This is a genomic window from bacterium, assembly GCA_016708315.1.
GTDB lineage: Bacteria > Zixibacteria > MSB-5A5 > CAIYYT01 > CAIYYT01 > JADJGC01.
In genome coordinates, this window is record JADJGC010000015.1 from 1 (window position 1) to 57,671 (window position 57,671).

Annotated in this window: 29 protein-coding genes (1 of these 29 running past the window's edge); 10 read left to right on the forward strand and 19 right to left on the reverse strand. The window is 51.3% G+C overall.

Features of this window, described 5'->3' with window-relative positions:
• The 5 genes from IPH59_11280 to IPH59_11300 all read right to left on the reverse strand — a co-directional run.
• Window positions 1–1,354, reverse strand: a 1,354-nt coding sequence (locus tag IPH59_11280; protein MBK7092280.1) for a CotH kinase family protein, incomplete at its 3' end; no start/stop codon positions are given.
• 211 nt (window positions 1,355–1,565) lie between these two features.
• Window positions 1,566–2,240 (reverse strand): hypothetical protein, encoded by a 675-nt coding sequence (locus IPH59_11285; GenBank protein ID MBK7092281.1) that lies wholly within the window; start codon window positions 2,238–2,240, stop codon window positions 1,566–1,568.
• Window positions 2,179–3,459: a serine hydrolase gene (locus tag IPH59_11290; GenBank protein MBK7092282.1), complete on the reverse strand. Its 1,281-nt coding sequence runs from the start codon at window positions 3,457–3,459 to the stop codon at window positions 2,179–2,181. The genes IPH59_11285 and IPH59_11290 overlap by 62 nt, the downstream gene beginning before the upstream one ends.
• Before the next feature lie 411 nt (window positions 3,460–3,870).
• Window positions 3,871–4,731, reverse strand: a complete 861-nt coding sequence (locus IPH59_11295; GenBank protein ID MBK7092283.1) for a sigma-70 family RNA polymerase sigma factor — start codon at window positions 4,729–4,731, stop codon at window positions 3,871–3,873.
• Window positions 4,732–4,814: 83 nt separating this feature from the next.
• Complete coding sequence (locus IPH59_11300; GenBank protein MBK7092284.1) at window positions 4,815–6,353, reverse strand: trypsin-like peptidase domain-containing protein; 1,539 nt, start codon at window positions 6,351–6,353, stop codon at window positions 4,815–4,817.
• A 383-nt stretch (window positions 6,354–6,736) separates the two neighbouring features.
• On the opposite strand from IPH59_11300, the gene IPH59_11305 reads away from it, so the two are divergent.
• Entirely contained in the window at window positions 6,737–8,200 is a 1,464-nt protein-coding gene (locus IPH59_11305) for a dockerin type I repeat-containing protein (protein MBK7092285.1), read from the forward strand.
• A 61-nt stretch (window positions 8,201–8,261) separates the two neighbouring features.
• Here the strand turns inward: IPH59_11305 and IPH59_11310 are convergent, their stop codons facing one another.
• The 11 genes from IPH59_11310 to IPH59_11360 form a co-directional block, all read right to left on the reverse strand.
• On the reverse strand, window positions 8,262–10,430 hold the full coding sequence (locus IPH59_11310; GenBank protein ID MBK7092286.1) for a beta-galactosidase: 2,169 nt from the start codon (window positions 10,428–10,430) through the stop codon (window positions 8,262–8,264).
• A 185-nt stretch (window positions 10,431–10,615) separates the two neighbouring features.
• Window positions 10,616–11,491, reverse strand: a complete 876-nt coding sequence (locus tag IPH59_11315) for a T9SS type A sorting domain-containing protein (protein ID MBK7092287.1) — start codon at window positions 11,489–11,491, stop codon at window positions 10,616–10,618.
• 272 nt (window positions 11,492–11,763) lie between these two features.
• Window positions 11,764–14,115: a S8 family serine peptidase gene (locus IPH59_11320; protein ID MBK7092288.1), complete on the reverse strand. Its 2,352-nt coding sequence runs from the start codon at window positions 14,113–14,115 to the stop codon at window positions 11,764–11,766.
• Between the two features lie 229 nt (window positions 14,116–14,344).
• Window positions 14,345–17,419, reverse strand: coding sequence for a dockerin type I repeat-containing protein (locus IPH59_11325; protein MBK7092289.1), 3,075 nt, complete (start codon window positions 17,417–17,419; stop codon window positions 14,345–14,347).
• Between the two features lie 568 nt (window positions 17,420–17,987).
• The gene (locus tag IPH59_11330; protein MBK7092290.1) at window positions 17,988–20,702 is read right to left on the reverse strand and encodes a hypothetical protein; all 2,715 of its coding nucleotides are present in this window, start codon (window positions 20,700–20,702) and stop codon (window positions 17,988–17,990) included.
• A complete protein-coding gene (locus tag IPH59_11335; GenBank protein MBK7092291.1) occupies window positions 20,683–23,841 on the reverse strand; it encodes an IPT/TIG domain-containing protein in 3,159 nt (1,052 codons plus the stop codon). The genes IPH59_11330 and IPH59_11335 overlap by 20 nt, the downstream gene beginning before the upstream one ends.
• Before the next feature lie 48 nt (window positions 23,842–23,889).
• Window positions 23,890–36,228 carry a tandem-95 repeat protein gene (locus IPH59_11340; GenBank protein MBK7092292.1) on the reverse strand — a complete coding sequence of 4,113 codons (12,339 nt, stop codon included), beginning with the start codon at window positions 36,226–36,228 and terminating at the stop codon, window positions 23,890–23,892.
• A 106-nt stretch (window positions 36,229–36,334) separates the two neighbouring features.
• A complete protein-coding gene (locus IPH59_11345) occupies window positions 36,335–38,617 on the reverse strand; it encodes a T9SS type A sorting domain-containing protein (GenBank protein ID MBK7092293.1) in 2,283 nt (760 codons plus the stop codon).
• Window positions 38,618–38,721: 104 nt separating this feature from the next.
• Window positions 38,722–41,121, reverse strand: a complete 2,400-nt coding sequence (locus IPH59_11350) for a T9SS type A sorting domain-containing protein (protein ID MBK7092294.1) — start codon at window positions 41,119–41,121, stop codon at window positions 38,722–38,724.
• A gap of 504 nt (window positions 41,122–41,625) precedes the next feature.
• Entirely contained in the window at window positions 41,626–44,298 is a 2,673-nt protein-coding gene (locus IPH59_11355; GenBank protein MBK7092295.1) for a T9SS type A sorting domain-containing protein, read from the reverse strand.
• 342 nt (window positions 44,299–44,640) lie between these two features.
• Window positions 44,641–45,585, reverse strand: coding sequence for a dockerin type I repeat-containing protein (locus IPH59_11360; GenBank protein ID MBK7092296.1), 945 nt, complete (start codon window positions 45,583–45,585; stop codon window positions 44,641–44,643).
• Between the two features lie 753 nt (window positions 45,586–46,338).
• On the opposite strand from IPH59_11360, the gene IPH59_11365 reads away from it, so the two are divergent.
• Together IPH59_11365 and IPH59_11370 are read left to right on the forward strand one after the other, a co-directional pair.
• On the forward strand, window positions 46,339–47,208 hold the full coding sequence (locus IPH59_11365) for an HDOD domain-containing protein (GenBank protein MBK7092297.1): 870 nt from the start codon (window positions 46,339–46,341) through the stop codon (window positions 47,206–47,208).
• Window positions 47,209–48,720 (forward strand): HDOD domain-containing protein, encoded by a 1,512-nt coding sequence (locus IPH59_11370; protein ID MBK7092298.1) that lies wholly within the window; start codon window positions 47,209–47,211, stop codon window positions 48,718–48,720.
• 14 nt (window positions 48,721–48,734) lie between these two features.
• On the opposite strand, the gene IPH59_11375 is transcribed toward IPH59_11370, so the two are convergent.
• Entirely contained in the window at window positions 48,735–49,259 is a 525-nt protein-coding gene (locus IPH59_11375; GenBank protein ID MBK7092299.1) for a GNAT family N-acetyltransferase, read from the reverse strand.
• A 69-nt stretch (window positions 49,260–49,328) separates the two neighbouring features.
• Window positions 49,329–49,928: a DinB family protein gene (locus IPH59_11380; GenBank protein MBK7092300.1), complete on the reverse strand. Its 600-nt coding sequence runs from the start codon at window positions 49,926–49,928 to the stop codon at window positions 49,329–49,331.
• Window positions 49,929–50,074: 146 nt separating this feature from the next.
• Here IPH59_11380 and IPH59_11385 point away from each other — a divergent pair, with 146 nt between their 5' ends.
• The 4 genes from IPH59_11385 to IPH59_11400 all read left to right on the forward strand — a co-directional run bounded on the left by IPH59_11385 (window position 50,075) and on the right by IPH59_11400 (window position 54,177).
• Entirely contained in the window at window positions 50,075–51,127 is a 1,053-nt protein-coding gene (locus IPH59_11385) for a type III polyketide synthase (protein ID MBK7092301.1), read from the forward strand.
• 96 nt (window positions 51,128–51,223) lie between these two features.
• Complete coding sequence (locus IPH59_11390) at window positions 51,224–53,110, forward strand: glycosyltransferase family 39 protein (GenBank protein ID MBK7092302.1); 1,887 nt, start codon at window positions 51,224–51,226, stop codon at window positions 53,108–53,110.
• Window positions 53,111–53,214: 104 nt separating this feature from the next.
• Entirely contained in the window at window positions 53,215–53,733 is a 519-nt protein-coding gene (locus IPH59_11395) for an FKBP-type peptidyl-prolyl cis-trans isomerase (protein MBK7092303.1), read from the forward strand.
• Between the two features lie 33 nt (window positions 53,734–53,766).
• On the forward strand, window positions 53,767–54,177 hold the full coding sequence (locus IPH59_11400) for an FKBP-type peptidyl-prolyl cis-trans isomerase (GenBank protein ID MBK7092304.1): 411 nt from the start codon (window positions 53,767–53,769) through the stop codon (window positions 54,175–54,177).
• Between the two features lie 16 nt (window positions 54,178–54,193).
• On the opposite strand, the gene IPH59_11405 is transcribed toward IPH59_11400, so the two are convergent.
• Complete coding sequence (locus IPH59_11405; GenBank protein MBK7092305.1) at window positions 54,194–55,138, reverse strand: hypothetical protein; 945 nt, start codon at window positions 55,136–55,138, stop codon at window positions 54,194–54,196.
• Window positions 55,139–55,333: 195 nt separating this feature from the next.
• Here IPH59_11405 and IPH59_11410 point away from each other — a divergent pair, with 195 nt between their 5' ends.
• The 3 genes in view from IPH59_11410 to IPH59_11420 are tightly spaced (each overlapping or abutting the next) and all read left to right on the forward strand, a layout consistent with a single transcriptional unit that may run on beyond the window.
• Window positions 55,334–55,906, forward strand: coding sequence for an ATP-binding cassette domain-containing protein (locus tag IPH59_11410; protein MBK7092306.1), 573 nt, complete (start codon window positions 55,334–55,336; stop codon window positions 55,904–55,906).
• Window positions 55,893–56,717: a hypothetical protein gene (locus tag IPH59_11415; GenBank protein MBK7092307.1), complete on the forward strand. Its 825-nt coding sequence runs from the start codon at window positions 55,893–55,895 to the stop codon at window positions 56,715–56,717. Before IPH59_11410 ends, IPH59_11415 begins: the two co-directional genes overlap by 14 nt.
• On the forward strand, window positions 56,714–57,671 hold the 5' portion of the coding sequence (locus IPH59_11420) for a peptidoglycan DD-metalloendopeptidase family protein (protein MBK7092308.1). Its footprint extends 182 nt past the window's final position; 958 of the gene's 1,140 nt are visible here — the first part of the coding sequence; its start codon is at window positions 56,714–56,716; its stop codon lies beyond the right edge, outside the window. Before IPH59_11415 ends, IPH59_11420 begins: the two co-directional genes overlap by 4 nt.

Below are 57,671 nucleotides of genomic sequence, written 5' to 3' on the forward strand. Positions count from 1 at the left end.
ATGGCATCGCAGTGTTGTCACGATAACCGACCTTAACGCTGGTGGCACTGCCGACAGTCGCAACCACTGTAACTGACGCGTTCGCTGCAACAACGGCGGGTGAGTAGGTTACCAAAGTGATCGCCGGACCGGCGGCTTGGAATGAAGCGTGATTGTTGATGTATGTTGCTCGCGCATTCATAAGCTGAGTGATACCCGGCGTCTGTCCGACTTGCGTATTTAGATTGGCTGTGAAGTTACTGAAAGTGTAAGGTTTGTTTGGATCCGCCTGGACAGCCGCAGTTATGATGCTCTGCAGTTCGGTCGCTCTGGTCGAGTACCAGCCATTGGAAAAGTTCTCCACAACTAATGTCTTCATGTGAGCGATGTACATCTTACGATAGGTCGCATTCTGAAGAAACTTGTTCACGATCGGGTAGTTCGCGTGACTTTCGTTTAAGAATGGATTCAGTTGCTGCATCTGTGTAACATTGAGATTTCCGCCGCCGATTATCGATGTAAAACCGCCAAAGCACATATTCAAATCCCAGATAATCGGATTGAACTGATACGCATCATCTCGATAAAGATAGAAATTGTGCCCGAAGTTGATCGGAGCATCCAGATTGACCAATAGGTTGTCGTAGGCGAGCATCCAGAGGTGGCGATCTACATCGAGCACACTCTCTACTGCCGCGGTGTAGTTGTTGAGCGTATCCAGGAAGTCGATCAAATCGGGCCAACCGTGGTCGGAGTCAAGTTCATATGTGTCCATATAGGACGTCGAGTCCTGACCCTCGTATCCCCAGATTACCCAGCCCCTGGGCGGACCATCCATGTCGCCCTTGATTCTGGCGCCTTCGTCACTCTGATAATGAGTTCGCGTGAAGAGCTTGTCGACATCTTGTACACTGGTATACAGCCCCATCAGTGTCCCATTCACATAGACATTTGCGTAGCTTGATTGGCTCGCAGCCATGTACTTTCGAGCGATCTCGTAGCCAAGTACTTCCCGCACAAAACTCGGGTCAAACCAGACATTCGCCAGCTTGAGCGTGCCGTAACCTTGATGAGTCTGGTCATTAATGATGTGGTCCAGTTTGATGTTGAATGGATTCTTGGTGCGACTCGGACTGTAAGTGCTATTCCCTTTGTACCGCACACCCACACTGTCGTACAAGATTCCATCAATTGTCACTGTCCCCAGCAAACGGTCTTCGCCCGCCGCATACAGATTATCAAGCAACTGATCCCAATTCGATTGGGGGAAGACGATCTGGACAGTGTGAATTGTGCTGACGTCATAGAGGTCTTGCGCACCGGCGCTGCAAAAAAGGCTCAGAATCAGTAGAACGATGAGGATTGGTTTTGGCATGGCTTACTCTCCGGAAAGTACAGTAGATTAGAATCTCTTTTCGAGACAATTATATCTACTTTGACAAGCGGCCGTGCCCGATACTTGCGCAAAACGAGTAAAAAATCTGGACAACACAATTAGGACAATCTGAATCGTGAATTGTGAGGCAACAAAAAAGCGGCAGTTGGTGGACTGCCGCTTGGTGTATTTGATTACTTGATTCGATAATCTACGGACATTCCGCACAGGGCGCCGCGCCACCGCCGAAAATGTAGCTGATAAGATAGACTGCATCAGAAATGGTCACTGCCCCACTGCACTCTGCATCTCCGGAAAGCAATGGATCGGGAGCTGGACCGCCGCCAAAAATATAGCTGATAAGCATCACTGCATCTGAAATCGTCACTGTTCCCGAACCATCGGCATCGCCGCAAATGTACGGCGGGTTGGTCACGGTGATCATGAAATTCATAGTGTCTCCGTGAACGGGAAACTCTGAATCACTACAGGTAAGCGTGAAAAAATAGGTCGCATTTAAGGTCGGTACTCCGGCCAGCATGCCGACGGTATCACCGGCAAACTCACAACCGTATGGCAGGTCGCCGCCGTTGAATCCCCAGTGGTAGGGTTTCGTGCCGCCAAACGCCTCAAAATTGTAAAAGTATGGCATGCCAAGGTAGGCGTCGGGCAGCGTGCTACTGACAATGTGCAATTGTCCATCACAGAGGTCGCCGACACCGTCGTTATTTTCATCGGCTTGGTCGGGATTGGCTAAGTTGGGGCAGTTGTCGCACACATCACCGCGCAAATCGCCGTCGGAATCGATCTGGGTTGCATTGGGGTTATCCGGGGCAGTTGTCGAGCGAGTCAGCAATGCCGTCGAAATCGCGGTCGCCGCGGCCATTTGCCTCAAACCAGAGCCTGGTGACGATATTGCTGACGCCGCCGAATGCTTCACTGTTGGTCAAGACGACGATACCGGTCTGTTTGGCGGGGCAGAACCCAATGCGCGTGCAGACACCCTGATCGCCGCCGCTGTGTTCCCAAACCCATTGGCCGTCGAAATTGGCGCGATACCAGGTGAGTCCCTGTTGGCTGGCGATAGTCGGATAGTGCCGTGTCGTGATTGTATCGATAGTGGTTGAATTCAGGACCTGAATGGTGTCGATGCGGCCACGCTGCAAGTGCGTAAGCAGGTGGCGGGCCATCTGCGGAGCGCTGGAGCGGAGCGTCCCGGCCGGATAGTCGGCATAGCCGAATTGCCCCAGTGCCTGATACTGGGTGCCGTTCCAGTGATATGGCATCGCGATGTCTGAGCCATCGAGTCCGGCAACGAACCAATGGGAATTGTTCATCCCCATTGGAGTGAAAAGCGAATCGCGGCAATAGTCCGCGAACGGCACGCCGGAAATGACCTGCACCAGATAACCGATCAGAACGAAGCCATGATTACAGTAATTCCAGGCGCTTCGCGGCGACCAGGTGTGGAAGTTAGAAACGGAATCGTAGAATTCGCCGCCGGGCACAAAGTAGGCGGCGACATAGTCCTCGAGCAGGAATGGCGTATCGCCATAGACATAGGTGGAGTACATCACTGTCCAATTGTCCTTGAGGCTCGAGGTGTGACTAAGCAACATGCGGAAGGTGATTGGCAAATTCGAAAAGTTCGGATTCACGATTTCAATAGGCAAATAATCGTTGATATCGTCATCGAGATCAAAGTGACCATTCTCCCAAAGCTTCATCAGAGCCATGCCGGTTACAGTCTTTGAGACGGAGGCGAGCATGAAAAGGGTGGTGTCGGTGACTTCAATATTGGCGGCGATGTTGGCATAACCGTACGCACCCTGCCAGGCGATTCCCCCGTCTCTGACAATGCACGCGGAAAGTCCGGCAATATGGTACTGTGTCATTGTCGCGACAATGAAGGAATCGAGATTGTTATCGACCGATTCCTTGACCGGAGAGCTAAGAGTTTTCGCTTCGGTTATTAGCGAACTGTCGTTTAGCGTTGCTTGAAGACCATAGCGATCGGCATGTTCAGACACCGATGTACCTGTTGGTGCAAATGTGAAGAGAAGAGATGAGAAGACCGCGGCGACAGTCATAATCGACAGCGACATTAGCAACTCCTCCTGCAGTTCCCTAACCCGGCGGCGGCGCCGATGGTTGAAGAATCGAGACTACAGTAGATAGACGGGAACTTGGAGTTCTTGTTCGATTATAACGCCGTGATTTCTTGAAGAAGAGGCCGGAGGAGCAACACTGCTCCTCCGGCTTGCGATTCGATCATCGGATTATTACGGACAGGCAGAACATGGTGCGGCGCCGCCGGAGAAGATGTAGATGATTAGGTAGACGGCATCAGAGATGGTGAATCCGAATAGTCGGACATCAATTCCGGGATCAGTTGAGATCATCAAAGGCTCAAAGTGAATCCGGTTGACAGTTGAAAGTAGACAATTGGTGGTCACGCAAAAAAAAAGCGGCAGTTGGTGGACTGCCGCTTCAAATACGAATCTTGGAGATGTGCTCTAAGTCAGGTACGCCCTAAGGCTGCGTGAACGCGAAGCGTGACGCAGACGGCGTATGGCTTTCTCTTTAATCTGTCTCACTCGCTCGCGCGTAAGATTAAAACGGGCGCCAATCTCTTCCAACGTTAGTGCCTTCTCATGATTAAGGCCAAAGTAAAGATTGATCACCTCTGCCTCGCGCGGAGTTAGAGTGTCGAGCGCTTTCTCGATTTCCAATCGCAGCGACTGGTCGAGCAACGCTTCATCGGGTGCAGGCTGGAACTCATCTTCGAGTACGTCGATCAGACTGTTGTCTTCCGATACCGAAAACGGCGCATCCAGTGACAGATGCGAATTGGAAATCTTGAGCGTATCGGAAACTTCCGCTTCGGAAAGCTCCAACTCGTTCGCGATTTCTTCCGGCGACGGCTCACGGCCATACTCCTGCTCGAGCGACGATGACACCTTGCCGATTTTGTGCAAGGTACCGACGCGGTTGAGCGGAAGACGGACAATGCGCGACTGCTCGGCCAACGCCTGCAGAATCGCCTGCCGGATCCACCAGACAGCATAGGAAATGAACTTGAACCCACGCGTCCAGTCGAACCGTTTTGCGGCCTTGATCAGACCGATGTTCCCCTCATTGATTAGATCCGCCAGCAACAGTCCCTGATTCTGATACTGCTTGGCTACGCTCACCACAAACCGAAGATTGGCTTTGGTCAAAGCCTCTAACGCCTTCTGATCACCTTCGTGAATCTTTTTCGCCAGGCGCACTTCTTCGTCGGCTGAAATGAGCGGAGTCTCCCCAATTTCCCGCAGATACAGATCTAAAGACCTGTCCTCATCCCGATACTTCTTTGACTGTCTCGCCAAAGTCAAACCTGTCCTCGTAAATTGTTAATGATTACCAATTCCCGTTCTTATCCTCCCAAAACATGTTAGAGATTCTTTGTACGTATCTTCTAAGATGGTTTAATGGCGAAATATTTGATATTGCCGCGAATATCATAACCGATCAGGGCGATAGCCTTCGTGCGTCCGCTCAATGTCCCTTTAAGATTGTAAAACAGTTCTTTGTTCAGGACTGACTGGTGATCGATTTCAAACAAGATGGTTCCCGGCGTAACACCTTCAATATCCGCTTGGCTTCCCGGCTGAACATAAGTGACCATAACACCGGCGTGGAACTCCACACCATACTGCTCAGCAAGTTGCTCAGTAGCCGTCTCGACCGCCATACCGAACCAAGTGTCGACTGAAGGCTCTTCCGGCGATCCGCTTTGTCTCGGAGTCTGTTGACTCGGAATCTCCTGTGAGAGGCCCTGTTCACGGTCGCCCAAGGTTACATTCAGAAGCATCGGTCTTCCCTTGCGGTAAACCTGCATCTTTACAGTGGCTCCCGACTTTGCCCCGGCAACGAGATAGCGGAAGTGATCCTGGTCGTCTACCTGGGTTTCATTGAACTTAGTAATAATGTCGCCACTTTCCAGACCACCTTCGGAAGCGGGCGAATCGGGGCGCACTTCGCGTAAGAATACGCCACGCGCATTAGGTAGACCATTTGCCTCGGCCTGGATCGGGTCGAGATTGTTCAATACAACTCCGAGCCATCCACGCTCAATCTTGGTGCCCTTTACTAAGTCCGGAAGAATTGATCTGACCAAGTTGGCTGGAATCGCAAATCCGATTCCGGCAGACTGTCCGGTCGAGGTCGCAATTGCCGAGTTGATACCTACAAGGTACCCGTCGAGATCGACAAGAGGACCGCCCGAGTTACCGGGATTGATTGCAGCATCCGTCTGGATATAGTCCTGGTACTCTGGTGAGTCATCGCCAAAATTCAGCCCGCGACGGCCCTTGGCGGAGATAACTCCGACCGTTACCGTGCGGTCAAGTCCTTGTGAAGGGAACGGATTGCCGATCGCAATCACCCACTCGCCGACCTTGATGGAATCCGAATCGCCAAGTTCAATGGCCGGAAATCCACCGCCAGAAACCTTGAGTACTGCCAGATCGGTCGAGGCATCCTCGCCCATCAATTGCGCTTTAACCTGACGATAGTCGGCCAACGTGACTGTGATTTCTTTCGCACCGGCGATTACATGGTGGTTAGTCAGGATGTAGCCGTCTTCACGGAAAAAGAAACCGGTACCCATTGAGACTTCAGTTTGATCATTGGGCGGGTAGCCCCAGAACTTCATCCAACGCTGCTGGTATGGAGTCAACTTCTCGATACGTTCTGCGCGGATATTGACAACTGCATCGCGTATTTGTTCAACGACCGCAACAAACGGCGATTCGCCATTGGCGTTGATCGGGTAGATTGACGCTCTCGGCGCCGTAGAACGAGCTAATTGAACTTCACCCTGCGGTTGCGACTGGGCGATGTTGAGGAAATTTGTGTTGCTGGAAATGATAAAACCGAAGATTACGCCGACAAGGGCGAAGAGCAGGAAACCGCTCCAGCGTCTCACTGAAGCTATATGTGCGACTCCCTTCACTCCGACCTCCTAATCCGCAAGACCAGTATAATAGCCATAGTTCTCTTCCTTGTCAAGGATTTTCTCGATGTGGAATTGTTACATGTCAACAAAAACTTGTTAAAGTCAGCAATAGTTCCGGCTGTTTCGAAGTAAGTTCCTAACTGCTTGCCTCGCAAGCATCCAAACAGTCCCTAACTTGTACGTCGCCAAAGTGACGCCGTTGCAAAAATTGTGTTAGCAGGTGTTAATCTGCGTTGATTTGACCTATTAAGAATCGATCTACTTGCGAATTGACCTGTCGCGGCGTTATTCTAATTGCGAGGCTCTGTTCCCGCTGTTCCTGTACTAACAAACGACCGGAATTGGCCGATACTGCACATATAGAAAGGCGCTCTTAGAATATGTTTAGACTACTCACGCTCGCATTCGTCTTACTCATTGCTGTTGAGCCACTTATTGCTATCGGTTTTCAGTGGGAAAAGACGTTTCCAGAAACCGAGGCACCTTATTTCGTTCGGCTTGATCCAAGCGGCAACGCTTATGTAATCGGGCGTTATTATGTCGAATCACCCGAAAACGCCGAGATCTTCGTCAAGAAGTATCTTCCGAATGGGACACTTGCATGGAGCGATACCACCTCAGGTCTCGAACTGAAGCTGCCGATCGCTGCTCAAGTTGATGCTCAAGGCAATGTCTACGTCTTGGCGCAGTTCGCTTCGCAAAACGTATCGCCGGCCGTGGTCTACCGGTTCAATGCTTCTACCGGAGACATCGATTGGGATGAGTCGTTCCTGCCAGCTGGGACATTCAAGCAATCTGCTGCCCGCGATCTTGTGATCGATGCCGCTGGAAATGTCGTTGTCTGCGCCAACTTCATAGTCGACAATCCGGCTGAACCGCTTCGCGCGGACGCCAGGACATTCCTACTGCGCTATTCATCGGCTGGAGTACTACTCTGGCAACGGGAGGACGCTCTTGCGGAGCCGAGTGTGATTTTTGAGAAGGTAGCGACATTCGGTCAGACTATTTTCGTAACCGGAGGAACACTTTCCCAGAGTTCTGCGATTGATGGGTTCGTCGCTGGTTACAACCTAAATGGAGACTCGCTTTGCACAACTTACTCAAGCCTTAATGCTCAGGCAGGAGTCTACTACCAGGGCGGCGCAGTCGATAGTAACGGTAATTACCTTGCTATCTTCTCGGATCCGGCCACCACTATCTATAAGAAATTCAGCCCGACCGGCAGTCTCGTGTTTAATGTGACTGGGCCGCGGATGGCTTTCAATAACATGAATGCCGTCTGTTCCGATCGACGTGGAAGATTCTATTGGGTTGTCGCAGGAACTACCGGACAACAATTGCTTCAAGGTCGGGATGAAAACGGCGCATTGGTTCTTGATAAGCTCCTTGGAAGCCTGCCTGTTCCATTCCCGATAAAATTCGGAGGCAACAATACACTGCTCACTTGGTCGCCGAGCGATCGAGTGACCCAATATTTGCCTACCGGCAATGTGTTGTGGAGCTCCACTGAAACATATTCTTCTGTCGGAGACTTCGTTTCCGACGAACGAGGGCAGACATATTGGATTCTCTACCTCTTCGATACTGTAATCCCCGATTTGTTACATCGCAAACTCGTGAAGTATGATCTTGGCCGCATCTGCGGCGATCTCAATGGTTCAGGAGACGTCAATATTGCAGACGCCGTCTTCTTCATCGACTATGTATTTGGAAATGGTACGGCGCCGATGGACAAGTATCATGGCGACGTCAATTGCGACGGGCAGGCGGTTATCACAGATATAGTTTATCTAATCAACTACATGTTCAGCAGCGGACCGGCTCCGTGCCAAGGATGCCCGTAGACGAAGCGCGGTGCTTTAGCCTGGGCTACTGGAATTGGTTGGAATTAAATAGAGTTTGGAGTTACTTCGCTGTAAGGAAGTATGCACGCGAGTCGAGTGTCGAAAGTGTAAAGTAAAGCCCTTCATGCAGCTCTTCTGCAGTCGTGAGGATCTCTTCATTCGTGAAGATGTCAACCATCCGAACTTTACTCCCCTTCATACCAAATGCCTTTAGATCAACCTGGACAACGACCTTAGTCGGCATGACGCGCGAACGGCGGAATATCTGGCTCGGCATCGAATTCAGTATGTAAAGCATCGAGCCCTTCTCGCCTTTGTGCAAGAAAACGCGAACGTTGGGGTGTGAAGTCTGAATCGGAAACTTTACGCCGAGATCTTCAAGGATGTTGTGCAGGAAATTCACCTTCATGTGATTTCCTTGCGAAGAAATATCGAACGTCAGCAGTATGATCTGACCCTTGAACTTGTTAATCACCAACCCGATGTTTTTCTTGGTATAAGTTGCAAGCTTCTTCGACTTGCGAGCGGTTGTGTTGATTGAACCGAAGACGTAGCTTGGGAACTTGTCCTTGCTTGTGATAACAGTGCCAATCTTGCCCAAAGCCTGTGTCTTGCAATTGATAGCATTGGCAAGAACTTCACACTTGCCGAGATCGGAATTGAATCGAGGCAGTAAGCCGACAAGAATTAGATTGGTCCCTTCCTTGGCTTTCTCAACCAAGAATTCCTGCTTCTCTTCATCCATGATCTCCGTAATCGGAACGATCAAGTGCTTGATTCCTTCAAATGAAGCCGGGCTGTCTAAATCAGGAATGATGAAATCTTGCTTGATTCGATCTAAGTCGCGGCCAATCTCCGGCATCGTGAATTCATTCAGAGTCTGAACATAACCGAATGGACCGGCATCCTCAAACAACGAAACCCAGTTGTTCAACCGATAAGCTGCCATACCGATTGTCGCCGGCTGTGTAAAGGCACCGACATCGATAGTCGTCAACGAAGTCATGTACTTGCGTACTACCTCGAACGACTCCTGAATTGTTCCATCAAGAGCCAACGGCGAGTCATACCAATGATCGGTCTCGACAAACTTGTAAGTGTTGACACCCTTAATGCCACCAGCCAGACTCAGCGTCAAAATATACTTGGTAGCATCAGCCGTGATCGGGAAATGCTTTTTGGTCGTGTTAAAATCGGTCGTCTGATTGCCAAGCGAAATCGCCGAAGCCCACGGGAATTCCGAGTTGGCGCGCAAGTAACGTACCTTCTGAAGCATCGCCGTTGAAGAACTATCCCAAGTGATCTGGATGGTCGGGAAAATCTCACCTTCGGAAGATACAATCGGCGTCATTGGCGCCTGGCACGATTTGTGGAAAGCCAAGGTCTGATAGAACAGCGGCTCGCACTGGAAGCTCTTATAGAGGTCGACCATGTGCGTCGCATTTTCATTTATGACATATTCCTTGAACCGATACCAATCCATCAACTTCGTGAAGGAGACGTCCTTGGCAATAATGAAGTCCTTGGGTGGTTTCACGTCCGTGAACTCAGTAGCCGACTCTCCATAGGCAGCATTGAGACTCTTGACGTCGCCGTATCGCTTCTCGAGAAATTGAGGATACAGCACACCTGTAACGTGCGGATTGTAATCCGACTTCCAAGGATATGGATCGCCGCCGAAATAGGAGCCTGAGTCGAGTTCAACCAGGAACAAGGGTCCGCGCGGATAGATGTAATTCTTGATAATTTCCGTAAGGCCGTTGATGTAGTGCTTGACGAAATTCTGCATCTTGGGATGCGACATCGACGGATAATGGAACTCGGGGAGTCCATTTGCCATCTGTGTCTGCGTGATGGCTCCGCGCGAGTCGCAGGAGAAAATCTCCGGATGCTTATTCAAGAAGGGCGGCATTCCTCCGTTTGGAAGCTCTGAGAAAACGACCGGTCCCGGTCGTAGAAGGATCTTAAATCCGAATTCTCGGGCCAGCTCGATAAAGACGATTAGGTCTTTGGCTTGGTCTGTAAATCCGGAGAAATCGAACTCGCGGTGACTGTCTTCATGGAGGGACCACGGTATCGCCGTGGATATCATACGGAAACCAGCGCGTCGTATGCGCTCGAAGCAGATCGACCAATATCGTTTATTTACCCTAAAGTACTGTATTTCAACAGCGTAGGGCAAATATTCTTCTTTGCCAATCGTGAATTTATGTCCAGTTACTGCTATCATGCCCTTAGCGAGGGGTCATAGTAACACATAAACATCGCCAAGTCAATCAAATAATAGCAAAAGGTGAATATTCCTTTAAGGTATTGCCGTACAGACCATTACCAAACAAGACGATGTTAGTGGCTATAAACAAAAAGCCCTCCGCGGCGAACCGCAGAGGGCTTAATATCAAGTCCCCAAGAGACTTACTTCATCAGCATCATCTTCTTGGTTTCAGTAAAGTCATTTGCAGTCATTCTGTAGAGGTAAATACCCGACGCGACGGCCGAGCCGCGATCATCGGTACCATCCCAATCAACGCGCTTGTTGCCAGCGGTCAAATACTCGTCAACTAGCGTTTTCACCTTCTGACCAAGAATGTTGAAAACTTCAATCTTGGTCTTGGCTGCTGTCGGAAGAGCGAAATCTATTGACGTCGTCGGATTAAACGGATTCGGGTTGTTCTGGCTAATTGAGAATGCTTCCGGGAGCACCGGTCCGTCAAACTCCTGCACGGGCAATCTTACGTCCGCGTTAGTCGGCGAATTGACAAATTCGGGACAGATGTCATTAGCGCCAGTTTCATCAGAGATTAAAAAGCGACCAGCAGGGCCAAACTTGGCAGAGTCTAAGCTGATGACATCCGCAGTAGCCCCTGCTTTCACTTGGAACCAAATGTCCCAAATTTTAACCGCCACATTTCCTGTGTTTGCCGGAAATGGACTACTTGGATCAAACGAGACTACTCCAGGACCAATTATGCTCAGTGTTGTGTCAGTTCTATAAATCTGTCTCTGAAAACCTAAAGTAACAAAATCTGGGTTAAAAGCCATCTTGTAGTAACGAATATTGGTCCCGCTCCACTTAATCCCGAGCGACATACCCAGAACTGGACTATCAGAGTACATATATATCGGCACCGCAAATGTGTCACCCGGCGTCACAACTGGAACCACAACTGGGCCAACACGCACCGTATCCCTAGCACCGGGATCTGTGCCGCATGGTTCTTGTCCAAATGCTGCGAACAACGGCAGCGTTAGAAAAACGGCAACCAATGCCATAAACAATTTGCTTTTCATGTTACCTCCTATCAAGGTCAATCAATCTAAATTCTTGTCCAATAGTGCGTCGCATGTGCAAGTCTCGCAATCCGTGTTAGAAATGTACAGGCTACTACCTATAACACACAAATGCAGACGCAAAGTTCCAGCTATATATCCAGTTAAAGATGTCAAGTCAACTTATTTTTAGCAACATAAAAAATCGAATTTGCCCGTCTCTTTCGCACTTATGCCCACACGTCACAGACATGTCACAAGTGCTGCAAAGCCGCTTATTAATCCAATTTTGCTCATTGCGGCGGAGGCGGGCCCCCACTGAAGATGTGAGCAATCAAGTACACGGCATCCGAGATATTGACTACTGTGCTGGCATCGGCATCGCCATTATAAACCGGTGGTGCAGCTCCGCCACTGAAGATGTAGTTGATGAGGTAAACAGGATCGCTCACACTCAGCACACCATCGACGTTAGCATCTCCGCGAAGCCCTCCAGCGACATTCAACGTCCCGGGAATAATCGCCGGAGCATAACTTCCCACGGGCGTGTTAATCGTGAATAACAGCGTGGAGTAGCGCGTAGTATCAACGAGATTCAAGCCAACCAGCGGCGGTGTAGCATTGTACCGGAAGTACATCCGAAAAAGCGTACCGTCACCCTCTGGTATGCCGCCGTCATTGTCAGTAAATTGCAGCGTGAATCGCTTGCTGGAAGGATCATTGGATGCGGTGGACTTTGATGTAAAATCGGCTGCTCGTGTTCCGACGTATGATACCGAATCCAATGTGATATTCATGTTGCCTGCATAAGTTACCGGCAAACGCAATGAGGTTATCGGAGCGAAATTCTTCAATCTTACGTCACATACCAACGGATCGCCAGCGTCACCGTTAAATCCTACAAACTCTATTGAATCCGCATGAACGATCACGAAGGACGGCATATACTCTGTCGCCTCGCCTTCCGGGCCGGTAATTCGAAGACTGACATCATAAGTGCCGGGAGTCGTATATTCATGCATCGCATTCTGGCCGGCGGCGCTGTCGCCATCGCCAAAGAACCACATCCACGTGTTTACGACCGAGGCTGAACTTCCGTTGAAGCTCACCGACAATGGAGCAGAACCAATCTGGACATCGGCAGAAGCGGTCGCCGAGAACAAGGATTGCAGTGCCGTAAAGGCGTTAATTCTGCCGGTGCCAAGCATACCAATGTAACTTGGATTCTGAGCGTCGATATTGTCGGTCGATGCGACAATCAAGTCGCGCACTTCTGAAGAACTCAAACCAGGAACGCGCGAGCGAATCAAACCTGCCAAGCCGGCGACGTGCGGCGATGCCATTGAAGTACCGCTCAAGAATCCATAGGTAGCACTGCCGTGGTTGGAATAAGTCGAGTTGATGCTGGAACCGGGCGCCGATACGTCAACCCATGTGCCATAATTCGAGAAGGAAGATTTCGCACCGGTAGAAGTGACTGATGCGACAGCCAACACATCTGTGCGCGCCGCAAGGTAACTTGCTGTGGTGTTGCCGCTGTTCCCTGAAGAAGTGACCACAACCATGCCATTGGCAATCGCATTGTCCACTGCGGCAGAAATACCGCCGGAATTGGAAGATCCCCAACTGCAATTGACTGCCGTCACGCCAAGTTGCGTCGCATAGTTGAATGCTTGCGCGGCAAAATCCATCCGTACATAACCGGTCTCACCACCGGACGAGTTGGCCTGAGACCAACCGATTCGCAGCGGCACAACCCGGCAACCGCCCGTCGGAGTCCAACCTCCTGCCACCCCGGCTACACCAATTGAGTTGTTGGTAATTGCTGCCATTGTGCCGGCAGTATGAGTGCCATGCCCGTTAAAATCCATTGGATTGTTGTCCGGTGTTCCGCCGTCTTCACCCGACCATTGACCGGTCACATCAACCCAGTCCCAGCCGCGGATGTCATCGACGTATCCGTTGCCATCATCATCTTCGTTTTCGAATCCGTTATACTCCGCCCAGTTGATCCAGACGTTTCCGTTGATATAAGGTGACGCTCCCGCCAAATCGGGATGCTGCCACTGTACACCGGTGTCCATTGCTCCTACGAGAATTGAACTGTCACCGCTTTCAATATCCCAGGCTTCCGGCGCATCAATATCTCGGTCATTTGCCTGGTGCAGACCCCACAGCCCGCTGAACGAAGCATCATTGGGAGTTGCATCAATCGGATGAACTCCGACCTTTTCGACTCCAGCAACCTGGTCGAGCGCCGCAAACTCCTTGAAGGCATCGTCAAGACTTAGAGTCGTGTCGAAAGTAACTCGGTAGTAGCCTGAAAGATCTTGGTCACCGCGTGACAGCGATTTTTCTGTCTGGACAAACATCTTCTCAAGAGCATTAACCCGATAGGTGTTGAATAGCGCATCTACAGCGGAGAACCCGGTTTGCGGATTCTGCTTATCAACTGAAAAAGAAGATCTGGAGTAATCATCGGAGAATTTGATTACCAATACACCCTTGGCATACCACCAATCTCCGCCGGTGCTTCCGTCCGGTTGAACGACGGCGCTGACTGGCTGTCCGATCATCAGCAATAAGATCGCAATTAGTAAAATGCTTTTGCAACGGGCAATGACAGTCGTCGGGGAAAAGTCCATGAACGGCTCCTTCGGGTATTCCAAGAATGTGATGTCTATCAACGGTTTTAATCTGCCCCAACATTTGAATATAGCCACCATTGACCAAAAAGTCAACCGTAGATACGCACTCAGAAGGTCGCCGGGGATATTCTGGCCACAAATAAGAAGCCGCACCTGACCGAAGTCAAGTGCGGCTTACTTTATGATTCATCCAATGTGATTACTCACATCAGAATATGATCACAAATTACGGGCAGAACGGAGCCGGACCACCGCCGAAGATGTGGGCGATCAAGTACACGGCGTCAGAAATGCTGATACCGCCGCTACCATTGGCGTCGCCAAGACACGGCTGAGCCGGGGCCGGGCCACCACCAAAGATGTGGGCGATAATGTACACGGCGTCAGAGATGCTGAAGCCGCCGCTGTTGTTGGCGTCACCGCATAGGCAAGCCGAGCAGATATCAGCATTCGGAGCAAGACCAAGTCCGCAAAGGAACTCTTGGGCCTTGTTCAATGACGCTGTCACGCCGACCAAACCACCTGCACGAGTACCAGCAATAACTACCACAAATCTGGCAGTATCGTTGGTCGCGCCATTGATGGTCAGATCGCGATGGATCAGGACACCACCGCTCAAGTCTTCAGCAACGCCAGAATACAGGCGGTACGTGCCTTGAGTGAGGGTTTCCGTGATTGCCCAAATTGAGTCGTTATCATATCCGTTGTCCGGATAGATGTATGTCGGGTTGTCAAGTACCCAACCGCCGACGATGTCATTGCCATCATTTCTGTAGGCAGCGGTGGCACCGTAGCGGGCTTCGCTACCGACCGACCAGGCACCTCTCTGCCATACGGCAGCAAGGCTAGGAATCGATCCAGCAGTGTTATCAGAAGCTGAGTCTGACGGAATATCCCAATCGGTGTAGTAAGCAAGGCTAACATTGCTTATGGTGCCGGCTGGATTCTTGGGTCCCTTGTACACTTTGAACTGGCCAACATAGAAGTCGCCGCTGTCCGGGTGCTTGGAGGTATACCAATTAACGTCAAAGCCAATAGTGGAGTCGCGGTTGACACCCTTACCAGTGGCTCTTCTGTAGGTACCAAAGGAGGTTGAGTCGATCGTCATGCCGGCGGTCGCCGCGTAGGTGTAACCATACGGGTTCGTTCCGGTCGGGGCGCCGACGCCGCCGAAGGTCGAATAGCTCAGATTCAATACGTCGTTACCAATAATCAGGTGACCTTCATAGAGGTAGCTGGTATCCGCGTGGTCTGCGAAGTAGTTGAACATTCTACCGGCGACGTTAGCCGAGACTTGCGAAGCCTGGTTGACGTTCAACTGGTTGATGTTCGTACGAAGTGCAGAGTTCTGCGGAAGGTGGAACGGATTGAAGTTATACAAACTAACCGGGATCGAGGTAACCGCCATGGCACCCTTATCAGGTGTGGTGTAGGTCACGTCGATTGTTCCCTGATAGAGACCCTGCGTGCCCGGACCCGTGATACGAGCCTGGAATACGGAGGTGTTGGTACAGCCAGCCGGGCAAACGCCAGCAGACGGACCAACCGGGAACGTGATGAAACCGCCGGTGGCAGTCACTGACCAATTGGCAGCGCTGTTACCGGAGTTCGACAAGGTGATGTTCTCGTTCTTGATCTGTCCCGGAGTAGTGGTGTACGGATACACATACTCAGCCGGGGTGGCGCCAAGGCTGACAAATGATGTCATGGAGAAACAGCCGACGGAGATGTTCTTAATCGGGCTGTTGGTCCAGGTGCCTTCGGTCTGAACGATACCACCAGCATCAGTATCTTCAACATACTGGATGCGCAGTGAGTCGGTCACGTACATGGCGGATGATGACCAATGCTCTGATTTGCAGGTACCCGCGGCGCAATTGTGCGTCGTGGTATTGGTCAAGTTAACCGGAGGACCCCAAGTCAAACCGCTCGAGCTTGAAGCCTGAGCATAAATGTCACCATTCTTGAAAGCGCCGGCTGACACGTCGAAGGTCAACGGATCGGTCTCGTCGCTCTTGAAATAGGTGTAGGTCAGATACAGGATCTTGTTAGCACCAACGGTACACTCACTAAGATTCATCTTGGCAACGTTCTTCGTCCAAGCGCCGACGTCGCCGGCTGCATCAAAGTGATTAGCATCGATGGCAAGACTGATGCACTGGCCGCAATCATCCCAGTGACGAAGCTTGGCAGCCTGTGATGACACAGTACCGGCAACTGAGTCAAAGGTCGGAGCGTTCCATGCAACATGGAGACAGCCGTCTGCAGTGTACATGGCATCGCAATCGGTGTATGCGCGCTCAAGCTCGGCGCCGGTGTACTCCGTGATATTTACCAATGCTCCCCAGGTGTTACCCAGGTTGCTTGATTCACGATAGACAACGTCACCGTTATGCTGCTGAATACCGCCGGTGAAGGCCTGATCCTTCGAACGGATGTAGACAATCGCTACATTGTTCGAGTTCGGGTCTTGGGCGATAACAGGAGTGATATTATCAGTTGAGTCAATCCAGAATCCGCAAGTCGGACCGCTGGCAGTGATACCGTTGTTGGAACGATAGTAAACCAGGGACTGAACGTCAGTGGTCGTGGTCGGGCTTTCGCTGGCGACCGCATGGACGATAGCATTGGCGCCATCATTGTCGACGGCGCAGATCGGCCAAATATACGGACCTTCGAGAGCATCTGAACCGCTAACGATTGCTTGACAGTTGGCAGCCGGGAAGGCCCAAGTCGAGAACGAAGCGGCGCCGAGCGCGAAGTCGCGGCCGGTCTTGGTTCCGCCACCAGCGACGTTATGGAAAATCACCACCGGGACGTTAGCAATCGAGCTAAATCCGATGTTAGTATAGCCGCTACCGGTTGAGCCTTCAAGATCGGCGACGTTTGCCACAGTCGCAGTTCCGAGCTGATAGCCATAATATTCGGCTACACGGTTCGCCGTGCTTGCACCCGGCAGAACCATCCAAACGTTGTGAACCCAGCCGCCGCCGACAGCAATTTGGCGACCCATGGAACCGTTGTGCTGGTAATCCTGATAGGTAGCACCGATGGTATAGATACCGTCAGGGCTAAATCCAAGTGCTTGAGGAGGTGTCTGAGTGCCGGGTTTGCCGATGGAAGGATCATACGATACTTCTTCAGCACCGGCGATTGGTAGAGCTGGTATATCGCTCACCAGATCGCGAGGGTCGACGCCATTGTGTGATGCTTTCGTGGCCTTAGCCGCGAATGCCGTCACATTTGCGATCGACAACAGGAATAACGCGAGAACAAACAACAGAGAAAGCTTTCTCGTCATGTTCTGCTCCTTTCAGAGAGTGAAAACGTTGCAATTAAATTCCGTGTCTTTCGAACTTACCTAAAGATGTTCTGCTGGTGGGAGCATCACCTCCTAAATGTTCCTTCAAAAAATTAAGGAAGGTTAGACGATGAATCTTTTTCAACTTTGTCACGTAAACCGTATCAGAACTTTGTGTTGGTCAGAGTCGATCTACGCACAGACATTGCTGCAACTTCCAATAAAACTGTAGCAACAAATTACGCCTGCGTGCAACTCAAACCTCGAACAAAGTCTAACTTGCAGACAGTCGGAATGCTACATACAGCTTTTTAGCTTGTGAAGACCTTAAGACCTGTCATGTTTCGACAAAGCCCGAACTTTGCCGTGGAACCGCATAACAGTCTCTTCCCGTAACACCATAAGTATAGAATTTTAAGCCGATTCTGTCAACTCTTTTTTGCTCGGAATCGGTCTGGATAACGCCGTTTTGGGGCCATTGCGCAGCCCATTTTTGCCCCTAAAAAGCTCAAGCGGACCCTTGAAGGATCCGCTTGAAAGAGTAAGTCGGCCTATCCTGTTGGATAGCTTACGGGCAGCTTGCGCAGGGCGCCGCTCCGCCGCCAAAGATGTAACTAATCAGATAGACCACGTCCGCAACGCTGGTCGCACCGCTGCAGTCGGGATCGCCTCCTCGGACGGTTGCCGGAGCGGCTCCGCCTGAGAAGATGTAGTTGATCAAATGTACCACGTCGGCAATCGAAATCGCCATGGATCCGTCGGCATCTCCGCAAATGCCGTCGATGACTGATATGCTCGTAAACATGGTATCTGCTCGCCCGTCGCCGCTTAGAGCTATGAAGCGCAGGTTATAGACCGAGTCCTTTTGGTTTGGTATCGGGTCGAGAGTATAGCTTCCTCGTCCGTTACCGGAATCGACCAATACAGCGTTCCACGGCGCTATTGGCTGACCTGACACTGATAGGGCTGCCGGTGGACTATCGACATCAGACGAGCGCAGATAGAGCCTGAGAATGTCTGAATTGATGTTTACCGTGTAGCTCGCGTTCAAGTTCACGAGCACGGGCGACTGTGGGCCGGCTTCGATAACGGTCAAGACGACCATCTCGGTGTCGACTAACGGCGGGGTTGCCTCCCTGACTCGGAATACGAGGTTATACACGCCGGCAGCGGTAAATCCCGGTGTGTAGAGCAACCGAGATGTTGCTGTGCCTGCAGGTTGACCCGTAAGAGCCGTAAATGTCGCTCCGGACGGAAGTGCGGATGATGTAAGATTCACAGGTAGACCATCTGGATCGGAACCCGTGATATTGATATCAAGAGTCTGGCCCTCAAGAACCGAGAGCGACCCAATCGGGTTCAGAACCGGCGGTACCGATACGTTGGTAACACTAAATGTCCACGGCGAATATCGATACAGATTCGCATTTGTCTGATCTATCGCCAGCATAACAACCTTATAGCTTCCAGCTTGCTGGAAATTGGGGCTGAATGTGAAGACCGCCGTATCGCCCATATCATTCACACTCATATTGGCAGGCAATGGCTGGGCAAACAGAATCGTGGTATCATTTCCACTGACAGTAAACAACTTTGCCGTCAAAATTGGATCCGTTTCATCAGCGTCGTTCGAGTAAAAGGTGATGTTCACCGTATTGCCTTCTGCTACTATTCGCGTTCCGCAATCTGCGGGAATTGGACAAGTCAGAAGCGGTGTATAATTAGGCTGGTCGGGTGCAATTGGCGAATCGTTGACCCTCAACACAACGCGCGAAGTGTCGATTATCTGGTTGTCCGCGCCATCGATAGCGTAGAAAACAACCACATAGATGCCTAACTGCAAGTTCGCAGTCTGCCACTCAAAAGCCGCAGTCCCGTTTCCATTATCCGTAAATGTACTTGTCCACGGTAGCGGTGTGCTTGAATCCAGATTCGCGGTAACACTATCGGCGTCTGATGAAGTCAAAGTCAAATTAATCAGATCGCCTTCGATCACAGTGACAGTATCAAGATCGTTCAAGACGGTCGTGTTTCTTCGCACTGCAAGGACCGGCGTTTGATTGCCCGCCTCTTCAACGTTGACGACCACAAGCTCTGTATCAGACCTCTGGCCATCAGTTGCGATAAACGTCAGGTCATAGAGACCGGCCTGCACAAAGACCGGCGCAAATGTAAATGATCCTCTGCCGTTACCGGAATCCACAAAGACCGAATTGAGCGGCGGTACAAGCAGCGAATCAATCTTCAACTGCGGAATTGTGCCGTCAGGATCGGTGGCACTGATCTGGAACGCAAGAATCTCGCCCTCGGTCACAAATTGCGTATCCGCCGGAACAACAAGTATTGGCGGTTGCGGCACATTCGTAACCTGTATCAGAACAGTCTCATTGTCAGTCTTGTTGCCGTCCGAGGCAAATATCTTGACCGAATACAATCCTGACTGCGTGAAGCTGGGCTGGAATCGGAATGATCCCGCACCGTTGGCAGAATCGATCAGGATAGCATTCTGAGGAACACTCTGAGCATAGAAGAATGGAGTAGATCCATCCGGGTCGGTTGCAGAAATTCGGAACTCAAGCATCTGCCCTTCCGCTACCGACTTCGTGCCAATCGCCGCCAACACCGGTGCTTGGTTGGTTACCTGCACCGTGATAGTAGCGGTGTCGCGCGAACTCAACGCCGGCGATTCATCGTCAGTACACAAGACGATAAACTGATGAATGCCGGTATCACTTGCTGTCGGCAACCAGCGAAGTGACCCGCGATTATTGGTTGAATCAGTAAATACCGCAGTAGTCGGCTTGGCTAAAGCGAGCAAGTAGAGACGTCCGCCATTGGCGTCGGTTGAGTCAGTCGCGACTACGTGAATCTTAACTGAATCTCCGGGCACTGCCGTCACGTTGGCAATTGGTGAGATCTTCGGAGCGCGATTGATATCCAGCGTCGTAATCGCAACCTTCTCTTGATCGACAGCGCCATCGTCGTCAAGCGCGAAGAAAGTCACTGTATCGGTTCCGGCATCGAAGTAGTTCGGCGAATAGGTAAACGAACCGGCGCCGTTGCCTGAATCGACGAAGACATAGTTGTTCATCAACGTATTCACCAGAAGATTTGGTGTCCCGGCTTCGTCCGTCGCATGGACACGGAAGGTCAGGATGTTGCCCTCGGCAATCTGCTTGGTACCGATCGAGTCGAGTACCGGCGGCAGATTTCCTGCTTCGCCTACGGTAATCTGGACACTCTCGCTATCTGCTAAGACGCCATCACTGGCAACGAACAACACGTTGTAAACTCCCCGCCTGGTTGAAGTTCGGCGAGAATGTGAATGAACCTGCTCCGTTGGTGGAGTCTACAAATATCGCATTGGCAGGAATCGTGAATGCCGCCAACGAGGGAATTGCGCCGTCGCCGTCAGTTGCGCTTAAGCGGAACTGAAGGACATTGCCTTCCTGAATCGCCCGGTTACCGATTGTCGCCAAAACCGGTCGTTGGTTTCCAGCGTCGATTACAGTAATCGCGACAACTTCCGAATCGGCCAACAAGCCATCGGAAGCGATGAATGTCACATTGAAGACTCCCGCCTGATTGAACCCGGGAGTGAAATTGAACGAACCGCTGCCGTTGGCATTGTCAACAAAGGTTGCATTCAGTGGAAGGTTCACGGCTGTCAACGTCGGAATTGTCGCATCAAGGTCAGTTGCAGTCGCACTAAAGCTCAGCAACACGCCTTCAGTAACGTTCTGTGCGCCAATTGCTGCGAGCACTGGCGGACGATTCATCTCGTTGACAGTTACGGCTACTACTTCGGAATCTGCCAAGAAGCCGTCAGATGCTATGAACGTAACATTGAACACGCCGGCCTGAGTAAAGTCCGGCGCAAAGTTGAATGTTCCGGTTCCGTTGCCGTTATCGACAAAACTGGCATTGGTAGGAACGCCGACGGCCGACAATGTCGGAATGCTCGAATCGGGGTCACCGGCGTTGATGTTGAAGTTCAAAACCGCGCCCTCATTGACGTTGCGCGGTCCAATTGTTGTAAGAACCGGCGCCTGATTTCCGGCATCATTGACACTGACTGCAACAACCTCGCTATCGGCAAGCACACCGTCAGTTGCGATAAATGTCACATTGTAGATGCCCGACTGCGCGAATGTCGGCGAAAAATTGAAAGTGCCAGTGCCATCACCGTTGTTGTTGAATGTTGCACCGACGGGCAATCCCGTTGCCGTGAGTGTCGGCGTTGTACCATCGGGATCAATTGCGCTGGCATTGAAATTCAGATTGGCGCCTTCATTGACCAGTTGTGGTCCAATAGCCGCAAGAACCGGTCTTTGATTGCCGGCATCGTTGACAGTGATCGCCACGACTTCGCTATCGGCGAGTCCGCCGTCACTGGCAATAAACGTCACATTGAAAATTCCAGATTGCACAAAGCTCGGATTGAAATTGAATGTGCCGCTGCCGTTACCGTTGTCAACAAACGTCGCATTGAGCGGTACGTTGACTGCTGTCAGCGTCGGAGTCGTTGCATCTGGATCAGTTGCAGTGGCAATGAAGTTCAAATTGGCACCTTCAGTCACACTGCGCGGACCGATAGCCGCCAAAACTGGCCGTTGGTTGCCGCTGTCAATGACCGTTATAGCCACAACTTCAGAATCGGCAAGTGTTCCGTCAGTTGCGATGAACGTGACATTGAACACACCGGCTTGGGTAAAGTTCGGATTGAAGTTAAATGTCGCTGTCCCGTTGCCGTTATCGACGTAGGTCGCGTTGGCGGGAATACCGACCGCACTGAATGTTGGAGTCGTTGCATCCGGATCAGACGCACTGGTATTGAAATTCAGGTTCAAACCTTCAGTGATATTACGTGGACCAATTGCCGCAAGAACCGGTCGTTGATTTCCGGCCTCATTAACGGTAATTGCCACAACTTCAGAGTCCGCAAGGATTCCGTCAGAGGCGATGAACGTGACGTTGTAAACGCCTGCTTGAACGAATGTCGGATTGAAATTGAATGTACCGGTACCGTTGCCGTTGTTGATGAATGTCGCATTGAGCGGCAGATTTATCGCCGACATGACAGGAGTCGTGCCATCGGCATCAGCGGCTGTTGCGATAAAGTTGAGATTGGCGCCTTCAATTACGTTGCGCGGTCCAATTGCCGCAAGTACCGGAGCACGCTCCACAACTTGCACACGGACCGTGTCAGGAATAGAATTCGTTACTCCATCGTTCACTACCAGGCGGAAGAAATAATCGCCATTTGCATTTGCGGTGAATGTCGGTTGAGCTGCGGTCCCACTCGAGAGAATCACTGCGGGTCCCGAGGTCTGCAACCAGTTGTAGGTCAAGCTGTCCAGATCAACGTCGGTCGATCCAAGACCGGTGAGTGTAATCAGTGTATTCTTAAATCTTCCCAATTGGTCAGGTCCGGCATTAGCAACCGGCGCTGTATTGGCAAAGTAATTAAATCCATTGGGAAGTGTCCCGGCAAGTGCCGCTGAATTGTTGCTAACAACAACATCAGCCGGCCCGACACCGGAGGGCGTTACCGCAGTAATACGGCCAGCGGACACGACTGCTACCGAAGCAGCCGGATTGCCGTCAATTGTCACTGTTACACCGGAATTGTCAAAACCGGAGCCGAAAATTGTGACGGCAGTTCCACCAACCGAAGGTCCGGTCGCGGGAGCTATGGAAGTTACGATCGGTGCAGTCAGCAATCCAGCGCTTGCTGATGCCAGCGCAGAATGTGCTGAGTACTGACCGGCATTCTGAGCGATGACGACGTAGGTATAAGATGACGCGCCATCAACAGTGGCATCCACGAAAAATGTATCGACTACACCGGCATTGGCCAAGCTTCCAGCCGGGTTGTCCACACGGAAGAAGGATCCGTTCGAGCTCGAGAGGCGGCGATAAACGTGATAAGTCGATCCGGCAGAGCCCGACCAAATTACCAACATCTTTGTACTGGATATCGCCCGTGCCGTCACGTTCGTCGGTCTTGCCGGAAGCGCCCCTGCTGCCAACACAATATTCTCTTGTTGGAAACTGTTGTTCGGAATGCTGTTGGCAAGATGATATATCTGGCCATTCGTCGTGTTGACGAAATAGTAATCGTAGGGATTACCGGCGGCTTCGGTCAGATAATTCTGAAAATCATCAAACCAGTTTCCGCTCTGATAACCGGCACCATCCGACAATTCGATGCGAATCTCTTCGTCGGTGTCATCAAGGAATCCAAAGAATGAGATTTCCCCATCCGCCGGAACCGAAAGATTGGAATTTTGGACTGTACCAAATATCGAACCCTGCGCGAAGGCCGACGCCGGTACTACCAGCAGCGCAGCCATCGCTACCATTAGCAGGAGCATCCAATTGCCTGCTTTTGGTTTGCGATTATAGTCTTTCAACCGCACAGAAACCTCCAGATATAAGAGAAAAACATTTTTTCGACTCCTTGTGCCTTACGGCGCTGGGAATGCCCCATTCGCCGCAGCATTTGCCTGATATACTCGTCCGGCCTTGACGCTGAAATTCGTTCCGAATCCAGCGGCGAAGCGCGAACGGTAGGACTGAGAACTGGGTAGGAATTCGTTAAGCGTATTCAACAACCCGGGTATGCTATTTATGACATCCTGTGCAAACAGGAAGTTGGTCTCAAATTCAAACGGTATCATGATTAACGAGTAGTCGGTCGTCGGCGTGGTCAATATCGAATACGAGGTCGAACCGGAATCCGGCACGCGACCTGCAATCGACCACGTGAAGTTCGTCTTCACGTTTACCTGGAACACACTACCCGGTGCTACCGCGAAGTTCGTCCCGAACCCGGCAGCAAATCGAGCCTGATAGCTCTGCGACGACGGTATATAGTTGTTGAGCGTGTTGATATTTGTCGTACCGCCCATGGAGTTGATTACATCTTGTGCCGTGATCAGGCCGGTATTAGCAAACGGCAGACCCGCAAGATTGAAATCGGTGCTGGGTGAAATCACCATCGGATAGTCATATTCGCCCACGCGATTGGAGACATTCGAGACACGGCCAATCTGGTCCACTACCTTGACGGCATAGAAGTAGTTCGTGTTCGCATCACCAACAACATCGGCGCCATTGAGGTCATTGTCCGTGAACTCACCGATGGCTGCAGCAACTCCACCAATTGATTCAGCCGGCGTGGGATTGAAGTACGCCCTGGTGCCGCGATAGATGATGTAGCGGTCAATTAGTGTCGGCAGACCGACAGAGTCGGTCGAAATCGGCGACCATGTCAGCCGTATTGCGTTGCCATTGATTTGCGCCATCAAGTCCGGAACGCGGCCAGGAGGGACGCTTCCACCCTGATCAAACACCGTGATTGCGACGATCTCGGTATCGGCAAGTACTCCATCAGAAGCAATGAATCTGACGTTATAGACACCATCTTGCAGATAGGTCGGATTGAAATTGAATGTTCCCGTGCCATTGCCGTTGTCATTGAACGTCGAATTGGAGGGAAGATTCTGAGCCGTTAATGTCGGCGTCGTTGCATCAGCATCGCTTGCTGTAACATTGAAATTCAAGTTCGCGCCTTCGTTGACATTGCGCGGCCCGATGGTCGCCAATACGGGTGCGAGGTTGACATTGTTCACTGTTATCGCGACGACTTCGCTATCAGCAAGTGCACCATCTGAAGCGATAAACGTCACACTGAAAACTCCGGCTTGCGTGAAACTCGGACTAAAATTAAATGTCCCAGTTCCATTGCCGTTGTCGGTAAATGTCGCATTGAGCGGCACGTTGACCGCAGACAGTGCTGGCGTGCTCAAGTCTGGATCACTGCCGGAAACACTGAAGTTCAGATTTGCGCCCTCGTTCACGTTACGAGGACCAATTGCCGCCAACACTGGCGGTAGATTGACACCCGATACCGTGATCGCCACTACTTCAGAATCAGCGAGCACGCCATCTGAAGCGATGAATGTCACGTTATAAACGCCACCCTGAGTAAAGTCCGGATCGAAATCGAACGTCCCGCTGCCATTGCCGTTATCTGTGAACGTGGCATTGGTCGGCACATTGAGCGCAGTCAAGGTTGGAATCGTCGCATCCGGATCGGTTGCGGTCGCGCTGAAGTTCAAGTTTGCACCTTCAGCAACAACCTTGGGGCCGATTGTGGCCAAAACCGGTGCGAGATTGACATTGTTGACTGTAATCGCAACAACCTCACTATCAGCAAGCGCACCATCGGATGCAATGAACGTCACATTGAAAACTCCGGCCTGCGTGAAGCTCGGATCAAAATCAAATGTTCCGGTGCCGTTACCGTTGTCAGTAAGCGTCGCATTGAGCGGAACGTTGACTGCGGTCAGGACCGGGAAGTTCAAATCTGGATCAGTGGAAGACACGCCGAAGTTCAAATTCGCGCCCTCATTGACGTTGCGCGGACCTATATTCGCCAAAACCGGCGAGAGATTGACATTATTTACGGTAATCGCTACGACCTCACTATCAGCGAGTGCGCCGTCTGAAGCGATGAACGTAACGTTAAATACACCAGCCTGGGTGAAGTTGGGGCTGAAGTTGAATGTTCCAGTGCCGTTGCCGTTGTCTGTAAACGTCGCATTGAGCGGAACGTTGACTGCTGACAACGCCGGTGTACTGAGATCAGGGTCGCTTCCTGACACGCTGAAATTCAGGTTTGCACCCTCATTAACATTGCGTGGTCCGATAGAGGCCAGAACCGGCGGCAAATTGACACCCGATACCGTGATCGCCACTACTTCAGAATCAGCGAGCACTCCGTCTGATGCGACAAATGTCACGTTGAAGACGCCGCCCTGCGTGAAATCGGGATCGAAATCGAATGTTCCACTGCCGTTGCCATTATCAACAAACGTTGCGTTTGTTGGCACGTTAAGCGCCGTCAATGTCGGAATCGTTGCATCCGGGTCAGTTGACGTCGCGTTGAAATTCAAGTTTGCGCCTTCGGCGACGACTTTGGGTCCAATAGCGGCAAGCACCGGAGCGAGGTTGACATTGTTGACTGTTATCGCAACGACTTCGCTATCAGCAAGCGCACCATCGGACGCGATGAATGTCACATTGAACACGCCCGCCTGCGTGAAATTCGGACTGAAATTGAAAGTTCCGGTTCCATTGCCATTGTCGGTGAACGTCGCATTAAGCGGAACGTTGACCGCTGACAGTGCCGGTGTGCTGAGATCCGGATCACTGCCGGAAACGTTGAAGTTCAGGTTCGCGCCTTCATTAACATTGCGCGGTCCGATAGCCGCCAACACCGGCGGTAGATTCACACCATTTACAGTGATGGCAACAACTTCAGAATCAGCGAGCACACCGTCTGATGCTATGAATGTCACGTTGTAGACACCGCTCTGCGTGAAGTTGGGATTGAAGTTCAAGGTCCCGCTGCCGTTGCCGTTGTCTGTGAACGTGGCATTCGTCGGTACATTGAGCGCTGTCAAAGTCGGAATCGTTGCATCCGGATCTGTGGCTGTCGCATTGAAGTTCAAGTTAGCACCTTCGGCGACGACCTTGGGTCCAATCGCGGCGAGCACCGGCGAAAGGTTTACCTGGTTGACTGTAATCGCAACGACTTCGCTATCAGCAAGTGCGCCATCAGACGCAATGAGCGTCACATTGAAAACACCTGCTTGGGTAAAGCTCGGGCTGAAGTTGAATGTCCCTGTGCCATTGCCGTTGTCAGTGAACGTCGCATTTGCAGGCACGCTCGCGGCAGAAAGCGTCAAGACAGTCAGATCAAGATCAGAGGCTGAAATACCAAAATTCAGATTCCCGCCCTCATTAACGTTCTTAGCACCAATTGAGGCGAGCACCGGTCTTTGGTTACCGGCTTCATTAACTGTTATCGCGACAACTTCAGTATCCGCCAAAGCGCCATCGCCGGCGATGAAGCGTACGTTGTAAACGCCAGCTTGCACATAGCTCGGATTGAAGTCGAATGTTCCGGTACCATTGCCGTTATCTACGAAGCTCGCGTTTGCAGGCAAGCTCTGCGCTACCAACGAAGGCGTAGTTGCGTCTGCATCGGTGGCGGAGATATTGAAATTCAGGTTGGCACCTTCTGTGACACTTCTCGGACCGATCGCCGCCAATACCGGCGCCTGGTTTCCTGCATCAAACACGGTTATGACCACTACTTCGGAGTCTGCAAGAACTCCATCAGACGCGATGAAGGTCACATTGTAGACTCCAGCTTGCAGGAAGTCCGGCGTAAAACTGAATGCGCCTGTTCCGTTGCCGTTGTCATTGAAGCTTGCATTAATCGGCAATCCAACCGCAGTCAGGAGCGGAGTGGTCGCATCAGCGTCAGTTGCTGAAGCAGCGAAATTGAGTGTCACTCCTTCTGTTGCGGATTGTGCGCCAATCGCCGCCAGCACCGGGCGTTGATTGCCGGCCTCGTTAACTGTAATCGCTACAACCTCTGTGTCCGCAAGCGCACCATCAGAGGCGATGAAACTCACGTTGTAGACACCGGCCTGAGTGAAATTCGGTGTGAAGTTGAATGAGCCTGCGCCGTTGCTATTGTCAACGAAACTCGCGCCTGCCGGCAAGTTCACAGCCGTCAGAGTTGGAGTAGTCTGATCTGGATCACTTGCAGTAGCAATGAACGTCAACAACTGCCCTTCGGTCACACTCTTGGGGCCAATCGCCGTCAAGACTGGCGTCTGATTGCCGGCTTCGTTGACCGTAATCGCGACTACTTCGCTGTCTGCAAGAAGTCCGTCAGAGGCGATGAATGTGACGTTATAGACTCCCGCCTGAATAAAGCTCGGATCGAAATCAATCGTTCCGGTACCATTGCCATTGTCCACAAAGATCGCGTTGAGCGGCACACTGAGTGCGGAAAGAGTTGGCGTCGTTCCATCCGGATCTGTAGCTGAAATGTTGAATGTCAGATTAGCGCCTTCGGTAACCGAACGCGGACCGATTGATGCCAAAACCGGCGTCAGGTTTGTACCGGTGACTGATATGGCTACCACCTCCGAGTCGGCGAGATTGCCGTCGGACGCGATGAATGTCACATTGTAAACACCGGCTTGACTGAAGTTCGGGTTGAACGTAAACGAGCCGGTGCCATTGCCGTTGTTGGTGTAGTTGGCGTTTACCGGAACATTGAGAGCAGTTAAAACCGGAATCGGACCATCGGGGTCGGTTGCCGAGGTTGCGAAACTAAGCGTTCCGCCTTCAGCTACCGATTTTGCACCAATTGCAGCCTGCACCGGTGCGCGGTTGGTATTGGTTACAGTTATGGTCACCGTTTCGGAATCGGCAAGCGATCCGTCAAAAGCGACGAAGATCACATTGTAAATTGCCGCCTGAGTGAAATTCGGTGTAAACGAGAAAGTGGCCGTGCCATTTCCGTTGTCGCTCAGCGACGAATTGGCCGGAAGTCCGAATGCAATAAATCCGGGTATTGTCTGATCGGCATCTGACGCGGAAAGCACTAACGATAGTAAGACGCCTTCGCCGGTCGTTTGCGGACCAATTGGCGCGAGCACCGGGCGCTGATTGCCTGCGTCGTTGACAGTGATCGTCACGACTTCGCTGTCTGCCAATACACCATCTGAAGCTATGAATGTGATCAAATAATTCGTCGACTGGACGAAACTCGGGTCAAAAGTGAATGTCGCCGTTCCGTTGCCGTTGTTGATCAAACTGGCATTGAGCGGGATGTTTGCTCCGCTGAATGTCGGCAACGATCCGTCAGCATCCGTCGCCGAGATGTTGAATGTAAGATTCTGACCCTCAGTCACACTGCGGGGTCCAATTGCCGTCAGCACCGGGCGCTGATTACCGGCTTCATTAACCGTAATCGCGACCAACTCGCTGTCAGCAAGGGTCCCATCGGAAACGATGAATCTTACATTGTAAACGCCCGCTTGCACAAAGGTCGGGTTGAAATTGAATGTGCCCGTTCCATTGCCGTTGTCTGCAAAAGTGGCATTGAGCGGCAAGTTCTGCGCAACTATCGTGGGGATGTTACCGTCAGGGTCGCTGCCATTGACAACGAAGTTCAGATTCGCGCCCTCGGTCACATTTCTTGGACCGACTGCCGCTAACACCGGCGCTCGATTGACATTGTTCACAGTGATTGCGACTACTTCGCTGTCTGCAAGAATACCATCGAACGCGATGAACGTCACGTTGATCACACCGGCTTGCGAAAAGCTCGGATTGAAATTGAATGTACCCGTGCCATTACCGTTGTCGGTGAATGTCGCGTTCACGGGAACATTGAGGGCGGTCAAACTAGGAATTGAAGCTTCCGGATCAGTCGCCGACACACCGAAATTCAAATTGGCGTTTTCGTTGACGTTTCGTGGTCCGATCGCCGCAAGGACCGGCGGCAAATTGATATCATTTACCGTAATCGCTACCACTTCGCTGTCTGTAAGCGCGCCGTCCGAGGCGATGAATGTCACATTGATGACGCCGGCTTGAGTGTAGCTCGGATTGAAGTTGAATGTGCCAGTGCCGTCACCGTTGTCGATGAACGTCGCATTAGCTGGTACGCCAATCGCTGTCAACGCTGGAGTCGATAAATCGATGTCGCTGCCGCTGATGCTGAAATTGAGATTCGTACCTTCATCAACACTCTTCGGTCCGATTGCTGCAAGCACCGGCGCACGATTGAATTCTGTTACTGTAACGGCGACAACTTCGCTGTCTGCTAGAAGCCCGTCAGACGCGATGAAGCGCACATTGTATATTCCGCTTTGTGTAAAATCGGGATCAAAATCGAATGTGCCGGTTCCGTTGCCGTTGTCCGTAAAGGTCGCATTGAGCGGAACATTTTCTGCAACGAGCGTGGGAATTGCGCCATCAGGGTCATTCGACGAGATTGCAAAATTCAGGTTCGCGCCTTCGTCAACACTCCTCGGACCAATCGTCGCCAATACCGGCGCACGATTTACATTATTAACTGTAATCGCTACGACTTCGCTGTCAGCCAGTGATCCGTCCGAAGCGATGAACGTCACATTGAAAACTCCCGACTGTGTGAAATCAGGGCTGAAGTTGAATGTGCCGGTACCATTGCCATTGTCGGTATATGTCGCATTGAGCGGAACGCCAACAGCCGTCATGACCGGAGTCGTAACATCCGGGTCGGTCGCCGATGCCGCAAAGTTCAAAACAGCGCCTTCGTTGACATTTCGCGGACCGATGCTTGCAAGTACTGGCGCGCGATTGACGTTGTTCACAGTAATCGCTACGATTTCGCTATCGGCGGCAACGCCGTCAGAAGCGATAAACGTCACATTGAAAACGCCGGCTTGTGTAAAATCTGGATTGAAGTCGAATGTTCCGGTACCGTTGCCATTGTCTGTGAAAGTCGCGTTCAATGGTGTACCAACGGCCGTAAGAGTCGGAGTTGTCAGATCAAGATCGCTTGCGCTAACTCCAAAGTTGAGATTCGCATTCTCATTTACATTCTTGGGTCCGATTGTCGCCAGGACCGGAGCTCGATTGAATTCAGTCACAGTGATTGCAACAAGCTCGGTATCCGCCAGCAATCCGTCTGATGCGACAAATCGAACGTTGTAGACGCCGCTCTGTGTAAAGTCTGGATCGAAGTCAAATGTCCCTGTGCCATTGCCATTGTCTGTAAACGTCGCATTGAGCGGAACATTCTCTGCAGTGAGTGTCGGTGTTGTAGCGTCAAAATCGCTCGCTGAGATGTTGAAATTCAGATTGTCGCCTTCAGAGACATTGCGAGCCCCAATAGCCGCCAATACCGGCGCCTGATTGACATTCGTCACCGTAATTGCAACGACTTCGCTGTCGGCAAGTGTACCATCGGAAGCAATGAACGTCACATTGAATACGCCCGATTGAGCAAAGTCCGGATCAAAGTCAAAGGTCCCGGTACCATTGCCGTTGTCGATGAATGTCGCATTCAGCGGAACATTCAGTGCACTCAATGCCGCGAAATTGCCATCCGGATCATTTGACGAAGCAACGAAATTCAGATTCGCACCTTCATTGACATTGCGCGGACCAATGCTCGCCAACACTGGGGCTCGATTCACGTTGTTCACGGTGATTGCAACGACTTCGCTATCAGCGGCAACGCCGTCCGACGCGATAAACGTCACATTGAAAACACCGGCTTGCGCGAAACTCGGATTGAAATCAAATGTACCCGTTCCATTGCCGTTATCTGTGAACGTTGCATTTAACGGCGTACCGACAGCGGTCAGCGTCGGTGTCGTCAAATCAAGGTCGCTTGCGCTGACACCAAAATTTAGATTCGCATTCTCATTGACATTCTTCGGACCGATTGCCGCCAATACCGGCGCACGATTGAAATCGGTTACGGTAATCGCCACGACTTCGCTATCTGCCAGAGCTCCATCGGATGAGATGAATCGCACATTGTAGATGCCGCTTTGCGTGAAATCAGGATCAAAATCGAAAGTTCCGGTTCCGTTGCCATTGTCGGTAAACGTCGCATTCAATGGGACGTTTTCGGCAGTCAGTACAGGTATGGCGCCATCCGGATCGCTTGACGAGATATTGAAATTGAGATTGTTGCCTTCAGAGACATTGCGAGAACCAATAGCCGCAAGCACTGGCGCGCGATTGACATTGTTTACTGTGATGGCGACAACTTCGCTGTCGGCCAGTGACCCATCAGAAGCGATGAAAGTCACATTGAACACACCCGACTGCGAGAAATCAGGATCAAAGTCGAACGTTCCGCTGCCATTGCCGTTATCTGTGAATGTCGCATTCGTCGGTACACCAAGCGCTGTAAGCGTCGGAGTTGCACCGTCTGCATCGCTGGCGGATATGGCGAAGTTCAAATTCGCGCCTTCATCGACGTTGCGTGGACCGACACTCGCCAATACCGGCGCACGATTGACATTGTTCACTGTAATAGCGACAACTTCACTGTCTGCCAATGCCCCATCAGAAGCGATGAACGTGACGTTGAAGACGCCCGATTGCGTGAAGCTCGGGTTGAAATCGAACGTACCCGTGCCATTGCCATTGTCGCTGAATGTCGCATTGAGCGGCACGTTGAGCGCTGTCAGGACCGGTGTAGTCACATCTGGATCAGATGCCGACACACCGAAGTTCAAATTCGCATTTTCATTAACATTCTTAGGTCCGATAGCGGCAAGCACCGGTGCAAGATTCACATTGTTTACCGTGATTGCTACCGTCTCGCTGTCGGCAAGCAAGCCATCCGACGCGATGAATATCAAATTGTGAACGCCGCTTTGCGTGAAGTCCGGCGTAAAGCTGAACGATGCTGTACCGTTTCCATTATCTGTGTAGGTTGCATTCAACGGCAGCCCAACGACTGTCATCGCCGGATTTGTTCCGTCAAGGTCCGTAGCTGAGGTCGCGAATGCAAGATTGGAGTTCTCGTTCACGTTCTTCGGACCGATCGCCGCCAACACCGGTCTTTGGTTACCGGCTTCGTTGACTGTTATTGCAACAACTTCGCTATCGGCAAGCACACCGTCGGAAGCAATGAACGTAACATTGTAAACACCGGCTTGGACAAAAGTCGGGTTAAAGTTGAACGTGCCCGTGCCATTGCCGTTGTTGGTGAAGTTGCCATTGAGCGGAACATTGACCGCGCTCAATACCGGAGTTCCACCATCGGCATCACTGCTGCTTACGCCGAAGTTGAGATTGGCGCCCTCAGTTACCGATCGGGGACCGACGCTCGCAAGCACCGGCGCGCGGTTGACATCATTGACAGTTATCGCGACCAATTCGCTGTCGGCAATTGCCCCATCTGAGGCGATAAATGTCACATTGTAAACGCCCGACTGAGTGAAGCTCGGAGTAAAATTGAAGGTCGCTGTCCCGTTGCCGTTGTCGGTGTAACTTGACCCGACCGGCAGGTTTACAGCCGTCATCGTCGGCGATGTTCCGTCAGGATCAGTTGACGATGTATTGAAGTTCAGATTTGCATTTTCGTTGACGTTGCGCGGTCCGATTGCTGCAAGCACCGGCGCACGATTGACGTTGTTGACCGTAATCACAACGACCTCACTATCGGCAAGCACACCATCAGAGGCGACGAATGTCACGTTGAAGACGCCGCCCTGAGCGAAACTCGGAGTGAAGTTGAAAGTACCCGTGCCATTACCGTTGTCAATGAATGTCGCACCAGATGGCAGGTGCACCGCGCTCATGGTCGGAATCGTGCCGTCCGGATCAGTCGCTGATGAATTGAAGTTCAAATTCGCATTTTCATTGACGTTACGCGGACCGATTGCTGCCAATACCGGCGAACGGTTGACATTGTTAACCGTAATCGCAACGACCTCGCTGTCGGCCAAAGCACCATCAGAAGCGATGAATGTCACATTAACCACACCGGCTTGCGTGAAATCAGGATCAAAGTCGAACGTGCCGGTACCATTACCATTGTCGGTAAAAGTCGCATTGGCTGGGACGCCAACAGCCGTCAGAGTTGGAGTAGTCAGATCTGGATCGGAAGCCGAAACGTTGAAATTCAAATTCGCATTTTCATCAACACTCTTCGGACCGATAGCCGCCAGTACTGGAGGCAGACTCAGGTCGTTTACCGTAACGACGACCACTTCGGTGTCGCTCAGAACTCCGTCTGAAGCAATAAATCGAACGTTATAGTTGCCCGATTGCGTGAAGTCCGGATCAAAGTCAAATGTCCCCGTCCCATTGCCATTATCTGTGAAGCTCGCATTTGCGGGTACGTTCTCTGCCACCAGCGTCGGGGTCGTGCCGTCAAGATCGCTGGCACTTACCGCAAAATTGAGATTAGCGCCCTCGTTGACATTTCGGGGTCCAATCGCTGCCAGAACCGGAGCCTGATTGGTGTTGGTGACTGTGATAGCAACCACTTCGCTGTCCGCAAGCGCGCCGTCAGATGTGATAAAGGTCACGTTGAATAGGCCGCTTTGTGTGAAGTTAGGATTGAAATTGAAAGTCGCAGTGCCGTTGCCATTGTCGGTCAGAGTTGCATTTGCCGGTGTGCCAACCGCAGTAAAGGTCGGCGTTGTAGCGTCCGGATCAGAAGCAGTAATCGCAAAATTCAGATTCGCGCCCTCGGCAACATTCTTCGCACCTATGGCAGCCAATACCGGCGCACGGTTGACATTGTTAACCGTAATCGCGACTACTTCACTATCAGCAAGCGTTCCATCAGAAGCGATGAATGTGACATTGAAAACACCCGACTGAGTGAAGTTCGGCGTAAAGTTGAATGTCCCGGTACCATTGCCGTTGTTGACGAATGTCGCACCAGAAGGAAGATTCACCGCGCTCATGGTTGGCGTGGTTCCATCCGCGTCAGTTGCAGACGAGTTGAAATTCAGGTTCGCATTTTCGTTGACGTTGCGTGGTCCGATTGTCGCCAATACCGGCGCACGATTGACATTGTTGACCGTAATCGCTACGACTTCACTATCAGCCAGCGTTCCATCAGATGCTATGAATGTGACATTGAATACACCGCTCTGAGTGAAATTCGGATTGAAATTGAATGTCCCGGTGCCATTGCCATTGTCCGTAAATGTCGCATTAGTCGGCACGTTGACTGCACTGAGTGCCGGTGTCGTACCATCAGCGTCTGTAGCTGAAACGCCGAAATTGAGATTGGCACCTTCGTTGACGTTGCGGGGACCAATCGATGCCAAGACCGGCGCTGATCCGGCGCGCGCGAAGTTCACTACGAAGTAGTTCACGGAAGACGTTGTACCGCTGCTACTGGTAGCCCGCTGTAGTCTTAGGGTTGTCGTGTTTAACAACTGGTGTGTAAACGATGACATACCGGGGTTATCGTCAGCGCTGTAACTTGTGCGCCCCCAGCTGTTGCCGTACATCGATTGATTTGCCGAAAACGCTATCGCGCGGGCGAGATTGACTGCAGATATTGTAACATCATTTTGCGTCGTCGTGCCGCTAAAGCTCGAAATGGCATTCTGGACCGTGTTGCCAATCGGAAGCTGAATCGCTTCCCAGGCAATGCTTAATGCTGCACCAGTATTGTCGCGAGTGAATTCTAATTGGGTAGCAGAATTGAATCTACCGCGAAGCATCTTTTGGCCGATGTTGGCGGCAGTCCCGCTTGCGGCATGGTAGCTATAGAGTAAAATTGAACGGCTCAGGTCGACCGAAGAAATCGTCGGTGTAGACGTAGCTGTGCCAGTTGTCATCGACGTCAGGTTACGCTGAACGCTCGCTCCCGGGAAACTCACGACTTGCCACTCGGCATTGCCGCCCGAACCGCCGTTAGTGGCGAATTCCAGGTTCGTTGATGAAGTCAACCGCGCACGGCCAAAGTCATCATTGCTGAATCCGGTGCCAGACTTGTCTTTGCTCACAATTACAAAGCTCTCGGCAAGATTGACACTTGTGATTGCCTGATTCACTGTTGCCGCACCAAGCGTCGTGGTACCGCGTTGAACCGTAACTCCTGAATCAAACTCAGCAACATACCAGCGCACGGTTACTGAACCGCTGCCGGTGTTTTTTGCCAAACGCAGATTGGTCGCACTCGTCAATTGACCGCGAACAGACCCTTCCTGGGGAGATGGCAGGCTGTTTCGTTCGCTGAATATCAAAATCGACTTGGTGAGATCAACTGAAGTGATCGTGACATTCTGCGTCGCCGCTGTAAATGTCACTTCGCCCGTCTGAACATTCTTTACTGAGGCCGCTTGCGAGTTGCTTCCGAGGAAGAGCAACATTGTGGTTACATAAACCAAAAGCGGCAGGCGAGGAAACCGGCCGTGAATCGTTCGTTTCTGCATAGCATTACCAATCTGCATCTATTACTCCCATTATCTGTGCATCACCATGCGCGCCTGCTTCAGTGCAAGCGCATTCGGGAGCGAGCGCGTATGTGTACTTCGGCTCGCTCCCGACGCGACTATCTTACTTAAGCAGAACCATCTTCTTCGTCTGCGAGTGATCTCCTATCGTAAGACGATAGAAGTAAACTCCCGACGCGACCTTCTGCCCATCGCTCGAAATTCCGTTCCACTTGAAAGTGTGCGGACCGGCAGCTAAGGGCTCGTCCACTATAGTATTAATCGGCTGTCCGAGCAGGTTATAGACTACCAGACGCGCTTGTTTTCCTGCTGACGTCGGATTAATCTCAAATTCAATGCTCGTTTCAGGATTGAACGGGTTCGGATAGTTCTGGTTCAATGTGAAAGGTCCCGGCAACGGCGAGGTCCGGTTCAAATTCTTGACCGGAATCTGCACCGCATTCGGATCGGTCATGACAGCATATTCCAGCTTCAAATCATCCGTGGTGATGTCAACGCCATCGTTAAGTTCAATTGGCAGTTCGAGTATGACGCCCGAACCGGAAGTCATGAACTTATTCAAGCTGAGACCCGGGTAAAGCAACACTACCAGATCGCCAAGACCGTTGTCGCTGTATTGAAGCGAAAGGTCGTTTGACAGGCCGGCTTTGCGCGGCGTACGAATATGGATTTTGTCTGGATTGTAGGAGACCTTTACTTGAACGCCGGCAATATCCGTCGGCAGTTGAGCGCTCATTTCGAGTGTCTCTGTCGATTCTCCTGAGATCGGACGACTCAGGTCAAGCTCTGCTTCGTCGCCGGTCCAGTTGCCCGGCGCCGGTGTCGTACCGCCGAATACCTGATTGATAATCGCCTGCAGATCGATGACATCAACAAACGTGTCGCGATTCATGTCGGCTGCAGTAAACTGGCGAAGATTCAAATCGATGTCGCCAATGATGTAACCCACGACAATAACCATGTCCGCGATATCGACGCGTCCGTCACCGTTGACGTCGCCACCCGGATCAACTACGAATACACCGTTGGTGTCGGCTTCAAGCGCAATCGATGGCTGGAACGGATCAGGGCTGATTGCCTCAAATGCGTTTTCGAATTTGATCTTCGACTGACCGACCGGCGCGCTGCCGCGAACTGTCACCCAGAAGTCTGAGATAGCCGAAGTCGGCCCGGTGATGACTTTCTCGTTGTTGAGACCAAACGCGACCACGCGAATTCGTCCCGGTGTATCGCCGATATTGTCATAGACGGTGAAGTTCGTTAAGCGAACCGTCGGCACGAGCGAGTCGATTATCAGCACGTTCGGGTTATACACGAAGTCGTATTGGATACCGTAAACATCTCGAGTAGAAGCCAGGTTCACCGGAATACTAATTCCAGCCAGCCCCGGCGTACCTCCGGCAATCGGACCAAGACCCGGTTTTGAGACCGTGAATATCTGATCCCCGACAATTACAACTGATCCAACGTTGATTGTGACTTGTCGCTGAGTCGCTTGCAATGGAGTATTATCGACGCAGCTGAATGTTATAATGTATTGACCAGTTTGCGACGCATTTGGCGTCCAACTGAATGTGCCGCTGGTCGAACCGTTGCCGCTCACTGAACCGCTTGATCCGAATTGCGCTCCCGACGGGAGCCCGCTGGCGCTCAGAGTAATCGGCTGCGGGGAGTTGGCATCAGAGGCTGATACTTGAAATGAAATCTGTGTGCCGGTATTGACATTATAGCTGTTCGGCGAAATTGCCGCAATCACCGGAGGCACCGGATCATCCGGATCGGGATCTATTACGACGCCGGTGTCAATATCAAGTGTACCGGAAATGATCGTCGGCAGGATTGTATTCAAACCTGAAGCGTCCGAGTACTGACATCGCCTGGGATCAGCCGAGCCAAAGAAATCGTTGGGGCTCCAGATTGTAATCTGAGTAGCGGTACCGAGAGGAATGTTCGGCTTAATTCTTACATTGAATTGGAGCACGTTCCCGCTACCGATTGGAATCGATCCAGCCGTTCCATCACCTGCCGCAATAATCGAGCCGTGGGTCGAGTCAGTCGCGGCCATGACCAAGTTCTGGAAGTTGAACACGTTCGGTATACCACGATTAATCAGCGATGTAGTGACGAAGAAAGTACCGCCATCGACCGTACCTTCGAACGTAATCTTGCTCGTATCGATGATTACAAACGCGGTGAATCCCAATAGCGTCGCACTACCGTTGGCAATGTGCAATTTGATGGGCACCACCGTACCGGGTGCACCTTGCGTGTTTACCACCCGAAAAGTATCTGCATCCGAAATCACCGGTTGCGCGACGGCGCTGCTGGGCGAAATCAATGCCGCCAGTGCTATCAATAGCAGGAGCGGAAGAATTCGTTTCATCATAGTACTACCTCTGAATAGAAAATTATATCCTGTATAAGTATCCTGCCCCGCATTCGCGGCAGGTGTATTAGTCGATTCTGTGTAGCAAAACATTTCCCGGACCCTCACTTCAGCAAGACCATCTTGCGGGTTGATTCAAACTGCTCTGAACGCATCCGGTAGAAGTAGATTCCCGATGGTAAAGGAGAACCTTCCGGAGTTACACCGCGAAACGCCACCGTGTGGCGACCCGCTGCCAAAGTTCCATTGATCGGCGTCGCAACAGTCGCGCCGAGTATATTGATGATCTCCAGCGTTACATGGCCGGATCTCGGAATATCGAATGAAATCGAAGTCTCGGGATTAAACGGATTCGGATAATTCTGAAGCAACTCAAAACTGGTCGGAAGCGTTGTCGCCCGGTCCAATCCAACCGGTACGTCATCACCGACATGATCGACAAACTGCTGGGAGACGACGGCAAATTCGCCGTCGAGCCGGATTAAATCACCGGCATCGACCGAAGCATTGCGGCCATTCTTTTCGTGCAGAAGTACACGCAAGTACTCGCCGTCTTGATGCATCGATACTTCAAATGCGGCGAGATTCTCCGTTGAAAGGAACTGGTAGTCCCGGTCACTCTGGACTTCAAGCACGAATAACGCAGCCGCAAATTCGGCCCGATTCGAAAGCGTGTAACTCCATTCACTATTCGCAGACGAGAGCTTGTAGCTGATAGCGTTGCCGTTCGTCGGAGTATTGACTTTGTTGCCGCCGCCGGTAAAAATCTGAATCAGTCTGATCAGGTCAGCCAGCGTCGCCGGAGTCCCATCCTGGTTGATGTCGCTATTCTGCAAACGCGGGCCGGTCAGTGGATATCGGACCGGATCCATGAAATAGTTGGTGAAGTAAACAACGTCGCCGATTTCAAACGGCACACCGTTAAGATTGATATCACCAATCAACCCTTCGTACCGCTGAACCAGAATACCGCCATTTGCGTAGAGTGTCTGTGCGCGCGGAATCACCGCGCCGCTGACGTCATAGGCAATATTCTCGCTATTGGATAACGGATTTATCGTCGCATAAGTAAGCGTCGAATGGAAACCTGCGAATGAAAGGTCGGAAGAAATCTGGAAGGTAATTTTCGCGACTTCGCCATTTCCAATCGCCAGCGGATTAGTGGCCGGGTTCGACGCGTTCGACTTGGCGCTAAGGATAACCTTGCCGTCAGAAGTCGTAGACACATTAAACTGCGACCACGATTCGATTCTGGTCCCGGTCTTCACTGCAGATACAAGTGTCAACAAAGTCCGGTCGTATCCGATCAACACTTCATATCCCGATACCGCAACACGGTTATGCAAATTCAACGAAACCGTGACGTGTTCGCCGGAGAAAGCTTGCTCTTCACTGATTGCCAGTTCAATCGGCATGTTGGGCAGAAGTCGGAAACCAACCTGACGCGAGGCAACCCCGCCGGTAGCATCCGTGGCATTGAGTGTGAAGCTATAATCTCCGGAGTCCGCAATGTCAGAAGCCCAGACGACATAGCCCGGATTTCCTGCACTCAATGCTGCACCTGTTGGAAGACCACTGGCACTGAAGCTGACAGCCTCAAAATCCGGATCGCTGGCCGCAAACGGCACATAGAGCGTGTCGCCCGCACCGCCGACAATGTTGGATCCAACCGTTATCTCCGGAAGGCGATTGCGGTTCACAACATTGAATTTAATCTCTAAACTGCTGTTGATATCGCCATCACTCGCAACAACCACAATCGAAACTGCCCCGCTGGTGGCCGAACCTTCGCCAACGTAAGGCACCTGCCAGGTCAATAACCCGGTGCCGTTGCCGTTATCCGCAAACTTCGCTCCCGGGCAAAGACGACCGGCATGAAGTTTGGTCGCCGCTCTTTCAGGATCAGAAGCACGGACGGTGAGATTCACCAGCTCGCCTTCGTTGACAGTGCGTGCTGCGATCGGATCAAAAACCGGCGGTTGATTAACCGTCGAGATTGTAACCTTGCCGGCTTTGAATGCCGGACGGATAATCGATGCGATTGATGTATTCAGCTCAAACGACCCTGCCGGCGGCACGAACGCTGAGTCAATCAGCGTGGTGACGTCGGCAGAAATGTCTGAGCGAACGTGGAAATGCAATTCGGCAAGCTTGCGTCTTCCGGCAAGAACCGGCGCATCGCCGATGGCGACTGCCCCAATGAGAATTGTTGCCCCGGCAACATCATGCGTACCGCCACGGAATCCCCAATTCTGTACTGCAGATCCAACAAAGCTAATCGAATCGAAAACGAGATAATCCTTGGAGTAGTAAAGCGGGACTGCAAGTCCGGCAATGTTCTCATCATTGAACATCGTTACGCTGAGTGAGAATGAAGAGCCCGGTGAGGTGGTAACTTGGCTGATCAGAATGGAATCGAGCGCTCCAAAGTCGTCAACCTGCGCGAACAATGAAGTTGCTCCAAACGCCAGTATCAGAACCAGAGTAACAGCGAAATGTCTCATAAGTCCGTGACCTCTGTCAGTTCTGCCAATTTGGCATAATGAGTCCTTGGGCATATTCCGATGTAAACATTGCAACGGACATGCCAAGGCAGGCCTTGACGTTTTCCATTCTTCCCGTAGGAGCATTTTCCAATCTCGATCATACGCCGTTTCGTAAACGGCTGCTAATAAGTCACTTATATTGAAGTAGCGTCGTAGAGTCATCCGTGAAGTACATTCGAGAGCTAATTCATCATGCGGCGTGGTAGCGCAGGATTGCATATTTCTCAAATTGTGTGTGCAACGTTCTGCAATCATCTCTAACGGTCCAACTAGTTCCTTAAAACAAAAATGGCCTGGCATACGAACTGTTAAGTCGCATTAGTGCCAAGCATCTCACTAATCGCCCTGTCCGTAAACCGTTAGAAAATTACTTTTTATTCCTCCTCTCGTACCATTTCGCTCTTAAGATATGGGGAGATTTTACTCTCCCCATATCCAATCAGATAAGATAATCTGACGAAATTACTTCATCAGGACCATCTTCTTGGTGTCAGTGAATGAACCGGCGGTAGCCTTGTAGAAGTAGATACCGCTAGCTGCATTCGCCGCATCCCATTCAACAACAACATTGCCAACGCCGCGGCCGTCGAAGCTCTTCACAAGCTGACCAGCTACGTTGTAAATGCTCAGGTTCCAATCAGAAGCGGTCGGCAGATCCAGACCGATCTTCGTGGTCGGGTTGAACGGATTCGGAGTGTTCTGCGACAGCTTGTATTCCGTCGGCAGGACATTCTTGTTGATGCGGGTGTTCAGCATGCTGCCGTTATAGTCGGCAACTTCCACGTTCACAAGTTCAACGTTACCGTCGATCGTGAACAGGTTGTTGCTGCCAGCTTCGAGACGGTTGGTCATGTTTTCAAGACCGGCATAAACCAGGACCTTCACAAGACCTTCGTTCTCGGCACTAAGCAGGACCATATCGGAATTGTTGGTAAGGGTGTAGGCACCGTTCGCTTTGAACGTGGCATACACGGCACCAACTTCAACCGACGCGTCGGTCGAAACCACGCCGTTAGCAAGCTTGACGTTGACCGTATTGGCAAACGGGGCAAGCTTCGGGAACGGAAGGGCATCGCCAACAACTACGCGGAGCAAGTAAACAAGGTCGCCGACCGAAAGGACGGTACCGTCCTGGTTGGCATCGGAAGCCGCAATCTGGGCTTCGCGGTACTGCGGGTTGGAATCAAGAGCGGACAGACCATACAGGAAGTAGTTCGTGTACAATACTGCGTCTGCGATTTCATACGCGATACCGTTCAAGTTGAGATCGCCAGGAGCGTCGATTGAGTCGGCGCAAACGATATCAACACCGCCGTTCCAGAACAGGATGAAACGAACGGGTTCGTACTTCATCGAAACGTCGCAAGCGCTGCAAGCACCGCCGTAGGCGATAGCAAAGTAGCAGCTCATGTCGGTGATGTCATAGGCCGGATCGGTAAGCGGATCGGTATTTTCGAAATCAAATACCTGGCTCGAGATCCAAAGGGTATCACCAGCTACGTTCGAAATGCCGTTGTCGCCGCAATCAATCCACGCGAAGCGGATCGGGACGTACTGGCATTCGTAGGTACGGTCGTTCGTTACATAGAACTTAAGGCTGACGAGTTCGGTACCATTCGCGACGGAGAAGCAGGACGGATGGTTGGCGCCGTTGTTGGCATCAGCAATCGCGACTACGCGAAGCAAACCACTCGGGCACGGTCCACCGCAGTTACCCTGCGCGCCGTAACGATAGGTGAAATATTCCCATCCACAACCAAGCGGGCCGAGGGCGGCGCCAAGTTCGGCTGAGAAGAAGCTAAGGGCTGACGCATCGTAAGCGATTAAGAAATCAAAACCGCCCATGGCATCGGAGCCGCCAACTTTCGAAATCGAAACGTACTCAAACTGACCCTGAATGGTGTTGTGAGTCTTTTCGATCTTAATTACGAGCGGCTGAACGTCGAGGACTTCAACCGCCAAGTTACAGGTAGCTGAACCACCGCAAGGATCCGTCACGGTAATCGTGAAGTTCTTCGTGGTAGCGCCTTCGGTAACATCGCTCAACCAGGTGAGAAGGCCGGTGCCGCTGATCGACGGGGCGTTCACAACCGGATCAAGAGCTACGACTGTCCAAACAGCTGCGTCGCAAGGATCGGCATCAACTGAATTGAAGTCGAAGCTGTACTGATTTCCTTTTCCAACTTTCTGAGCAGCCGGGCAAGCCGTGATGGTCGGAGCGTTGTTGGTCCAGGTAATCGTGAAAGCATGGTTATCGCTGCTGGAGCAACCATTGGTAGCAGTCACGGTGACATCGGTGCTTCCGCAAGCGGCAAGAGCCGGAACGGAAAGCTGACCGGTCGACGCATTGATCGTACCAGCGGTGGTGGTCCAGGTGATAACTCCATCCAAGCCGACTGCGGCCGTGGTGGCATCAAAATCAAACGTGTAAGCGGAGCAGTGGTTCTTGTTGACCGCTGCACCCGGATCTGCGGTGATGGTCACCGGCAGACACGGACGAATGATAACGTCGAAGCAAACGGCCGGAGCATCCGGAACGCCTTCCGACGTATTAGCCTGACCTTGGAAGGTCGGCGGGAACGAGGTACCACCAATGTCAAACGTCCAGGTACCGGCCGGAGCTACGAAGATGTTATCTACGCAGAAGCCGCCAACTGTGGCAACAAGGCTGGTTCCGTTGATTGACATGGTCCAAATCTTGGTGGAGGTTGCATGAGCCGGCAGGAAAGTGGTCGGATCATTGGCAACGCCGCCAAGAAGGATGAAGTTCGGAAGGTTGGAAACTGCAAATGCGTTACCTGGGGCATAGGTGTTGTCCCAGTAAGTGCCACCTGCTGCGGCGGAAGCATCAACAATTGCCAAAACCGGATTGACGGCCGGACGGGAGCCGAAGGCGCCTGTGTGACCGGTATTAAAGCTGAAAGCACCGGCTGTGGAGCTAAATCCAAAACCGAGTGTAGCTGCTGCCAACGGCTGAGCGTTGGTAATGGAGTACTCAAGTAACTGGTTGTTCTCGCCAACGTACAGAACATCTGCACCGAGGTTGAGACCGACTGACATGTCGCCAGGTTGGGCGAAAAGAGCACCAGTCAGAAGAAGCATAAACGAAGTAAGAAGTAAACAAATGCGTTTCATTTCTTGCTCCTATATTGGTTGCTGAAACGATTAGTAATTTAGGGTTAACTCTTACCCTAAACTTTGTTGCTCCCCAAGTGAGTCGCGAAAAGTGTCTTTGACAATGCAAAGCTCTTTTGCGCGGGGATGATCTTCCCAGAGACCGTACGCAATGACTGAATCTGGCAAGCTCAATGGTGGCTGAACGTTTAAGCCTCTTCTCCTAAACTCGTTCTCACCTCCTTTCACTCTCAAAATTTCTTCAGTTTCTATTCTCATTTCATTCTCAACGAATGTTTGAATCTCGATATCCACTATTGCGCCTGATTAAGGTTCAGGTTAAATCCCTGTTAAGTACCTTCGCTACGGGCAGTGTGGCGCTGGACCACCGCCGAAAATGTGCGAAATCAGGAACACAGCGTCAGAAATACTGATTCCGCCGCTTCCATTGGCATCGCCAAGACACGCCTGAACCGGTGCCGGGCCGCCGCCAAAGATGTGTGCGATAATGAACACGGCGTCGGAAATACTGAATCCGCCGCTATTATTGGCGTCACCGCACAGGCAGCACTCGAAGGCCATTGTGCCATCAAGCAGGAAACCGGCGGTCGTATCGAGCCAGCACGTGTTGCGCTCTGTCTCGACCGTGTCAAACCAGCTAATGCAAGAATCTCCAATAGACTGGGCACAATTCAGGAATGTCGTGTCCATATAGGTCGAACAAGCATAGGCGATCAGATCGCCATGTTGATCAGAGAATCGAGTTTGTGAGCGATTGACGACAAAGGTGACCGTTGCGCTGTCGCAAATCGAGTCGCCCAATGCGCCCTTGGTTTCGGCGAAAAGCCGTAGGAATGTTCCTGATCCGGGATTGAGCGGCGGCTTGATTGGCGCTCCTCCATTGTCGGCGGTGCCAATAATGTTTATGAGAGCCCCGACCGGGCCGTCAAGGATTCGCGCCTGAATGTACTCCCACCCTTTGATTCGGGTGCCGACGGTGTCGAACTTCGCAAAGTAAATTGCGCTGTCCGTACCCGGGAAGCGGATCGAATCAGACTTAAACTTCACTAACGATGGTTCCGAAATGTTGATCCACAACTGGAAGCCTGCAATGGAATCAGTGATGTTGGACACATTAACCGGAATCGTTATTGAGTTGTTGGATAGCGCCGTGGTAACCGATGCTACCTGGCACACCAACTCAAGAGCGTTGGGAGCGGTCTCAGCTTTTTTGCCCACCGAAACCGAAATCGCAACCGTTGTGACAACGATCAGTGCGATTGAGAAATAACGCCATTTCCTGGCCATCAAGCAACCTCCTTGCCTGTGTAAGAAACTACTAAACCGTTACATTAGTTAATCGGTAGCTGTTTGGCCTCTGTACAGTCTCCGTCGCGTTATTCGCAGTCTTTCTTGTCTTGTGTTTTCCGGTAAGAACCTACTGAAACGTTCCACATCAATAACATCGCCAAATGAGAGAACCGGGCGATACTAAGAGTAAAGTGCTAATTTGTAGTAAAGAGCCGAATCCTACCAACTCGTGATTCGAGAAATAGTAAATCGCTGTTTTGTCCGCGATGATTCGAATTGGCTAAAATTTCTTTGAGTAAGACGGTTTAAGGTTAAGACCTTGTGTTCACTTCAGCGGGAATATACACGTAGTACCCTGTGATGTCAACATGATTTTGGCGAATTCCGCACTTTTTTGGAACTAAAATTGATCAGCTCGAAACGGTGTTTCACATCGGAATCTTCGTTTTCAAACCAAAATTGTGGCGATTAGAGTCGATGAGGGCCACTTTCGCCTCCCTCAAGCCAGCTTAGCAGACAAAAAAAGGCCGAAGCGACAGGTGCCAAATCTGAGAGGGGGGCAGGAAACTCAAATTTGGGACTACACCCTACTTCGGCCAAATGTTCTAACCGAGAATAAACACTCCAGTTCCATCCTTTGCAAGAAAAAACGCGAGTTAATTTTGAATGCGACATTATAAGGTATCAAGCGAATCGGGCAACTTCCGATATCTTATTATAGGATAACTCTTTAACGGATAGAGAAGCCGTATGCCGATAGCCGTAGTCCAGCATTCCATGCTCGACAAAATCACCATGACAATTGGAGAGTTGCCGGCTTCCCCGGCAATCGTCAGCACAATCATGGGAATGACTGCAGACCTTAACGCGTCTGTCGAAGATCTCGGTACGGTATTGGCTGCTGATCCCGCATTGACTGCCAAAGTTCTCAAGTTGTCCAATTCATCATTCTATGGACGCTCACGATCAGTCTCTTCTATAAAGGAAGCTATCCTCATATTAGGGTTCTATACCCTTCGCTCGATGGTGATCGCCTCCTCGACGCACACTATCTATCATAGGAAAGACAATGTCCCATTTAGCGAGAAGCTATGGTCACATTCGCTTGCCAGCGGAATGGCGAGCAGACTTGTGGCGCGGCATATCCACCATCCGCGCATAGAAGAGATCTTCATTGCCGGACTGCTTCACGATATCGGCAAGATTATCCTCGGCCAGAAACTGATGGCGGTGTATGACAACATCGTAAAGGAAGTCGAAAGATCGGGCCGCGGATTCCAGACAATAGAACTCGAGAAGCTGGGCTTCGACCACACCCTCGTCGGTGCGACCGTGCTGAAGAAATGGAACTTCCCTAAAGAACTGATTGATGGTGTCCAATATCACCACGAGATGCGAAATCAATCTGATTCCGAATCTGCCAGTATCGGAGACGTAGTGGGATTTAGCAACCAACTCTCGAAACAGATCTCCGGAGGGTTTGCCGAACCGGCAGTTGATTGCCTCGCACGCCATCCATTCGCAGAGCAATATGCGATGGACTCCGAAACCATTCAAGCCATGACCGAAGACCTAAAGAGCCGCTTTGAAGAAGAGAAACATCTATTTGAGGACAATTAAGTGACGCTGATCGGAAGACACGAGACGCTGAGGCGTATCGAAGAATTTGAGGGGATGCCGTCAATTCCGCAAATCATCATCCGTGTGCGGGAGATTTCGGAAAACCCGCGCTCGTCCGTTGCGGACCTCGCGAATATCATTCTCTCCGATCATTCCTTAACTTCCAAGATTCTCAAGATCGCCAACTCAGCCTTTTACGCCGAATATGCCAGCCGGGTATCGACCATCACTCAGGCGATCACCCTGATGGGATTCCGGACGGTCCAGAATGTAGTGATCTCGCTGGCGCTCTTCGATGCAATGGGCAAGTTCTCGCATCACAAATTTGACTTCCGCCGTTTTTGGAGCCACTCTCTGTCGACCGGTGTCATAGCGAAGCTCTTTGCTTCGGCATCGCACTACAAAACCCCCGAAGAGGCTTTCATTGCCGGGTTCATGCACAATATCGGCGTCGCCATCTTGGCTGTCGCTTTCCCCGAAGAATATGATATCGTCATGAAAAAAATCGAGCGCGGTGAAGAGCAGATTGCTGCCGAGAAGTCGGTCTTCGCCATCGACCACTGCGAGGTCGGCGGCTGGCTTGCACGCAGATGGAATCTACCGCCATTGTTGGCAAAACCGATAATGGAGCACCATCGACGCGGACTGCCCTCGCGTCAAAGAAGCAACAACCCGCTGGTTGACTACATCTATCTAAGCGATATGGCATTTGACGTGATCTTCCAGACCGATGAAGACAGGCGCCGCCAGCTCTGCAAATCCGCATCCGACTTGGCGGGCACGACGGAAGAGATGGTGACCAAAATCCTCGAAATCGCGCCGGGAGTTATACCGGAAATCGCCAACGAACTCGAAATCTCGCTTAAGCCGCCGGATTCCAACCGCACCGAAATCGTCAGCCGCAACATCGACCACGAATCGGCTGAATTGGTCCAGCAGCTAAATGAACGCAATCGCGAACTGGCGATAATCAAGGAAGCCGGCGAAGCAATTCGACAAGCTACCAGCGAGGACGAAATCTTCCAGACGACTCTCGAAGAGGTTTTCCGGGGAATGGGCATCGGTCGCGCGATTCTTCTGGGCATCGATCGCGAAGCCAAAGTAGCGCGCGGTATTCTCGGTTTTGGTGTGAATTCTCAACAGGCCGTATACGACATGATTCTTCCGCTTGGCGAAGGCGTAATTGGAAGAACAGTCGCAGAATGTGCCATCCAGAACATTCTTGATTCAACTTCAGATCTCTACAAAGACACTTTTTTGGAAGAAGAGCGCGTTCAAATCGGTTGCTGCGCTTTTGCGACTCTGCCGATGGTGATTGGTGAAGACGTCGAAATCGTCATGGTGATCAACAATCCTGATCCAGCCGAACCGGTCGATGACGACCGGCTCTTGTCTATCGCCAGCCTCATCAGTCAGGCTTCTGTCGCAATAGAACGACTGCGCCTGAAAAGGCAGGTCTTGGACCTACAGGGAAAACAGGTCACGACGTTGCTTAACACCGTCTTTAAATAGTCCTGCTGTCTGGTTTAGATAACCGAATACTGATAATCAAAGAATTCGAAATCCTGCTCGCTGCTCGTGCCGGTCATTACGAATCCGGCTCTTGTGAACAACTCCTGTGAAGCCACATTTTCTTTCAGAATCCGCGCTTGCACGACGCGTATTTCGTGCTCACCTGCCAGATAATCAAGCAGTAAACGGAGAGATTCCAATGCATAACCGTGGCGCCATAGATCGACCTCGCCGATTATGATGCCAACCTCGCAGGCATGGTTCTCGTCATCGATATCGAAGTAATTGACCAATCCAATCGGCTGGCCTTCCAAAGTACATATTGTCAAGACGCCGCTGAACTCGCTGGGTACGAGATACAATGAAAACCGGAAAAGCCGGTAAGCATCAAAGTCGATCTTGGGGTTCCACCAGGGATTCGCTAAGTGTACCTGAACGCGACCGTCGCAATACCAGCGATAGAAAGGCTCAGCGTCTTTATCGCGGACACGGCGAAGACCACATTTCGTGCCGGTACGAACGAACTCCCCATCAACCATAACTAACGATTCATATTGCGAATGTCAGATGCAACAACAATCACAGGTTTCGACGTCGCACAACACTACTCAGTCTTTGGCTTGCGTTTCAAGAACACCGGCACTGCGCATCATGTGCTTCAATAGCAGTATCTGCCCAAAATGTCCGGCAAAATGCTCGACCAAATGATACAGAGTCCACGAGCGCGTAATCTGAATCTCCTTGTCGCCGCGCTTACGAGTGAAAGTGCCCTCCAACTCGGAGTCGCGCCACGTCTGCATCTCTTCGTGAATAGCCGCTCGGGCTTTGTCGAGCATGGTAAAGTATTCCTCAACCGACTTACCGGATAGTGTAGCCGGATGAAGACCGTCCGGCGGGATAGGCAGTCCATCATCGTCCATTCTGATTCCGATTATCTTGAGTTCGATTTCATCTCCATCCGGTTCCGACGGAATCTCCTTGGAAGCGACATTGATCCAGAACACTTCAACTACCGCCAGATGGGCAAGTAACATGCCGATTGTGTTCATACCCCTCTGGGGCTGCCACTCTAGCTGCGGCACTGTTAGCTTGGCAACAGACTCCTTGAGCAATAAAAGCTGATCATCAAGTTGTGCCGCGAAAAGCGATATTGTGGATTGCGATTTCGCATCATAACCGGATGGATACTTCAGTTCTCGTTTCGTCATAACTCTCCTATTTTGATTGATTATGGTTCAGATGTTAATCGATTAATGACTTTGACGCAATCCTCTTGCATTGGTGCCGAAAAGTCGATTCATCACGCGAACTCTGAGAGTTGTACGTACAACATCAGAGGAAGAATCTTAGAACTATGCCAAAAATTCAATCTGTCGGTTGCGCCCTCCCGCCGCATCGTCTCACACAAAGTCAAATTCGCGAATTCGTGAAAGCACGATTCACCGGCTCTTCCCTGCCAATTGATAAACTGCTCGAAGTATTCAAAAACGCCGAGATTGACGAGCGCTATTTTTCCGTTCCAATCGACTGGTACCGCGAAGAAAAGAGCTTCGAGGACAAAAATCAAGTCTATATCGATTCCTGCAATGCGCTCGGCGTCGACTGCTCCACCCGATGTCTCGAAGCCGCCGGCATTACGCCCAAGGACGTCGATTACATCATCTTTGTCTCTACCACCGGGTTGGCGACACCCTCGATTGATGCCCGTCTCATTAATCTACTGGGAATGCGCAGCGACATTCGCCGAACGCCGGTCTGGGGACTTGGTTGCGCCGGTGGAGCTGCCGGTATCTCGCAAGCCTATCACTATCTGCTCGGACATCCTCGCGAGAGGGTCCTCTTGGTCGCGGTTGAACTCTGCGGACTGACATTCCAACAAAACGATTATAGCCGCAGCAACTTCGTCGCAACTGCGCTGTTTGGCGAGGGCGCCTCGGCGGTCCTTCTGACCGGCGACGAAGTATCAGCACCCGGAGTCGAGATAGTCGGCACTCGCTCGACCTTCTGGCCAGATTCGCTCGACATCATGGGTTGGAATCTGATGAACTCCGGATTGCAGGTAGTCTTCAGTCAAAGCATCCCCCACATTGTCGAAACCAAGGCGCGACAGAACATCGAATCATTCTTACAGGACCATTCTTTGGATTTCGCTGACATTGACTATCTGATATTCCATCCCGGCGGCGCCAAGGTGATCGAGGCCTATGAAAAGGCGCTTCAAACCGAAAACGGTGCATTGGATGTTTGTCGTGACGTCCTTCGTCGCTACGGAAACATGTCTGCAGTTTCCGTACTTTTCGTCTTGGAAGAGCACTTGCGCAGATTCGATCTTGGCACCGGAAAACTCGGCTTGATGTCTGCTCTCGGTCCAGGTTTCTGCGCTGAGAATCTGTTGCTAAAATTCTGACGGCTCACAAACAATCATCCTCCCCAAAATTCTATAATCCCTTATACTGTAGGCAGATGAATATGCCTTGAGGCAAAGATAACACCGGACAAAAGATTGAAGAGCTCAAAAAACAAACGCAATACTGTCCCTGAAACCAGTGCCTCTAAGACTGACACGTACTGGCTGCTTGGTATAATCGCTCTTGCGGCGTGTGTGCGGATCGTTTTTGCTTTGCAGACGACTGATGACCCATTCCGCGGTCTGCTATTCCTCGATTCCAGAGTTTATCATCTTCTGGCGGCTGAGATTGCCAATTCGAACTTCTGGGGTAGCGAAGTGTTCTTCCGGGCGCCATTGTTTCCATACATTCTCGCTATCACTTACAAGCTCTTCGGGCTTGAGAGTGCGGCAATTCAAGTCTTCCACGCATTGCTCGGTATCGGCACCGTTGTACTTACATACTTAATCGCGAATATCCACTTTGGTCGCCGAGTAGCGCGAATCGCCGGAATATGCACTGCTCTCTATCCGACGTTGTATTTCTTCGAGCTTTCGCTTATGCCAACAGCCCTTGAAGTCTTCACCTTCACAGCCGCTGTGTATTGCCTCAGTCGGTATCAAAAAAATCGCACCAACGTTGCTCTCGCCATAGCAGGAATCGTACTTGGCCTGGCAGCTCTGAGTCGACCCACGATACTCTCTTATGTGTTGGTTCTTCCACTGTGGTTGTGGCTATTGGAGAGAAAACAAAATTGGAAGAGTATCGCGACCAAGATGATTTGGGTAGTTGTTCCAATGGCAATAGTCATTCTGCCGGTCACGATACGCAACTACATGATTGAGCCCGATTTGGTGATGATATCTTCACAGGGCGGCGCCAATTTCTTCATTGGCAACAATCAAAATGCAGACGGACAGACTGTCTCATTCCCGTTCGGACAAACGCCCTTGAATCGCTACGAGGACCACATCTGGTCAGCTTCGCAGTTTATCGCAAAGACAAAGCTCCGCCGCGAACTGACCTCTGCCGAAGTCTCGGACTATTGGTTCGATCAAGGCATGCAATTCGTGACTTCGCATCCGGCCGATGCTATCGGGTTATTCGTAAGAAAGTCGTATTACTTATTCTGCGGCGAAGAGCTATTCAACAACACCAATCCACTGGCGCCTCGGGAGTACTCACAGCTCTACGCACTCTCTATTTGGCAAAAAGGGATCAACTTCCCATTTGGTATTGTAGCCCCGCTCTTTCTGGTTGGCTCAGTGATGCTACTAATACAACGAGACAAGCGCTGGTTACTATTATTCTTCGTTGCATCCCAAGCCGCAACTATCGCGCTCTTTTTCGTAAGTTCGCGGTTTCGACAGCCATTTCTACCGATCATGATTATAATCGCGGTATTCTGCGGCATTGAGCTATACAATTGGATCCGTTCAAAATCGTGGCGCCGCGTGGCTGCCTATAGCGCCGCTCTTGCCTTGCTGGTTTTTGCTCTCAACCCGCCATTCGAAATCTCGAGCCGACAAAACCGTTCCATGTACCATGCTTTGCTTGGCGGCGCCTTGGCGACTCAGGAACGCTATCCTGAAGCAGTCGACCAGTTGCGGGAAGCGATCAAAATCGCCGACGACAACGCGACGGCGTTCCAATTGCTGGGCAGCCTTTATGTCAAGAGCGGTCAATTGGAGCAGGCTTTGGCCGTGCTTCATCGCGCCGAGGAACTCGCTCCTGACGCGATTCAGACAAAGTCTGTACTCGCGCGCATTTACTACGATCGCAGAGACTACGAGCGCGCCCTTTCTTACTTTCAAACTGTGTTAAAGTCGGGAATGCCAATGGACAAGTTCAACTTCTGGGCCGCGCATTCAGCATTTGAATTGGGTCAGCTCGAAACCGCCCAAGGCTACCTCGAATCCGCACTCCAAGAAAACCCTGCCGACAAGGATGCGCTCAACTTGCAGCTAATGCTTCGAAACAGGCAGCAGTCGGTCGCTCCGTAGAAGATTCAGACAATCTCCGTCATTCATGAATTGATTTACCGCCCAGATTTGTATAAACTCGTAGTAACTGCGTTACCGTTAGATTTGCCAAATGGAGGATTTTGATGCGTTTCTTGCTTAATCGTATTCTACTGTTCACGACTGCGCTTGCATTGATAGTATCAGTTGCAGCACAGGCAGAGAAAAAGGCAGACTCCAGCCAGGCAGCCGAACCGAAAATTATCAAACCGGAACCGGCAAAAGTTTCTAACAAGGGGAGACCAACCCTCCTCATGGCTGGCGACACCATTGTCACCACCAGCGGCTTGAAATACATTGAAATCAAGCCCGGCACCGGCGGCAGTCCGCAAAAGGGACAGAGGGTTACGGTTCATTATGTTGGCACCCTTCTCGACGGCAAGATCTTTAGCAGTTCGAGAACCAATGGTGCGCCGTTTGAATTCGCAATTGGCGTTGGTCAAGTTATTAAAGGTTGGGATGAAGGCATTTCATCAATGAAGATTGGCGGGACCCGCAAGTTCATTATTCCCGCAGAACTCGCATACGCTGATAAAGGTCACCCGGCCGGTGTACCGCCTAATGCGACAATCGTTTTCGAAGTTGAACTGCTGGGGATTCGGTAGATTCGATAGAGTGCAGCTACTACCAGAGACCAAATGAGTTTCTGGTCGGATAAAGATGAAATTATGGGATTGTTTGGGAGAAAGAGAATCATGACAGAAGAAAACGCGATCACACTGCCCAGCGGGCTGAAGTTCGTCGAAATCAAAGAAGGTACCGGCGCATCTCCAAAGACCGGCCAGCTGGTCGAGGTCCATTACACCGGCTGGCTCGAAAACGGCAAGAAGTTCGACAGCTCCAAGGATCGCGGTCAGACATTCGAATTTCCTATCGGCAAGGGACGAGTGATTAAGGGTTGGGATGAAGGCGTCGCTTCGATGAAAATCGGCGGGACCAGAAAACTGATAATTCCGGCTGAATTAGGCTATGGACGTCAAGGCGCCGGGAACGTCATTCCACCAGATGCGACATTGATCTTCGAGGTGGAACTGATCGGCATTAGCTGATCAGTTTCCAGCTTCTCTAATACTTCAGTTTGATCAGTTGCCCGCCGCTACCGGCTGCAAAAACGACGTGGTCGACGGCATCGATGTCAATGAATCGGAATTTGTGACTTACCGTGTCCATCACCCAGTTCCGCCCATGATTGACCGACACTGCCAGGAAATTATTCCCGGCGATATAGACGATATCTGGTTCCGGGATGGCCAGACAAGTCAAAGATTCGTCTGTCATCTTAAGCTTGTCCTGCCACGACCATCCTCCGTCTGAAGAGTACCGCAGTAACCCGTTGTCGCCTACCTCCCAGCCTCGCTGGATATCCATGAATAATAGTGCATTGATTCCCGGGATTCTGCTGGCAGCATGCTCCCACACCTGACCGCCGTCTGTTGTGTATACAAGTGCCTCTCGCCCCAAAACCCATGCATGTTCATGTGGCACGACATCAATGTAATGCAGCTGTGCGTATTCAGTCTTGGCAAAATTCCAGATCAGCCCTTTATCCGTCGACCTACCGATAACTCCCATTCCTGCGAACTCGCCCATATTGTAGTTCCCGACAATGAGCCCAACTTCATCACCCGGAAATCCAATACTGACCAAGTCCCAGGCTGAATCGGCTGTTAGCGTAGTCCAAGTGGCGCCACCATCGATGGAGCGCAATAGCGCGCCTTTCTCGCCGCAAACCAGTCCGATTTCATCATCAAGGAAGTAAATGTCCTCCAGTCGCTTTCCGCCGCTGTTTCCGACCGCGAGAAAAGACTTTCCTCCGTCAGAGGTCCGCAGAATATTGCCGCTCGCAGTGACGGCGCAACCGTCTGAATTGCTGATGAAATCTAATCCGGTGATCTCTTCCCCCGTAGCAATGGTAAAAGCCTCGAATTGCAATGGATCCTTGTCCCCCGATGAGCAACCGCTGAACAATAGCAGTGCCAGAGCAAAAACAGCTCCAGTCAACTTCTTCATTTATCGCTCCGATCTAACTAGCCCGTTTTTACTAATCGCATTGAGGCTTTCATAGTCAAGCAAAAACTGATTGGCGATTGGGAGGCAATCATACTAACTTGTTTTACTATGCGAACTGACGAAGTCCTGCGACTGGACAATCTATCGTGCCGAAAGAAACGGCTCAACGCTACAACATCAGGGATATCTCTCTCTGTGTCTGCCGGTGAGTATAAGACCATTGTTGCCGAAACCGGAGCCGACTCGGCAGATTTGCTGCCGTTGATTACAGGAGAGATAAAAGTGATTTCCGGTTCAGGCACGCTGCTTGGCTACCCGCTGCAAAAAATGTCCTCGTGGCGGCGAAGACAATTGCTCCAACAGATCGGGATTCTCTCGCGAATTGATCCGGCAACATCCGACGCCACTGTAAGTGAATTTCTCGCATTACCGTTGAGAATTGCCGGAGTAGCACCCAGCCAGATAAACTCCCGGATTCGCAGCATCTTGAACAACCTTGAACTGATACTCCAAACGCACCAACCACTGCTTGCTCTCTCACCTGCTCAATTGCGCATGGCGGCACTCGCACAGGCTTTAATCAAGTCGCCTCGGCTCATCATTGCCGAATTACGCAATGACCAATTTGACAATCAGATCACAATTCCGATTCTTCAGAGACAATCCACTCACGGCGCAGCAGTTTTGACAATGTCTGATTCTGAACCGTCACCAATACACCCTGACACGACGAACTACCGCGAGATCGAGTACAATGTCGCACTCTGATTCGGAAAATAAACGCACGTCGGTAATTGCAGCGTTGTTGTTGCTGAGCTTGATTATATTGCCTTTCGGCATGACCACATTGGTCGAACAGAATCTTCACGACTATGAGCAATCGCTTCGCTCGCGCCTCAAATTCGAAATCTACTTGCGCGAACAGGCGACAACCGAACAAGTGCAATTGCTTATCAATCAAGTCAAAATTATGGAAGGGTTCAGTCAATTCAACTATCGCGACCGTGAAGAGGTCTTTCGAAGCATGCAAATTGCCCTTGGAACCAACCTCCTGCCGGACGATGCCCCCAATCCATTTCCTTCCGTCGTGGAAGTTACATTCGAGCCGAGGTACTCAACCCTGGCTCATTTTGAGAACATCAAAATGAGTACCAGCAAGTTTCCGTTCATTGAAGATGTCAACTATGGTTCCGAATGGCTGGAAGCCCACGAAAAGACTTTTGCTTCGGCCACTAAGGTGCTCTTGGCCGTGCGGATAATCACAGCAGCCTGCTCCTTGATCCTGATGTTCTGGTTCATGAAGCGAGTCATCAATCTCCGCAATGAATACTATGCGATGCTTCGACGACTCGGCGCTGGTTGGCGAATTATGGTGCTTCCATTTGTGCTCCGCAAGACTGCTCTGGGCGTCGCCGCTGCCGCACTGTCGCTCTTGGCATTATATGGCTGTTTTGCGTTGGTTACCGGCTGGTCGATTCAAATAACTTTCGTCACCGCCACGAATATGCTCGCGGTGCTTGGCTTCGGCGGGCTGGTCGCGTTATTAAGTGCGGCGCTGGCCGTTGGTCCCGAGCTATGACCCCACGATTGTGTCTTTGCTTTGCGTTAATCGCATCACTCGTCTTTGCTCCGATCTTGCTCGCCGACACTCCCAACCAAGAGAAGCTCGAACAAACCCGCCAACAACTTGAGCGCGCGCGTCAGGATGCGGAACGAATTCTCACCTCACAGGCCGACCTTTACAAGCAATTGGAAGTCGTTGACCATGAGTTAGAGCTGTCCAGCCAACTGCTTCGACAACTCCGTAAACAAGCGAACGAAACTGCATTAGCGATACAATCGACTTCGGACACAATCACCAATCTGCGGGAATTGACGGCGTCAGAGAAGACGATGCTCTCGCGGCGCCTCCGCAAACTCTACATAATTCGCGACCTCAACGATGTCTACGTGCCATTCAGCGAAGCCGATTTTATCGGAAAATCTTCGCTGAGATTCAACTTCCGGAAACTCGTCGAACGCGACAATCTAAACCTGACAACATTAAACACTTCAATTGTCGGCAAAGAACAACTTCTGGGAAATCTCAAATCGCGGCAACTGGAACTGAAACGACTGAGTGAAGCGCAAACTGCCGAAGAGCAGCGCTCCCGCGAATCGCTTCTCCAACGAGAGCGAATTCTCGCCGGTCTCAAGAGCGAAAGCCACGAATTGTCTCTGGAGATTGGCAAAATCGAGGGCAATGCTACCACTATTGGCGACGTTTTTGCCGAGATTGAAAAGCAAGCGCGTTCGACCTCTGACTATCTGTGGGAACGCGAACGGGAGATGTCGCAGAAAATGAAAGGCAAATTCTTCTGGCCCGTTAACGGCAATGTCTTGACGACATTTGGCACCAAGAAGGACAAACGCACCGGTCTCTCCAGCAAAAGCAATGGAATTAGCATCGCCACGCGGCGCGGACAAAAAGTCGTTGCAGCACTGACCGGACAAGTCATATATATTGGCTGGGCACGCGGACTCGAGCGCTTCG

Excerpts from the sequence above, each read along its gene's own strand:
- IPH59_11285 (MBK7092281.1), bottom strand. The coding sequence starts at position 2,240 with ATGGCCGCGGCGACCGCGATTTCGACGGCATTGCTGACTCGCTCGACA.
- IPH59_11290 (MBK7092282.1), bottom strand. The coding sequence starts at position 3,459 with ATGTCGCTGTCGATTATGACTGTCGCCGCGGTCTTCTCATCTCTTCTC.
- IPH59_11305 (MBK7092285.1), top strand. The coding sequence starts at position 6,737 with ATGTTTAGACTACTCACGCTCGCATTCGTCTTACTCATTGCTGTTGAG.
- IPH59_11310 (MBK7092286.1), bottom strand. The coding sequence starts at position 10,430 with ATGATAGCAGTAACTGGACATAAATTCACGATTGGCAAAGAAGAATAT.
- IPH59_11315 (MBK7092287.1), bottom strand. The coding sequence starts at position 11,491 with ATGAAAAGCAAATTGTTTATGGCATTGGTTGCCGTTTTTCTAACGCTG.
- IPH59_11320 (MBK7092288.1), bottom strand. The coding sequence starts at position 14,115 with ATGGACTTTTCCCCGACGACTGTCATTGCCCGTTGCAAAAGCATTTTA.
- IPH59_11325 (MBK7092289.1), bottom strand. The coding sequence starts at position 17,419 with ATGACGAGAAAGCTTTCTCTGTTGTTTGTTCTCGCGTTATTCCTGTTG.
- IPH59_11340 (MBK7092292.1), bottom strand. The coding sequence starts at position 36,228 with ATGCAGATTGGTAATGCTATGCAGAAACGAACGATTCACGGCCGGTTT.
- IPH59_11345 (MBK7092293.1), bottom strand. The coding sequence starts at position 38,617 with ATGATGAAACGAATTCTTCCGCTCCTGCTATTGATAGCACTGGCGGCA.
- IPH59_11350 (MBK7092294.1), bottom strand. The coding sequence starts at position 41,121 with ATGAGACATTTCGCTGTTACTCTGGTTCTGATACTGGCGTTTGGAGCA.
- IPH59_11355 (MBK7092295.1), bottom strand. The coding sequence starts at position 44,298 with ATGAAACGCATTTGTTTACTTCTTACTTCGTTTATGCTTCTTCTGACT.
- IPH59_11360 (MBK7092296.1), bottom strand. The coding sequence starts at position 45,585 with ATGGCCAGGAAATGGCGTTATTTCTCAATCGCACTGATCGTTGTCACA.
- IPH59_11365 (MBK7092297.1), top strand. The coding sequence starts at position 46,339 with ATGCCGATAGCCGTAGTCCAGCATTCCATGCTCGACAAAATCACCATG.
- IPH59_11375 (MBK7092299.1), bottom strand. The coding sequence starts at position 49,259 with ATGGTTGATGGGGAGTTCGTTCGTACCGGCACGAAATGTGGTCTTCGC.
- IPH59_11380 (MBK7092300.1), bottom strand. The coding sequence starts at position 49,928 with ATGACGAAACGAGAACTGAAGTATCCATCCGGTTATGATGCGAAATCG.
- IPH59_11385 (MBK7092301.1), top strand. The coding sequence starts at position 50,075 with ATGCCAAAAATTCAATCTGTCGGTTGCGCCCTCCCGCCGCATCGTCTC.
- IPH59_11395 (MBK7092303.1), top strand. The coding sequence starts at position 53,215 with ATGCGTTTCTTGCTTAATCGTATTCTACTGTTCACGACTGCGCTTGCA.
- IPH59_11400 (MBK7092304.1), top strand. The coding sequence starts at position 53,767 with ATGAGTTTCTGGTCGGATAAAGATGAAATTATGGGATTGTTTGGGAGA.
- IPH59_11405 (MBK7092305.1), bottom strand. The coding sequence starts at position 55,138 with ATGAAGAAGTTGACTGGAGCTGTTTTTGCTCTGGCACTGCTATTGTTC.
- IPH59_11415 (MBK7092307.1), top strand. The coding sequence starts at position 55,893 with ATGTCGCACTCTGATTCGGAAAATAAACGCACGTCGGTAATTGCAGCG.